Origin of the sequence: Marinibacterium sp. SX1 (genome assembly GCF_050389775.1) — a bacterium.
GTDB lineage: Bacteria > Pseudomonadota > Alphaproteobacteria > Rhodobacterales > Rhodobacteraceae > Marinibacterium.
In genome coordinates this window covers 1-57,671 of record NZ_CP177153.1, presented here as the reverse complement: position 1 = coordinate 57,671, position 57,671 = coordinate 1, and the positions used below count along the sequence as shown (strand labels likewise).

At 68.8% G+C, this 57,671-nt stretch carries 43 protein-coding genes (1 of these 43 running past the window's edge); 25 read left to right on the top strand and 18 right to left on the bottom strand.

Annotation, left to right across the window (positions count from 1 at the left end):
• The 4 genes from ACK3BB_RS27470 to ACK3BB_RS27455 form a co-directional block, all read right to left on the bottom strand.
• Nucleotides 1-2,183: the 5' portion of a YjbH domain-containing protein gene (locus ACK3BB_RS27470; RefSeq protein ID WP_428929904.1), read on the bottom strand. 70 nt of this gene lie to the left of the window's left edge; 2,183 of the gene's 2,253 nt are visible here — the first part of the coding sequence; it begins with the start codon at nucleotides 2,181-2,183; its stop codon lies beyond the left edge, outside the window.
• 301 nt (nucleotides 2,184-2,484) lie between these two features.
• Entirely contained in the window at nucleotides 2,485-4,401 is a 1,917-nt protein-coding gene (locus ACK3BB_RS27465; RefSeq protein WP_428929903.1) for a polysaccharide biosynthesis protein, read from the bottom strand.
• A gap of 439 nt (nucleotides 4,402-4,840) precedes the next feature.
• Nucleotides 4,841-5,557, bottom strand: coding sequence for an ABC transporter ATP-binding protein (locus ACK3BB_RS27460; protein WP_428929902.1), 717 nt, complete (start codon nucleotides 5,555-5,557; stop codon nucleotides 4,841-4,843).
• Between the two features lie 180 nt (nucleotides 5,558-5,737).
• On the bottom strand, nucleotides 5,738-7,141 hold the full coding sequence (locus ACK3BB_RS27455) for a capsule biosynthesis protein (protein WP_428929901.1): 1,404 nt from the start codon (nucleotides 7,139-7,141) through the stop codon (nucleotides 5,738-5,740).
• Between the two features lie 574 nt (nucleotides 7,142-7,715).
• On the opposite strand from ACK3BB_RS27455, the gene ACK3BB_RS27450 reads away from it, so the two are divergent.
• Together ACK3BB_RS27450 and ACK3BB_RS27445 are read left to right on the top strand one after the other, a co-directional pair.
• A complete protein-coding gene (locus ACK3BB_RS27450; protein WP_428929900.1) occupies nucleotides 7,716-8,576 on the top strand; it encodes an ABC transporter permease in 861 nt (286 codons plus the stop codon).
• A gap of 5 nt (nucleotides 8,577-8,581) precedes the next feature.
• Nucleotides 8,582-9,658: a glycosyltransferase gene (locus tag ACK3BB_RS27445; protein ID WP_428929899.1), complete on the top strand. Its 1,077-nt coding sequence runs from the start codon at nucleotides 8,582-8,584 to the stop codon at nucleotides 9,656-9,658.
• Between the two features lie 149 nt (nucleotides 9,659-9,807).
• Here the strand turns inward: ACK3BB_RS27445 and ACK3BB_RS27440 are convergent, their stop codons facing one another.
• Together ACK3BB_RS27440 and ACK3BB_RS27435 are read right to left on the bottom strand one after the other, a co-directional pair.
• Nucleotides 9,808-10,422, bottom strand: coding sequence for a sugar transferase (locus ACK3BB_RS27440; protein WP_428929898.1), 615 nt, complete (start codon nucleotides 10,420-10,422; stop codon nucleotides 9,808-9,810).
• Between the two features lie 194 nt (nucleotides 10,423-10,616).
• Entirely contained in the window at nucleotides 10,617-11,531 is a 915-nt protein-coding gene (locus ACK3BB_RS27435) for an NAD-dependent epimerase/dehydratase family protein (protein WP_428929939.1), read from the bottom strand.
• 112 nt (nucleotides 11,532-11,643) lie between these two features.
• Between ACK3BB_RS27435 and ACK3BB_RS27430 the strand changes: the two genes are divergently transcribed.
• The 8 genes from ACK3BB_RS27430 to ACK3BB_RS27395 all read left to right on the top strand — a co-directional run bounded on the left by ACK3BB_RS27430 (nucleotide 11,644) and on the right by ACK3BB_RS27395 (nucleotide 21,054).
• On the top strand, nucleotides 11,644-12,759 hold the full coding sequence (locus ACK3BB_RS27430; protein WP_428929897.1) for a polysaccharide biosynthesis/export family protein: 1,116 nt from the start codon (nucleotides 11,644-11,646) through the stop codon (nucleotides 12,757-12,759).
• 484 nt (nucleotides 12,760-13,243) lie between these two features.
• Nucleotides 13,244-14,098: a sulfotransferase family protein gene (locus ACK3BB_RS27425; protein WP_428929896.1), complete on the top strand. Its 855-nt coding sequence runs from the start codon at nucleotides 13,244-13,246 to the stop codon at nucleotides 14,096-14,098.
• 275 nt (nucleotides 14,099-14,373) lie between these two features.
• Entirely contained in the window at nucleotides 14,374-14,952 is a 579-nt protein-coding gene (locus ACK3BB_RS27420; RefSeq protein ID WP_428929895.1) for a hypothetical protein, read from the top strand.
• A gap of 73 nt (nucleotides 14,953-15,025) precedes the next feature.
• Complete coding sequence (locus ACK3BB_RS27415) at nucleotides 15,026-15,916, top strand: hypothetical protein (RefSeq protein WP_428929894.1); 891 nt, start codon at nucleotides 15,026-15,028, stop codon at nucleotides 15,914-15,916.
• A gap of 295 nt (nucleotides 15,917-16,211) precedes the next feature.
• A complete protein-coding gene (locus tag ACK3BB_RS27410; protein WP_428929893.1) occupies nucleotides 16,212-16,853 on the top strand; it encodes a hypothetical protein in 642 nt (213 codons plus the stop codon).
• Nucleotides 16,853-17,833, top strand: a complete 981-nt coding sequence (locus tag ACK3BB_RS27405; protein ID WP_428929892.1) for a glycosyltransferase family 2 protein — start codon at nucleotides 16,853-16,855, stop codon at nucleotides 17,831-17,833. The genes ACK3BB_RS27410 and ACK3BB_RS27405 overlap by 1 nt, the downstream gene beginning before the upstream one ends.
• Nucleotides 17,833-20,103, top strand: coding sequence for a glycosyltransferase (locus ACK3BB_RS27400; RefSeq protein ID WP_428929891.1), 2,271 nt, complete (start codon nucleotides 17,833-17,835; stop codon nucleotides 20,101-20,103). The genes ACK3BB_RS27405 and ACK3BB_RS27400 overlap by 1 nt, the downstream gene beginning before the upstream one ends.
• A gap of 93 nt (nucleotides 20,104-20,196) precedes the next feature.
• The gene (locus ACK3BB_RS27395; protein ID WP_428929890.1) at nucleotides 20,197-21,054 is read left to right on the top strand and encodes a sulfotransferase family protein; all 858 of its coding nucleotides are present in this window, start codon (nucleotides 20,197-20,199) and stop codon (nucleotides 21,052-21,054) included.
• Nucleotides 21,055-21,126: 72 nt separating this feature from the next.
• On the opposite strand, the gene ACK3BB_RS27390 is transcribed toward ACK3BB_RS27395, so the two are convergent.
• Nucleotides 21,127-21,300 (bottom strand): hypothetical protein, encoded by a 174-nt coding sequence (locus ACK3BB_RS27390; protein ID WP_428929889.1) that lies wholly within the window; start codon nucleotides 21,298-21,300, stop codon nucleotides 21,127-21,129.
• Nucleotides 21,301-21,588: 288 nt separating this feature from the next.
• Between ACK3BB_RS27390 and ACK3BB_RS27385 the strand changes: the two genes are divergently transcribed.
• Nucleotides 21,589-22,710, top strand: coding sequence for a DUF2793 domain-containing protein (locus tag ACK3BB_RS27385; RefSeq protein ID WP_428929888.1), 1,122 nt, complete (start codon nucleotides 21,589-21,591; stop codon nucleotides 22,708-22,710).
• A 39-nt stretch (nucleotides 22,711-22,749) separates the two neighbouring features.
• Here the strand turns inward: ACK3BB_RS27385 and ACK3BB_RS27380 are convergent, their stop codons facing one another.
• The 4 genes from ACK3BB_RS27380 to ACK3BB_RS27365 form a co-directional block, all read right to left on the bottom strand.
• Nucleotides 22,750-24,489, bottom strand: coding sequence for a hypothetical protein (locus ACK3BB_RS27380; protein ID WP_428929938.1), 1,740 nt, complete (start codon nucleotides 24,487-24,489; stop codon nucleotides 22,750-22,752).
• A gap of 364 nt (nucleotides 24,490-24,853) precedes the next feature.
• The gene (locus ACK3BB_RS27375) at nucleotides 24,854-26,104 is read right to left on the bottom strand and encodes a glycosyltransferase (RefSeq protein WP_428929937.1); all 1,251 of its coding nucleotides are present in this window, start codon (nucleotides 26,102-26,104) and stop codon (nucleotides 24,854-24,856) included.
• A 10-nt stretch (nucleotides 26,105-26,114) separates the two neighbouring features.
• On the bottom strand, nucleotides 26,115-27,599 hold the full coding sequence (locus ACK3BB_RS27370; protein ID WP_428929936.1) for a glycosyltransferase family 2 protein: 1,485 nt from the start codon (nucleotides 27,597-27,599) through the stop codon (nucleotides 26,115-26,117).
• A gap of 33 nt (nucleotides 27,600-27,632) precedes the next feature.
• On the bottom strand, nucleotides 27,633-28,058 hold the full coding sequence (locus ACK3BB_RS27365) for a hypothetical protein (protein WP_428929935.1): 426 nt from the start codon (nucleotides 28,056-28,058) through the stop codon (nucleotides 27,633-27,635).
• 622 nt (nucleotides 28,059-28,680) lie between these two features.
• On the opposite strand from ACK3BB_RS27365, the gene ACK3BB_RS27360 reads away from it, so the two are divergent.
• On the top strand, nucleotides 28,681-29,370 hold the full coding sequence (locus ACK3BB_RS27360) for a sulfotransferase family 2 domain-containing protein (protein ID WP_428929934.1): 690 nt from the start codon (nucleotides 28,681-28,683) through the stop codon (nucleotides 29,368-29,370).
• Here the strand turns inward: ACK3BB_RS27360 and ACK3BB_RS27355 are convergent.
• The 3 genes from ACK3BB_RS27355 to ACK3BB_RS27345 form a co-directional block, all read right to left on the bottom strand.
• Nucleotides 29,340-30,152 carry a hypothetical protein gene (locus ACK3BB_RS27355; protein WP_428929933.1) on the bottom strand — a complete coding sequence of 271 codons (813 nt, stop codon included), beginning with the start codon at nucleotides 30,150-30,152 and terminating at the stop codon, nucleotides 29,340-29,342. The genes ACK3BB_RS27360 and ACK3BB_RS27355 overlap by 31 nt on opposite strands.
• A 13-nt stretch (nucleotides 30,153-30,165) precedes the next feature.
• Nucleotides 30,166-31,191, bottom strand: a complete 1,026-nt coding sequence (locus ACK3BB_RS27350; RefSeq protein WP_428929932.1) for a ParB/RepB/Spo0J family partition protein — start codon at nucleotides 31,189-31,191, stop codon at nucleotides 30,166-30,168.
• A 172-nt stretch (nucleotides 31,192-31,363) separates the two neighbouring features.
• Nucleotides 31,364-32,734, bottom strand: a complete 1,371-nt coding sequence (locus ACK3BB_RS27345) for an AAA family ATPase (RefSeq protein ID WP_428929931.1) — start codon at nucleotides 32,732-32,734, stop codon at nucleotides 31,364-31,366.
• A 475-nt stretch (nucleotides 32,735-33,209) separates the two neighbouring features.
• On the opposite strand from ACK3BB_RS27345, the gene ACK3BB_RS27340 reads away from it, so the two are divergent.
• The 3 genes from ACK3BB_RS27340 (at nucleotide 33,210) to rfbC (ending at nucleotide 36,343) form a co-directional block, all read left to right on the top strand.
• Nucleotides 33,210-34,202 (top strand): replication initiator protein A, encoded by a 993-nt coding sequence (locus ACK3BB_RS27340; protein ID WP_428929930.1) that lies wholly within the window; start codon nucleotides 33,210-33,212, stop codon nucleotides 34,200-34,202.
• 204 nt (nucleotides 34,203-34,406) lie between these two features.
• A complete protein-coding gene (locus ACK3BB_RS27335) occupies nucleotides 34,407-35,603 on the top strand; it encodes a glycosyltransferase 61 family protein (protein WP_428929929.1) in 1,197 nt (398 codons plus the stop codon).
• Nucleotides 35,604-35,782: 179 nt separating this feature from the next.
• Nucleotides 35,783-36,343: a dTDP-4-dehydrorhamnose 3,5-epimerase gene (rfbC, locus tag ACK3BB_RS27330; protein ID WP_428929928.1), complete on the top strand. Its 561-nt coding sequence runs from the start codon at nucleotides 35,783-35,785 to the stop codon at nucleotides 36,341-36,343.
• Between the two features lie 226 nt (nucleotides 36,344-36,569).
• Here the strand turns inward: rfbC and ACK3BB_RS27325 are convergent, their stop codons facing one another.
• Nucleotides 36,570-37,583, bottom strand: coding sequence for an FkbM family methyltransferase (locus tag ACK3BB_RS27325; RefSeq protein ID WP_428929927.1), 1,014 nt, complete (start codon nucleotides 37,581-37,583; stop codon nucleotides 36,570-36,572).
• 669 nt (nucleotides 37,584-38,252) lie between these two features.
• On the opposite strand from ACK3BB_RS27325, the gene rfbB reads away from it, so the two are divergent.
• From rfbB to ACK3BB_RS27280, 9 genes are all read left to right on the top strand, one after another.
• Entirely contained in the window at nucleotides 38,253-39,299 is a 1,047-nt protein-coding gene (gene rfbB / locus ACK3BB_RS27320) for a dTDP-glucose 4,6-dehydratase (protein ID WP_428929926.1), read from the top strand.
• 255 nt (nucleotides 39,300-39,554) lie between these two features.
• The gene (locus ACK3BB_RS27315; RefSeq protein ID WP_428929925.1) at nucleotides 39,555-40,739 is read left to right on the top strand and encodes a glycosyltransferase; all 1,185 of its coding nucleotides are present in this window, start codon (nucleotides 39,555-39,557) and stop codon (nucleotides 40,737-40,739) included.
• A gap of 13 nt (nucleotides 40,740-40,752) precedes the next feature.
• Complete coding sequence (locus tag ACK3BB_RS27310; RefSeq protein WP_428929924.1) at nucleotides 40,753-40,950, top strand: hypothetical protein; 198 nt, start codon at nucleotides 40,753-40,755, stop codon at nucleotides 40,948-40,950.
• Nucleotides 40,947-41,816: a dTDP-4-dehydrorhamnose reductase gene (gene rfbD / locus ACK3BB_RS27305; protein ID WP_428929923.1), complete on the top strand. Its 870-nt coding sequence runs from the start codon at nucleotides 40,947-40,949 to the stop codon at nucleotides 41,814-41,816. Before ACK3BB_RS27310 ends, rfbD begins: the two co-directional genes overlap by 4 nt.
• A 4-nt stretch (nucleotides 41,817-41,820) precedes the next feature.
• Nucleotides 41,821-42,693, top strand: coding sequence for a sulfotransferase family 2 domain-containing protein (locus tag ACK3BB_RS27300; protein WP_428929922.1), 873 nt, complete (start codon nucleotides 41,821-41,823; stop codon nucleotides 42,691-42,693).
• Between the two features lie 2 nt (nucleotides 42,694-42,695).
• Nucleotides 42,696-43,568, top strand: a complete 873-nt coding sequence (gene rfbA / locus ACK3BB_RS27295; RefSeq protein WP_428929921.1) for a glucose-1-phosphate thymidylyltransferase RfbA — start codon at nucleotides 42,696-42,698, stop codon at nucleotides 43,566-43,568.
• 317 nt (nucleotides 43,569-43,885) lie between these two features.
• Nucleotides 43,886-46,525: a glycosyltransferase gene (locus tag ACK3BB_RS27290; RefSeq protein ID WP_428929920.1), complete on the top strand. Its 2,640-nt coding sequence runs from the start codon at nucleotides 43,886-43,888 to the stop codon at nucleotides 46,523-46,525.
• Nucleotides 46,522-47,250: a CatB-related O-acetyltransferase gene (locus ACK3BB_RS27285; RefSeq protein WP_428929919.1), complete on the top strand. Its 729-nt coding sequence runs from the start codon at nucleotides 46,522-46,524 to the stop codon at nucleotides 47,248-47,250. Before ACK3BB_RS27290 ends, ACK3BB_RS27285 begins: the two co-directional genes overlap by 4 nt.
• Before the next feature lie 85 nt (nucleotides 47,251-47,335).
• Complete coding sequence (locus ACK3BB_RS27280) at nucleotides 47,336-48,145, top strand: sulfotransferase family 2 domain-containing protein (protein WP_428929918.1); 810 nt, start codon at nucleotides 47,336-47,338, stop codon at nucleotides 48,143-48,145.
• A gap of 168 nt (nucleotides 48,146-48,313) precedes the next feature.
• Here the strand turns inward: ACK3BB_RS27280 and ACK3BB_RS27275 are convergent, their stop codons facing one another.
• Nucleotides 48,314-50,767 carry a hypothetical protein gene (locus ACK3BB_RS27275; RefSeq protein WP_428929917.1) on the bottom strand — a complete coding sequence of 818 codons (2,454 nt, stop codon included), beginning with the start codon at nucleotides 50,765-50,767 and terminating at the stop codon, nucleotides 48,314-48,316.
• Between the two features lie 355 nt (nucleotides 50,768-51,122).
• Complete coding sequence (locus ACK3BB_RS27270) at nucleotides 51,123-51,944, bottom strand: hypothetical protein (protein WP_428929916.1); 822 nt, start codon at nucleotides 51,942-51,944, stop codon at nucleotides 51,123-51,125.
• Between the two features lie 537 nt (nucleotides 51,945-52,481).
• On the opposite strand from ACK3BB_RS27270, the gene ACK3BB_RS27265 reads away from it, so the two are divergent.
• Nucleotides 52,482-54,683 (top strand): GH39 family glycosyl hydrolase, encoded by a 2,202-nt coding sequence (locus ACK3BB_RS27265; protein ID WP_428929915.1) that lies wholly within the window; start codon nucleotides 52,482-52,484, stop codon nucleotides 54,681-54,683.
• Nucleotides 54,684-54,742: 59 nt separating this feature from the next.
• Here ACK3BB_RS27265 and ACK3BB_RS27260 read toward each other — a convergent pair whose 3' ends face one another.
• On the bottom strand, nucleotides 54,743-57,238 hold the full coding sequence (locus ACK3BB_RS27260) for a hypothetical protein (protein ID WP_428929914.1): 2,496 nt from the start codon (nucleotides 57,236-57,238) through the stop codon (nucleotides 54,743-54,745).
• Nucleotides 57,239-57,671: the final 433 nt, after the last annotated feature.

The window sequence follows — 57,671 nt, the reverse complement described above, 5'->3', positions numbered from 1 at the left end:
CGGCCCGGCACGATCAGCCGCTGGCCGCCGTCGCGGGTGATCGGCGTGATCGTCGTGCCGACGGTCTGGCGGCTGGGCTGGCCCAGGATCCAGTTGACCGGCATCGAGAAGCGGATGCCCTTGTCGAACGACCCTTCGCCGAAATCCTCCGACGACACGTTGGTCAGCGTGAAGAAGGCGCCGACGCTCCAGCCGTTGGCAAAGGTGCGGTCCAGCGACACCGTCGCGCCCCAGTCGCCGGCCAGGTAGCGCCCGGCATCGACCTGGCCGATCAGGCCGGGGCCGAATTCGTAATAGGCCGAGGCATGACCGGTGGCGACGCGATAGTCGTACTGGCCGAAGCCGAACCACTGGTCCTGGTCCCGCTGGGCCACGTAATTGGCCTCGATCCCCAGCCCCAGCGGGCTGTTGACCGGTTTCCACAGCAATTCCGTCGAGACCCCGCCGAACATCTGTTCCAGGTAGCCCAGGGTCGCCCGGGCATAGAGGTTCTGGCCCGGCCGCCATTGCTTGGCCACGTAGAGGTTGCGCATGGTGAAATCATGCTGGGCATATTCGGCCCAGTCCGAACGCACATGCGGCAGCACCGAGTTCGACGGCCGGCCGCCATCGAGATCGCCGAAGAGCTTGTAGCGCAGCGCGCCGCTGGCGATCCAGCCGGGCGCCGGGCGGTAGGTGCCGTTCAGCTCGGCGCCGACATCGATGCGGATCGGCTTGTCGGGGTCGAAGTAGCTCGGCTCGAAATAGGGCTGCAGCGAATAGGAGAACCGCGGGAACAGCGCCTCGTTGCTCACCGCCGTCGGGCTCAGCGGCGGCGGGTCGGAATAGCCGACCAGCCCGGCCATCGCGCTGGTGGCCTCGACATCGTATTCCATCACTTCCAGGTCCGACCGGCGCAGGGTCACGCGGCTGACGGCCATGCCCTCGGACTGGGGCACGATGTGGAAGGTCTCGACCGAGTTGGGCATGACCTGGGCCATGGCCCGGGCGACCCGGCCGACGCCGTTGGCCTGGGGCCAGTAGCGCCGGTTGCGATAGCGCACCTCGGCCGAATGGGCCGAGACGGTGACGGTCTCGACGGTGATGCCCTGCGGATCGAGCACGCCGATCAGGTTGTCGCGCAGCACCGGGGCGACGGTGCTGCTGTCGGCCCAGGCCGTCGACCAGGCGCCGGGATCACTTTGGGGCGAGGGCCGCACCAGGACCGGCTGCGGCGCGGGCACGGCCGGGGGCAGCGGCGGGTTCTTAGGATTGGCCTGGATCTGGATGTTGAACCCGACTTCCGAGCCATAGAGGTAATAGCCGCCGATGCGGATGGCATCGTTGACCTTGTATTCCACGCCGAAGTTGACCGGCGAGCGGCGGTCCAGGATGCCCATGTCCTGGACCTCGGTGACATAGGCATCCGAGGAATATTCGACCTTGAAGCCCAGCTTGTCGTTGGGCCGCCATTCCAGCCCGGCAAAGGGCGCGAAGGGCCCGCGGAACCACTGGTCCCAGGCCAGCTCGCCGCCGGTCGAATTGGGGTTGTAGGACGGCCGGTCGCCATAGCCGCTGATCGACCCGTACGAGCCCAGCCGGCCCCAGCCCAGGCCGCCGGTGACCTTGAGCGTGCCGGTGCTGCCCAGCCGCGAGGGCGGCAGGTCAAAGGTCTTGGTCGCGGCGATGTATTCCCCGGCCGAGATCCCGGTGCCGACGAAATCCTGCAGGCCCAGGGTGACGGCGGGCAGGTAGGTGCTTTCCTTCAGCAGCCGGAAGCGCAGGTCGAAACTGCGGTCGTAATAGGTGTCGAAACCGGCGAAATTGGCATTGGCAAAGGAATTGTAGCGGAAGCTGGCCGAAACCCAGGGCAGGCCCTGGAAGGTCAGCGTGTAGCGCCCGATGCCCCCGAACCAGGACACGCCGGCATTGATCTGGCCATCCGGGGCGGCCTCGCCCGAGGGCATGTCGATCAGGCCGGCGGCGCCGTAGAAGTTCAGCGTCGGCGCGTCGGGATAGCGGGCGATGGTCGGCGCGGCCTCGGGCGTGCCCGGCAGGGCCAGCGGATCCACCGGCCCGGTCACATAGGCCGAATGGTCCTGGGCCCGGGCCCCGGTTGCGATCATGCCGGCCATCACGGCCAGGCCGCCGATGCGCCCGATCCGCGTGAATCTGCCCTGGTCTGGCTGTCGTCTGCTGCTCACCGCTGCGCCCCGCCCTTCTTCTTGGGGGCCTTAGACCACGCCCGCCCCGTTGCGATCAATCGCGGCCCGGGCCGCCGGCCGGCCTGGGCGCGAAAAAGTCCCGTTCTGCGGCCATAGTGCCGCGCTTTCCACCGTGACCGGACCGTCGGGGCCGGATCGCCCTCACCCGCCCGTCACACCCCGATCCTCGGGGCCTGCCTGCCGCCGCCCCCTGTCACGCCCCCCTGGCGCGACGCGACCGCCCCGGCCACCCCCCGGGGGTGTCCGGCCGCGGGCCCGCCCGCATCTCGGGGGGCATCCGTCAGGGAGTGCGTCCGCGTCCGCCGCCGGCCAGGCCGGTCTCGGCCCCCGCGGTGCCGGTGGCCTCGGCCAGCCGGTAGCCTTCGACCCAGCGGGTCACCACCGCCCGGGCCGCATCCTCGTCGCTGGCCGCCAGCGCATGGCGCAGGCCGCGCAGGACCGAGGCAACCTCGATTTCCGACAGCTTTTCCTCGCGGGCACAGAAGATCTTCTGGTGCCGCGTGCCGATCAGGTCGCCGGTGATCGTCAGCTCTTCGGACAGTTTCTCGCCCGGGCGCAGGCCGGTGATCTCGATCTCGATATCGCCCTCGGGATTGTCCTCGTCGCGCACGGTGTAGCCCGCGCTTTCGATGACCTGGCGGGCCAAGCGCATGATCGGCACCGGCTCGCCCATGTCCAGCACGAAGACCTCGCCGCCCCGGGCCTCGGCCCCGGCCTTCAGCACCAGCTGCACGGCCTCGCGGATGGTCATGAAATAGCGTTTCACCCGGCGGTCGGTCACGGTGACCGGCCCGCCTCGGCTGACCTGTTCCTGGAACAGCGGCACGACCGACCCGCTCGAACCCAGCACGTTGCCGAAACGCACCATGGTAAAGATCGTCTCGTCGAACCGCGTGGCCAGGTCCTGGATCACCAGCTCGGCCAGGCGCTTGGACGCGCCCATCACGTTGGTCGGGCGCACGGCCTTGTCCGAGGACACCAGGATGAACCGTTCCACCCCGGTCTCGGCGGCCTCGCGGGCCAGGGTCTGGGTGCCGAAGACATTGTTGGCCAGGCCCGGCAGCGGGTTGGCCTCGACCAGCGGCACGTGCTTGTAGGCCGCGGCATGCAGCACGACCCGGACATCGTGATCCGACAGCACCTTCTTGACCTGGCGCGGATCGGTCACCGAGCCCAGCACCGGCACCAGCTTGATGCGCGTGCCCTCGACCAGCTGCGACAGCTCCTGGTGGACGGTGTAGAGCGCCAGTTCCGACAATTCGTAGAGCACCAGCTTGGCCGGCCGGCACGACAGCACCTGGCGGCACAGTTCCGAACCGATCGAGCCGCCGGCGCCCGAGACCAGCACGACCTTGCCGCGATAGCTGTCGCAGGCATCACCCAGCGACACGTCGCAGGCCGCACGGCCCAGGAAATTCTGCGGGGCCACCGGGGCCAGCTTGTCGATCAGGGCTTCCTCGCCGATCAGCTGGGCAAAGCTGGGCAGGGCCTGGACCTCGAGGCCCATCTTCTGCAGGTGGCGGGCGATCTGGGCCTGTTTCGGCTGGCTCAGCGAGGGCATGGCCAGCAGCACGCGGTCGACCCGGCGTTCCTTGACCAGCTCGGCGATGCGCGCGGGCGGGCAGACCGGCAGGCCGGCCAGCATCATGCCCTGCAGCGAGGTGTTGTCGTCGACAAAGGCCACCGGGTCGATGGTCTGGTGCGGCTTGAGCGCCGTGGCCAGCTGCATGCCCGTCGTGCCGGCGCCGTAGATCAGCACCCGGCAGCGCGGCTTGGCCGAGGTATAGACAGCCATGACCACCTGGTAGAGCACGGCGCGCGAGGCCACGGCGAAGAGGAAGTAGATGATGCCGAACATCACGTGGGTGCCCGGCGGGAAGGGCAGCGCCCAGAGCGCCGAGAGCACCGCCGAGGCGCCGGCGGTCAGCAGGGCGAAGATCGCGGTCAGCCCGATGGCATGGCGTTCATAGGCATTGAGCTGGATCTGGGGGATGCCCAGCCACAGCGACAGCCCGGCCCCCGAAGCCACCAGGTAGGGCAGGATCGGCCCCGTTTCCCACAGGGCCGCAATCGGGCTCATCGGCAGGGATTGGACGACAAAGGTAAACAGCAGGGCGACCGGTATGAGCGCCAGGTCTATGCCGAGAAAGACATAGCCCTTTTGGCGGCGGCTCAGGGCATTGAGAAAACTCAGCATAGTCAGGTCTCTGCCCCCGGAAGAGCGTTGGCTTTGCCCCGGGCGTCCCGTTCGGGGCGAGAGGGCGTCGAGTGGGAATTCACACAGGTCAATGCAGTAAAAACAAGCATGTGTACAAATAGCACGCAGATTCGTCTTACCCCAAGTTAAGACATCCACCAAAGACAATTTATGCGCATGCAGCATGGGGCGCGGTTTGGCCGGTCTTTTGGGCGGAACCTCGCCGGTTTGCAAGCGCAGCCATCAGGGTTGCGCCCGATCCTGTTGCAAAAGAGTGCTTTTTGCCGCGCCCGGGCAGGCCGGCCCGCGCCCCGGCCAACCGTGATCACAACCCGTGATCACACGGCGTGATCACATCCCGGCCAGGGCCTGCCCGGCCATGTGATCACGGTGTCACGGGGGCCCCATGCGCGCCGTCGCAGCCCCCGTGCGGGCCGGCTCAGCTGCGACCCGCGCGGGCGCGGGTGGCGCTGACCATCTTGTCGATCGTCGCCCGGGTGGCGCGGCGCATGTTGTTCTCATGGGCGGCGATGGCCTCGTCGAGATCCTCGTAATAGGTGGCCTGGCCGCCTTCCAGCACGACCCCCACGTCGCACAATTCGCGGATCATCGTCATGGAATGGTTCACCACCACCGCCCCGGAATGTTTCATCCGGGCCAGGAACAGCGCATTGGCCTTTTCGCGAAAGGCCCCGTCGCCGGCGGCCGTGGTCTCGTCGACCAGGTAGGTGTCGAACTGAAAGGCCATCGACAGGCCGAAGGCCAGCCGCCCGCGCATGCCCGAGGAATAGGTGCGCACGGGCATGTGGAAATGCTCGCCCAGGTCGGCGAATTCCTCGACGAAATCGCGGGTCTCGTCGGTATCGGCGCCATAGACCCGGGCCACGAACTTGACGTTCTGCGCCCCGGTCATGTCGCCGCTGAAGGACCCGGCAAAGCCCACCGGCCAGGACATCGACCCGGTGGTGATGACCTCTCCGGAGGTCGGCGGCACCAGGCCCGAGATCATGTTCAGCAGGGTCGACTTGCCGGTGCCGTTGCGGCCCAGCAGGGCCACGGCCTTGTGCGACGGCAGCACCAGGCTGAGATCCTCGCAGATCACCTTTTCATGGCCGCCGGTGTTGTAGATCTTGGTCAGGTTGCGCAGCTCGATCATCGGCCCCTTGCTCCCCTTTCTGCGGGGCGTCCCGCACGCCCCGGGTGTCCCGCCCCGCCTGCCCGGACCGGCCGGCGGGCCGGTGCACAGGCCAGTTCGCGGGCCCGTTCGGAGCCCGGTTCAGGGGCGCGGGCGGGGCCGGTCGGCCCCGTCATGCCCGTCATCGCCGCGCGCCCCGGCTCAGCGCCGGTCTCTGAGCGCATAGGCCGCCAGCATCAGGAAGGCCCAGGCCAGGAAGAGGAAGACCGTGATCACCGCGAAGGTGCTCAGCCGCTGCGGATACTCGGCCCGCTCCGCCAGGGTCGGCGGCACATGGGCGGCCAGGTAGCGGCTTTGCCGGCGGGCCTCGGCCCGGGCGCTGTCAAAGGAGGCCCGGGCGGCGGTATAGGCCTCCTGGGCGAATTGCAGATCGGTGGCCAGGGCCTCGTACTGGCCGACGAGATCGGCCACGGTCGAGCTCTGGTCGGCGCCTTCCAGGCCGATTTCCGACCGTTCGTTGGCGATCTGCTTCTCGATGGCCTCGATGCGCCGCTCGGTCTGGGCGATGCGCGGATCGTTGTCGCGGGCGGTGTCGTTGAGCAGCTGCAGGTCGATCTGGGCCTGGGCCAGCTCGGTTTCCAGCGCGCCGATCAGGCCCGACTGGCTCTGGCTCTGGATCGTCGGGTCGACGATCTGGGTGCGGTTGCGGAAGCTCTGCAGCTCGACCCGCGCGGTGCGCAGCTGTTCCTGGGCCTCTTCCAGCTCGTCGCGGGCATAGCCGATGGCATCCTCGCGGGCGATGGCCGACAGCCGGTTGATCATCGCGCTGCTCTCGTCATAGATCGCCTGGGCGATGGCCTGGGCCTCGACCGGGTCGAAGGCCAGCACCCGCAGGTCGATCAGCCCCGAGTTGCTCTCGTAGTAGATCTTGACCATGCGCGACCATTGCTTGGTCAGGTCCTCGATCGTGCCGCCCCCGGGATAGACGAAGATCGGGTCGTTGTCGGACCCCGGGCTGGACCACAGGCCGCGCAGGTCGAGATCGGCATCGACCTTGGCCACCAGCTGCTGGCTCTGCAGGAACTCGTAGAGGATGTCGGTATCCGACGAGCTGGAGCCCGACAGGTCGGTCATGCCGAAGAGGCTTTCGATCGACGAGCCCTGTTCCTCGGTGCGCACCGAGAAGCCCACGCGCGAGGCGAACTGGTCGGTGGCCCGCTGCCACAGGTACCAGCCGGCCAGGGCCGAGGGCAGCAGGACCATGAAGACGAAGGTCGTGACCATCATGTGATGGCGCCGCTTGATCCTGGCCCGGCGCACCGGCGGGGCGGCATTGTTGATCGCATCGGCCTTGTTGGCCTCGGCCTCGGCCCGGGCCAGCTCGCGTTCGGCCTTGTTGGTCTCGGCCAGGGCGCGGGCTTCCTGGCGGGCCTTCAGCGCGGCTTCGGCCTCGGCCCGGGCGGCGGCGGCGGCAACCCGGCGGGCCTCCAGCCGGTCTTCGCGGCCCTGGCCCTGTTCGCCGTCCCCGTTGTTCTCGCCCATGTTCTGTTCCGTGTTCTGTGGTGTGGTCCCGGTCGCCGCGCCGACCTCCGCGATGGCGGCCATGTTCCGCCGCCCCCTGCGCGCCTGCGCCGGCCCTGCGGGCCGGCCCGTGCCAATGTCCATGCCGGTATCCGCGGCATTGTCCGTGCCGATGTCATCGGCCGGCTGGTCGTGGTCGGTTTCGGCCCCGGGCTGTGCGGCCCGTTGCGGGCCGGCGGGAGAGGATGCGGTCAAAGAGGCGCTCCGGGCTGACAAGTCATTGTATGAATGAACGCCTTGCTACATAAACGCAGCAGATTTTTTCAGCAAGCCGACAGCGGCCGACGGCCGAGCGGGGGGCCGGCCCGGCGGATCGGCGCCCGATCCGGGGGCAGCGGAGCGCTGCGCGGGACACCGCCAGCCACGCGAGACACTGCCAGCCGGCTGGCGAGAACCGGAGACAGGACATGCGCCGCCCCCGCGGCCCGTCATGCGACACACCGCCGAAACCGCCGCCGGCACGTTCAGGAAAACGGGCAGGGAAGCGGGCGGAAAAACGGGCGGAAAACCCGCCTGACCAGATCGGGCCTTGCACCCCGGCCCGATCGGCCGCAGACCGGTACGACAGCAGACCACCAGCACAGCGACAGCCCACCGCATGACGGCCACATCCGATCCTTCCTCGCCCCGCAGCCCGATTCCCGAAGAGCTGATCCCGCCGCCGGTGGCCATGGCCCCGCCGCCCAGCACCAACCGGCGCTTTGCCACCTGGCGGACGATCTCGGCGCTGATCCTGCGCGAGATGTCGGCCACCTACGGCCGGTCGCCGGGGGGCTATGCCTGGATGATCCTGGAACCGGCCCTGGGCATCATCGTGCTGACCGCGATCTTCTCGGCCGGGTTCCGGACCCCGGCCCTGGGCACCAATTTCGCGATGTTCTACGCCACCGGGCTGGTGCCGTTCTTCATGTACGGCGCGATTTCCAACAGCGTGTCGGGCGCCGTGCGCAGCTCGCGCTCGCTGCTGGCCTATCCCGGCGTGACCTTCTTCGACACGCTGATCGCCCGGTTCCTGCTGACCGTGCTGACCCAGGCCCTGGTGTCCTACATCGTCATCAGCTTCATCCGCACGGTCTACGACACCCAGACCGTGGTCGATTTCGGCACCATCATGACCGGCTACGGCATGCTCATCGCCTTTTCGACGGCCGTCGGCCTGATGAACGGCTTCCTGTTCATGAAATACGAACTCTGGGGCCGGGTCTGGTCGATCCTCACCCGGCCGCTGGTCTTCATCTCGGGGGTGATCTTTCTCTACGACAGCATGCCCGACCCGTTCCGCGGCTGGCTGTGGTGGAACCCGCTGGTCCATTGCATCGGCACCATCCGGGCCGGGTTCTACATCCATTACGACGCGCTTTATGCCAGCCCGCTCTATGTCTTCCTGGTCAGCGCCGTGGTCGGGGTGACCGGCATGCTGTTCCTGTCGCGCCATTACCGCGAACTGATGGAGCTCTGAGCCCGATGCCCGGACCGCAGGGCGGCAAGGATCGCGACCCGGAGGCCACCGCCCCGGCGGAGAGGCTACCCGACACGCTCTCGGCCCGGCTGGGTCCCGGGGCCGTCCGGCCCCCGCCCGCCCCGGGCGCGGTGCCCGCCGCGGCGGCCCGGGGTGGCCCGGGACGCGGCATGGGAGGCGGCACGGGGGATGGCCCGGTGCGCATCCTTCTGGCCACCTGGAACGGCGCGCGCTTCCTGCAGGCCCAGCTCGACAGCTATCTCGAACAGGACCACGACAACTGGGCGCTCTGGGTCTCCGACGATCATTCGACCGATGGCACCTGGGAGATCCTGCAGGCCTTTGCCGCCCGCCATCCCGAGCGCGAGATCGTGCTGAAACGCGGACCGGGGCGCGGCTCGGCCGCGAATTTCCTGTCGCTGCTCTGCGATCCCGAGCTGCCGGTCGGGCCGGTGGCCCTGTCGGACCAGGACGATGTCTGGCGGCCCAACCGGCTGACCGTCGGGCTGTCGATGCTCGACCGGGCGCATCCGGCGGTCTCGGCCGCCCATACCGTGGAAACCGATGCCGCGCTGACCCCGACCCGCCGGCGCGCGCGGCGCCTGCCCCCGCCGTCCTTCCACAATGCCCTGGTCCAGAACATCCTGGCCGGCAACACCCTGACCCTGAACGGCCCGGCCCTGGTCGCCCTGCGCCACGGCGGGCCGGCCCATGTGCCCTTCCACGACTGGTGGATCTACCTGCGCCTGACCGCCGTGGGCGCCCAGGTCCGGGTGCACGAGGACCGGGTGCTTTATTACCGCCAGCACGGCAGCCAGACCCTGGGCGCCCATCGCGGGCTGATCGCCGGGGCGCAGCGCATGGGCGCGCTGGCCGGCGGGCGCTACCGCGCCTGGGTGAAACAGAACCTCACCGCCCTGGTCGCCCGGCCCGAGGGCCTGCTGCCCCCCCATCGCATCGCCGCCGAACGGCTGCTGCACGACCCGTCCCGCCTGCGCGCCCTGCGCGAAAGCGGCGCGCGGCGGTCGGACATGGCCGGCCGGCTGATCCTGCCCGCCCTGGCCCTGACCCGGCGGATGTGACCCCGCCGGACGGCGCCACCCCGGCCCTGTCCAGGTCCGATCCTGGCCGCGCCCGGGCCGCATCTCGCCCCCGGCCTGCTGCTTCTTTCTCTTCGAAAATATCCGGCCCCGTCCCCGCCACGGGCCGCGGTTCCCGGCAGGGGCGCGCCTCAGCCGCCGCGCCGGACGAGATTGCCGATGGTCTGGAAGACGATGTCGAAATCGGTCCAGATCGTGCGGTTCTTCTGGTAGATCAGGTCCAGCCGGGCCTTGCGCGGCACGCAGTTGCGCGCATAGACGGCATCCGTCTCCTCGGGCGTGGCGCAGCGCTCCAGCAGGGCGGTTTCGTGCTTGTGATAGACGATGGTCGCCAGCCCGGTGACCCCGGGCCGCGATTTCAGCACCTCACCGTAGATCTCCGGGAAACGGTCGACATATTCGCGCAGGGGCGGCCGCGGGCCGACAAAGCTGAGATCGCCGCGGATGATGTTCCACAGCTGCGGGAATTCATCGAGCCGCTTGGCCCGCAGAAAGGCGCCCTCGGGGGTGACCCGCGTGGCCTTGTCGCCGCCCGACACGCCGGCATCCTCGTCGACCACGGTCATGGTGCGCAGCTTCCACAGCATGAAGGGCGTGTCCGGGGCCTTCATCCGCTCGGCCACGTAGAACAGCGGCCGGCCCTGCTTCACCCAGAGCCAGATCACGAGGCCCAGCATGACCGGGCCGAGAAGCACGACCAGGAGAGCGGCGAAGAAGAGATCGAGCAGGCGCTTGGCAGGTGTCATGCGCGGTTCATGGCGCGGGCGGCGGCGTTGCGCAAGGGGCCCCGGGCCGGTTCGGGCGGCAAGCGCTGCGTCGGGTATTTGGACCAAGAAGAAGACAGGGCCGCGGCGCAAGGCCCCGCCGGAGGCGCGGGCGGGGGTCGGGGCGAAGCGGGGGTCGGGGCGCGGGCGGGCGAAACCGGGCCGGGCGGCGGGGATCAGCCCGGCGCGCCCGTCTCGCCGCCCGTCTTCCGGGTCGTCGGGCCGGTCGTTGCGCCTTCGGTGTCTCCGATCTCCCTGTCGGCCTGCCATTCGGCGACCAGCCCGCCGGGGCTGGCCGGATCCAGCGGCACCAGGCCCTGCAGCCGGTCGGTGGCCAGTTCGACCCGCGCGATGGCCGTGTCGGGGGCCGGGCGCGGGGTCCAGGCCAGGCCCGCGGCATCCAGCAGGGCGCCCATGGCAACCGGGCCGGGCGCCGCGATGTTGAGCACCTGCGGCAGGGTCTGCCGGCCGGCCAGCCCGGCGAGGCCGGCCAGCACCCGGGCCAGCCCGGCCGGGCCGATATAGCTGCGGGCCGGGGTGGTGCCATCGGCGAAGCGGTCCAGCGTGAACCCCGCGCGCCAGCCGCCCAGGATGGCATCGGCCCCGGCGACATTGCCGATGCGCAGGATCGTCACGCCCTGCCCCGTCCGGCCGGCCCGCTCCAGCACCGCGGCTTCCATCGCGGCCTTCGATTCGCCGTAGGGCGCGGCCGGGCTGGGCGCCGCGTCTTCCTGCAACACCCCCCCGGCCCGGCCATAGACCGCCGCCGAGGAACAGACGAAGGCATGGGCCCCGGCGGCCTCGGCCGCGGCCAGGGCGGCCAGGGCCAGCTGGGTATCATCGGCCCAGGCCACGCCCCGGGCCGCCGCCGCCGGGGTGACCCCGGCCAGGCAAAGCACGGCCCGCCGGCCCCGGGCCAGGGCGGCCAGCCCCTCCGGATCGGCCAGCGGATCGCAGGGCTGCAGCCGCGCGCCGGCGATGGCCCCCGGCCCGGCCTGCCGGGCACCCCATGTCACCGCCCCGGCAGGCAACCCGCCCGGCCCGGCCCAGTGGCGTTGCAGCATGCGACCGAGGCGACCTGTTGCCCCCATGACCAATATGGCGGGAATTTGCATGTTTTCTGGCAGAATGGTTTGACCCTCCCCCGGCTCCCGGCCATTAACGTTTCCGCATCTAGCACGGAAATACAGGCTGCACCCTCCCATGATCCACCCGATCCGCTTCTGCCTGATCGCCCTGACCTGTCTTGCTCTTGCCGCCTGCGGCCGCCTGCCCGCCAGCGGCCCGGCCAGCAACGAGATCCTGAGCCAGGTGGCGGAGGACAACAACGAATTCGCCGTCTACCGGGTGACCCGGGCCTTCCTGCCCACGGTCGAGAAATGGCCCGTGACCGGCAAGATCGAGCGGATCGGCTGGATCGGCAAGACCACCGGGGCCAGCAGCCAGATCATCCAGTCCGGCGACGTGCTGAACCTGACCATCTGGGACAGTTCCGACAATTCGCTGCTGACCGGCACCGAACAGCGCGCCGTGCAGCTGGACGAAAGCCGGGTGGCGCCCAACGGCACGGTCTTCGTGCCCTATATCGGCGATGTCAGCGTCGTCGGCCTGACCCCCGACCTGGCCCGCCGCGAGATCCAGGCCCAGCTCGAGGCCATCGTGCCCTCGGCCCAGGTCCAGCTGTCGATGACCGAAGGCCGCAGCAACTCGGTCGAGCTGGTCGGCGGGGTCGGCGCGCCGGGCACCTACCCGATGCCCGACCGCAATTATTCGGTGATGAGCCTGATCGCCGCCGGCGGCGGCGTGCGCACGGGCATCAACAACCCCCAGATCCGCCTGGTCCGCGGCGCGTCGATCTATGGCACCTCGATCGAACGCCTGCTCGACAACCCGGGCTACGACACCCTGCTGCGCGGCGGCGACAAGGTCTTCGTCGAGGACGACCGGCGCTATTTCCTGTCCTTCGGCGCCACCGGCACCGAGGCCCTGCACACCTTCCCCAAGGATGATGTCTCGGCCATGGACGCCATCTCGATCATCGGCGGCGTCAACGAACGCCTGGCCGATCCGCGCGGCCTGCTGATCCTGCGCGAATACCCGTCCTCGGCCGTCAGCCCCGGCGTGCGCGGCCCGCGCAACACGCGGGTGGTCTTTTCGGTCGACCTGACCAATTTCGACGGGCTGTTCTCGGCCCGCAACTTCCCGGTCAATTCGGGTGACGTGGTCATCGCCACGGAATCGCCGATCAACGATGTCCTGACCATCTCGCAGATCTTCGGCCAGTTCTTCGGCGTCTTCAACGCGGCCAACTCGCTCTGACCGGCATCGGCTGACCGGGTCTGATCGGGGCCTGACAGGAACAGATGGGGGCGCCCCGCCTCGCCCCCGCCCCTCCCCGGCATCAGCACGCAAAAGGGGCGGCCCCAAAGACCGCCCCCCTGCTTCTTTCTCTTCAAAAATATCCGGCCCCGTCCCCGCCACGAGCCGCGGCCCCGGGGGTCGGGCACAGGCCTGCCGCACCCGGCCGGTATTCATTGACAAGACCCCCGCCTCATCTACTCTGATCCGGCCAGACGTGCCCGGACCTTTCGATCTGCTGTCGCACACCCCGTGTTTGCGGACCGGCACATGGACCAAGAGAGTTGCAGGCTGCGCAAGACCATTTCCCTTCACTGCCCTCCCCGACGACCACGGCACCGGTCCGCCGCCCCCCGGATATCCGGGTCGCCTTCCGGCGCGGACAAGCTAGATCGGCCATTCGGACCCCCGGGGCCGACATCCAGCCATTGAAAGACCTCGCACGATGAAACCATTCCTGGACGCACCGCCGCGCTCACCCGACTTCCTGTGCATCGGTGCGCAGAAATCCGGCACGACCTGGCTTCATGCCAACCTGACCCACCACCCGCGCATCTGGATGCCGCCGGTCAAGGAACTGCAATACTTCAACCAGGTCCACATCCCCGCCCACCGCAGCTGGACACAGGAGCACCGCGACAGCCATGCCATGCGCTCGCTGTCGAGCTACGTGCGCAACAACGACCCGCTCAACCTGCATTACGTGCGGCTGCTGACACTGATCACCATGCGCGGCGTCGACGACGATTGGTACCGCGAGATCTTTGCCGCCGCCGGCAGCAAGATCGCCGGCGAGATGACCCCGGAATACTCGCTGCTCGACGACACCGGCATTGCCCATATCCTCGGGCTGGCCCCCGACGCCCGGTTCATCTTCATGATGCGCGATCCGATCGAACGCTGCTGGTCACATGTCCGCATGATCCATCACCGGACCCCGCCCTGCGGCATCCCGCTTGAGGAACTCGCGCTGCTCGACGACATCTGCGACCGGGCGGATTATCCGGCAATCCTCGACCGCTGGCGCCGCCACGTGCCCGGGGACCGCCTGCTCACGCTGTTCATGGACGACGTGGCCCGGCGGCCGCTCGACCTGCTGCGCGAGACGATCGGCTTTCTCGGCCTGGACTTTGACCCGGCCCTGTTTCCGCAGGCGCAAAAGAAGGTCCACGAAGGAGAAGCGCTGGATATTCCGGACGGAATATACGAGAGGATGAAAGAACGGTTCCGGCCGGTTTACGATCGGCTGGCAGACGAGTTTCCCGACGTGGCGGTCTCCTGGCGGGCACGTCATTTCTGACATGCCTCCGGGGCCCCCGCCCCGCCGGGGCCCGTCGACAGACGCAGTGGACAGGTCATGAAGGAAACCGGATGAAGGAAGTCTGCATTCTTGCGATGCCGCGCACTGGCACAAATTACATGTGCTCGCTCTGGGGAAAGCTCGAAGGACATGCTTCCTTTGCGGAGATCTTCCATAGACAATCCGCTTATGGCTGCAGGAAGTATGTCGGCGACCTGGCCGCGACCTTCGGGCTTGAGGCCACGGAGCCGGAAGATCCGGCCCTGACCGCGGCAATGCGGGCTGATCCTGTCAGGGCCATCAAGGCCCTGTCGGAGGCCTGCGCCCGGGACGGCCATGACAGCCTGTCCTACAAGATCTTCCCCGCACATCTCAAACGGGACGCGCTGGAACCCTTCATGGCCCGGGAAGGCACGATGTTCGTCGTGGTCAAGCGGCTGCTCATCGATTGCTACATCAGCAGCCGCAAGGCCATGGCCCTGCAGACATGGACCGGGGCCAACACCACCGGCCAGAAGATCACCCTGGATTTCGCGGATTACGACCTGTGGTTCCAGCAGCGCAGGGATTGGTACGACTGGATCGACGGATCACTGTCGAAACTGGACAACCCGCATTGCATCCTGACCTACGAGGCCGACATCAACTGCGAGGCCTCCGAACACCTGGCCGTGGCCCTGGACGCCCTGGCCGGGATGGGCCTGGACAAGACCGTGTCCGGCCAGAAGATGACCTCGAACCACACCAAGCAGGACAAGGCGGCCAATTACCACCAGAAGGTGTCGAACTGGCGCGAATTCTGCGCCGAGGCGCGGACGGCGGGGAAGATTGAAACACTATTCTCGTACGGGTAACCTCCCCCAGTGGTGAGCATGTGTCCCGTCGGGCAGAACCATCCGACATGAAGGCAGAACAAGGATTCCCGGCGTGACGACGTTTGTCCTGGGGCTTGGCGCACAGAAGGCCGGGACAACCTGGCTGCACCGGCAGATCTCCGAAAACCCGAACGTGAACATGGGGTTCGTGAAGGAGTACCACGTCCTCGACGTGCTGACGATTCCGCACATGTTCGGCATGCTGCGCAAGCGGCTGGACAGCCTGCCCGCGTTGCCCGCCAATGCCGATCGCGAGGCCGTGCTCGCACATGCCCGGCGGCGCGAATTCAAATGGCTGGGCTTCTACACGGATCCCGAGGCCTATTACGATTACTTCGCCCGCCTGCTGCGCGAGGACGGCATCGACCTGACCGGCGACATCACCCCGTCCTACAGCGGCCTGAGCGCCGAGACCCTCGCAACCGTGCAGCGCGCCTTCCGCGACCGCGGGATCACGGTGAAATGTGTCTTCCTGATGCGTGATCCGGTCGAACGCCTCTGGAGCGCGGTCCGCATGCAACGGCGCCTCAAGCTCGATCAGAAACCGGACCACGTCTTCCCCCAATCCGAGGAGAAGGCCGTGCTCAGGGCCATGAACACGGCCGATGCCCGCCTGCGCGGAACCTACCAGGACACCATCCGCAACATCGAAGCGGTCTTTCGTCCCGAAGACCGCTTCGTCTGTCTCTACGAAACCCTTCTCGACAGCCCTGCCGAATGGGCCCGGCTGAAAGCCACGGTCGGGGTTGATCTGAAAGACCCCGATTACGCGTTCAAACACAACGTTTCGAAAAAGAGCGCGCCCATTTCCCGGGACACGATGGAACAGGTCGCGCAGACCTATGCCGACACCTATACCTTCATCCGGGCACATTTCCCCGACATGGAGATCGATCGGCACTGGCCAAGCGCCTCCCTGGATCCGGTCCGGCAGGCGGGATAGACACGCCGCGGCAGCACGACCGGGCCCGGCGCTCTGCCGCGCAACACCCAAAAATCCCGGGCCAGCCCCCGAAGGAGCACATGCCCCCTGCCAGCCCCTCCGCGCCACCTCTGACGTCACGCAGGGCCTTGCCCCGTCGCCCTTTGCAGCGCAAGGTCCACACGGCGTCGGAAATTACTTTACAATGAGTAGTATCAGGCTGGTGCAAAGACAGTACGGCGCCTAAGACGTTGCACACCGGACCCTCCACCCCTTTCCCAGGCCAGCCTCAATTCAGAAGACGAGAATTCCCAAGATGAAGTCATTTGAAGATCACAGGACACAACTGGAAGCCGAATTTTCCTCTCTCCATGGCACGGACCTGGTCCGCAAGCTCGTGGATACCCTCGCGCACCAGGCCCGCCGGATCGACGCGCTGGAATCCTCCGTTCAACTGCTCAACGCCTACCAGGAAGGCCGCGACCTGCTCCTGAACATCCAGGAACCGGTCTCGGCCACCGAGATCGAAATGGCCTCGTCCTTCGAACTCAGCGCGATGGAACACCTGCCCCGGTCGAGCGGTTTTCACGGGATCGAATTCGACAATGCGGGCAACCCGTTTCGCTGGGCCGGGGAAAGCGGGCTTCTGACCTTTACCTGTTACATCGACCGCGGGCGCCCGAACACGGTCACGCTCGACCTGATCAACTCCGTGGAACCGGCCAATTACGAACACCTGGCCTTTTTCGACGACGATGCCGAACGCCAGGTCACGCTCGAAAAGACCACCCCGGCCGGGCGCCGGGTGACATCGGTGCTGCCAAGCCGCGACCAGGCAACCGGCCCGACGACGCTCACCTTCCGCTTTCCCCATTTCCGCCGCCTCTCCGAAGATGACCGTCGGACCGCCGCTGTGGCCTTCCACAGCCTGCTGGTCACCGGGGAAGAGGCCGCCTGATGCAGCCCACAGCGAAGGCATCGACCGGGACCGCGGCGGACGGCCCGGCCCCGCGGATCGCGGCCGCCATCTGCACCTACAACCGCCATGACCTGCTGGCGCTGGCCATCGACTCCTGCCTGGCCCAGGACATGGCCCTGTCGGATTACGAGATCATCGTGGTCGACAATTCGCCCGACCACGCCGCCGCCGCGCAGTTCGGCGAGGCCTACAAGGACCGGCCCAACCTGACCTACATGGTCGAAAAGACCCCGGGCCTGTCGAATGCGCGCAACGTCGCCGCCCGGCACACCCGGGCCGATGTCATCGCCTATCTCGACGACGATGCCATCGCAAAACCCAACTGGCTGCGCGAACTGGTCCGGGCCTTCGAATCCTTCGGCCCGTCCGCGATGATTGCCGGCGGCAAGATCAGCCCGATCTGGGACGTCCCGCGGCCCGCCTGGCTGGGCGACAGCAAGCTGGGGCATGTCTCCGTCGTCGACTGGGGCGGGGCCACCCGCGTCATCAAGCGCAATGAATGGATCGCCGGCGCCAACATCTCGTTCCGGCGCGCGCCCCTCCTCCAGATCGGCGGTTTCGATACCGAACTCGGGCGCAAGGGTCCGGAAAGCAGCCTTCTGAGCAACGAGGAAACCGACGTGTTGCGGAAACTGTCGGATCTCGGCGGCCTTGCGCTCTATGTCCCCGAGGCCGAAGTCGACCATCTGGTCGATCGCCGGCGGCTCGACCAGATGTGGTTCCGCCGCCGTTCCGCCTGGCAGGCCGTGTCCGATTCCATCAACGATCCCACGGTCGACGGATGGGCGGCCGACGCGATGGACAACGCCCTGGAATACCTGCTGCGGCAGCCCCCGCGCTACCGCTCGGTCGCCGGGTTCAACCGCCCGCTCGAAGACCCCGAGGACTTCGAGGCACAGCTGGACGCGATCTACAATTACACCATCGCGATGCTGTCCGGGTTCAAGGGCAAGCCCTGATGACACCGGCCCATCCCAAGGCACGAGAGACCTATTGGCGCGGGCGCGTCGTGCTTGTCGTCTCGCCCACGCCGACCCATCCGCAGGATTACGGCAACCGACGGCGGATCTACCGGGTCTGCAAGATGCTCCAGGATGCCGGCGCCGCGATCCATTTCGTCCATTACGCCTCCGAGGCCGAATGGCGCGGCAAGCTGCCCGCCAGGGCGCAGCAGGCGATGATGGAAGAATGGGACGGCTATTACCTCGTGCCCCCGACCCGGGACCTGCACAGCGATCCGGCCGGCACGCATCACGGCATCGATGAATGGTGGGACCCCCAGCTCGAGGCCACGCTGGGCTGGCTCGGCGACAAGATCCTGCCGGACGTGGCCATCGTCAATTACACCTGGCTGTCGCGGGCGCTCGATTTCATGCCCCGCGGCACGCTCAGGATCCTCGACACCCATGACAAGTTCTCCGGGCGCAAGGAATTGCTGGGATCCTACGGCATCGCGCCCGAGTTCTTCTACACGACCGAAGACGACGAGAAGATCGCGCTCGACCGGGCCGATATCGTCTGGGCCATCAAGGACGAGGAACGCCTGCTGTTCCAGGCCATGACCGCCAAGCCGGTCGTGACCGTGCCCCATGCCGATCCCGGCACCTACCTGCCCCGGCGCGCCGGGCCCGCCGACCCGGCCGACCACGAGCTGCGCATCGGGGTCATGGGCGCCCGCAACAGCATCAACCTGCAGAACCTGAACCGCTTCCTGGATGTCGCCGCGCCGCTGTTCCGCACCTACCTGCCGCCGCTCAGGATCGTCATCGGCGGCACCATCTGCGAGATGCTGGACCATTGCGACCTGCCGTTCGTCGAAAAGGTCGGCTGGGTCGAGGATGTCGAGGACTTCTACCGCGACATCGACGTGGCGCTGGTGCCGATGGAATTCTCGACCGGTCTCAAGATCAAGACCTCCGAGGCCATGACATTCGGCCTGCCGGTCATTTCGCATGCCCATGCCTTCGAGGGCTACACCCCCTTCCACCCACACCAGGCCCTGGCGTCGTTCACCGAAATCGCCGAGGCCTGCATCGATCTCGCCCATGGCGGCCCCGATGCGCTCGACCAGCTCCGCCTGGCCACCATGGGCAGCCACCGGGCCGTGTCGACCGCCATGCAGAAGGGGGTCGACGCCACCGGGGCGATGATTGCCGAGACGCAGAGCTATACCCTGATCTGCCCGGGGCTCGGGAGCGTCTCGAAAGGGTCGCTCTTCGAGGCGCTGGCCAGGAGCACCATGACCTACCTTGGTCACCGCAGCCCGATCGCGCTCTATTTCGACGAGATCCCGGATGTCAGCGGCCTGGCCCGGTTCTGCATGAGCGCCCCCGCAAGCCAGATCTACGTGAACAGCGCCGCCCGGGCACAGCTGGCCCCCAAGGACATCGAGTGGCTCGAGAATACCGGCATCCGCTGGAGCGGCTTTGCCGCGCTGCTTTCGCATCTGCGGATCCGCCATCTCTGGCTGGGCCATGTCCCCGGGCTGGCCGGGCTGCATGCAACACCGGCCTTCGACCGGATCTACCTCGACCTGCCCAACCTCCATTGCACCGACATCGACACGATCATCGACACCGTCGGCAAGCTGACGGGGCCGTTCACCTCGGTCAGCGTCCTGGCCAACAGCGATACGCCCGCGGCGTCCCGCCTGCGCAAGGCGCTGCGGGCCGAGATGACCCAGGTGCTGCCCTTCTGGGGCAAGGAATTCCCGCTGATGTGGGACATGTCCCCGATCGATGCGGCCAGCCGCTACGGTATCACGGTGATCCTCGAGACGGCCTCGCCGGCGATCATCCAGGTCGTGTCGGAACTGGCCGCCATGGCCGGCCAGCCGCTTCTCAACGTCATCCATCTCGATGACGAGAGCACCGAGATACGCCGGGTCCACCGGACCGGGCTGGAAATCCGTTATCTCCCGCCGAAATCCCTGACCCGCGCCAACCTGGGCCTGCTGCGCGGCGTCAGCACCACCGTGAACTTCGCGCCATCGAGCCTGTTTGCCCGGATGCTCGTGTCGATCATGCGCTCGGCCGGGCAGGACGTGATCATCCCGGCCCCCGAATACGACCCCGAGCTCGACAGGATGCGCAACCCGACCCTCCTGGGCTTCATGCGCGATCTGCATGACCGCCTGCAGACCCCCAGGGAAACCGGCGATCCCGGCGACCGCTATGCCGCGCTTTTCGATTACGATCCGGGGTGGGCGGCGATCTGGGCCCAGTACTGATCCCTGTCCCGCCCCCCGGGGACACCATCCTGCGCCCGGGCTCCCGGCCCCGGCTCCCTTCCGCTCAGCTCCCACAAGAGGGCAGATACCGTCATGTGCGCAAAGAAACTCGCCCCCAAGGCCCCCGACTTCTATTGCATCGGGGCACAGAAAGCCGGCACGACCTGGCTGCACAGCAACCTGCGCCGGCATCCGGACATCTGGCTGCCGCCGGTCAAAGAAGTGCAGTATTTCAACCAGGTCCACGTGCCCGGTCATGCCCAGTGGACCCAGTGGCACCGCGACGAACATGCCGGGCGCAGCCTGCGCAACTATTTCCGCAACAACGAGGAATACAATTTCTTCTACGTGCGGATGCTGGCCACGATCACCGATCCGGCGGTGGATGACGACTGGTATCGCAATGTCTTTTCCTATGCCGGCCCCGACCGCCTGGCCGGCGATCTGACGCCGGAATACTCGCTGCTGCCCAAGGCCGGGATCGAGCACATGCTGACCCTCTCACCCGACGCGAAATTCCTCTTCATCATGCGCGATCCGATCTCCCGAAGCTGGTCGCATGTGCGGATGCTGATGAAACGCCAGGGCAGCGATCGCGGACACCCCCAGGCCCTGCTCGATCAGCCCGACGTCTTCGCCCGCTCCGACTATCCGGCCATCCTGGACCGCTGGCAGGGCTGCGTGCCCGAAAGCAACCTGATGGTCGGCTTCTTCGACGAGATCAGTGCCAGCCCGCAACCGTTCCTGCGCAAGGTGATCGAATTCATCGGGCTGGAGTTCGAGCCCGACCATTACGGGGATCTCGACAAGGTGGTGCACAAGGGCGAGGCGGCCGAGATTCCGGGCGACATATACGACGGCCTGCGCCGCAGCTACGAGCCGATCTATCGCGAGCTCGAAAAGCGGTTCCCCGGCATTGCCGGCAACTGGATGGCCACCCACTACGGCTGAGCCGTGTCCCCCGGCAGCCAATGAGCGCCGGGGGAATTTGCGGCCCGGCACGAGACCCGGGCCCGGTCGCGGTCAGCCGTCGGCGTCTTCGACCTTGCGCTTGGTATCGGCCACCAGCCGCATCGACCGGCGCAGAAGCGTGGTGAATTCGCCAATATCGGTATCATTCCAGCTCCCATCGGCGTTCCGCTTTCCCTCCAGGGTCGCGAGCTCGGTAAATACACCCAGAACCAGATTGTCAGACATGCCTTCGGATCCTTATGAGGATTGTTACTCAACTTTTTAACTAAATCATTTTCCTCTGCATTTTCAAAGGATTTCCGGGGGATTTCCCCCGGACTGCGCCCCCCTTTGCGAGACCGCCCGTTTCATTCCCGGTGCGGCTTTCCACCCGGTCCCCGCACCTGTCTTCCGCCCCTGTTCCCCGTCCCCACACCCGCCGCGCAACACCCTGCGCGCGCCCTGCTCACCGGCTGTTCAGCCCCGCGCGCTAGCCCTCTTGGCCGACATCCGCCAGCGCGAAGGTGCCTTTCCATGTCCGACAGCTCCCAGAGCTCTCCCGTCCTGTCCCTGCCCTATATCCAGCCCTCGCAGGCCCAGAAACACGTGACCCACAACACCGCCCTGGCCCGGCTCGACCTGCTGGTCCAGGCCGTGGCCGCGGACCGCGACCGGGTCGAGCCGCCCGAAACCGTGGCTGCCGGAGCCGTGCACCTGGTCGCCGCAGGGGGCCAGGGGGACTGGGCCGGGCAGGACCTGGCCATTGCCGCCCATGACGGCACCGGCTGGGTCTTTGTCGCGCCGAAACCGGGCTGGCGGGTCCATGTCCTGGCCGAGGCCGCCGACGTGATCTTCGACGGCAGCGCCTGGGCCCTCGCCCAGGCCGGGCTCGACGGCCTCGACGAGCTGGGCATCGGCACCGCCGCCGATGCGGCCAACCCGCTGGCCGTGGCCGGGCCGGGCACGCTGCTGACCCATGGCGGGGCCGGCCACCAGCTGCGGATCAACAAGGCCGGGCCGGCCGACACCGCCAGCCTGCTGTTCCAGACCGGCTGGTCCGGCCGGGCCGAGATGGGCACCACCGGATCGGACGATTTCGCCATCAAGGTCAGCCCCGACGGCAGCGCCTGGACCACCGCCCTGAGCCTGGACGCCAGCGCCGGCACGATCGGCGGCGCGGCCGTCCAGCAGGGCCCGACCGACACCACCCCCGGCCGGCTGGCCCGGGCCGATCATGCCTATGGGCCGGGCAACCTGCTGGGCCCGGTGTCCGACAGCGGGGGCATCCCCACCGGGGCGGTGATCGAACGGGGCAGCGCCGGGGGCGGGCGGTATGTCCGCTGGGCCGACGGCACCCAGATCTGCACCGCCCAGCTGACCCTGTCGCAGGCCACCGGCGGCCGGCTGGAAGCCAGCTGGACCTATCCCCTGCCCTTCATCGGCTCGGGCGACCTGTGCTTTTCGCTGGCCCTCGATGCCGCCGATTTCAGCGCCAATGTCAGCGGCCCCGGCCTCGACGAGGCCCTGGCCCCCTGCGTGCTGGGCATCTCGGCCACGGATGTGGTCATCCGGCTCTACCGGGTGGCCGGGGGCACCGATTTCGCGGCCACCGACACCGCCGCCTGCCGGGTCCTGGTCTTCGGCCGCTGGAGCTGATCCCCGCCCGGAGGGCGGCGCCGGGGAAACGGGCGTCCGTCAGGACGGTTCGGGCAGGATCGGCGTATTGGCCAGACCATCGGGCGATGCAGCGGTCGATGTGGCGGGCGCATCGGACACGGACAACAGCCCGCCGCCCTCGCCGGCCAGGGCAAAGCCCGGGGCCTGGGCCGGCTCGCCCACCAGGTGGCGCCAGAAGCCGCCGCCGGGGGCCATGTCGCGGGCCGGGCCGGCGACGATATCCTCCAGGCAGCCCAGGTAGAACCCGTGGAAGGCCGCGTCAAAGGCCGCCCGGTCTCCCCCGGCCTCGGCCACCGGGCCGGGGCGCACGTAGATCTCCAGCCGGCCATCCGCGCGCCAGCGCGTGCCGAAGAAGAACACCGCCGCCCGGCCCTGCCAGGCCATGGTCGCCGCGCCCTGCCCCAGCGGGATCTCGCGCCCGCGCAGCCGGTGCAGGCTGGTGGCCCCGCCGAACCCGCCATCGGGCAGCAGCTGGACCAGGTGCGGATCGCGGCGCAGGATCTTCACGGCCTTCAGGAAATCGGCCTGGAAATTGCCATGGGTGCCCAGGGTCTTTTCGGTCGGATGGGTCAGGTTGGTCGGCGACTTGGCCGAAATGCCGATCAGCGGCAGGCCGGTGTCGGTCATGATCCAGGGCGCCACCACCGGCAGCCCGGCATGGGCCGAGACCAGCACGATCGACCGGCCGGCCCGGGCGGCCTCGACCATCGGGTTGGGATCGGGCTTGACCACCAGGTCGCGCAACTGGCCGGCCAGGGCCCGCACGGCCGCATCATCGGGCCCGCCCTGCCCCGGCTGCGGCCCGCCCGAGGCCGGCCAGGCGTAATATTTCAGGAAGGTCAGCAGGTCGACCGCCGCCCGGCCCCAGTTCAGCTCGGCGGCAAATGCCTCGGCCGCCGCCCCGCTCAGCCCGCGCTGGCCGGCCAGCACCCCGGCCATGTGGCGCGGCACCCAGTCGATCCCCGGGGCGGGCAACGCGGCCAGCGCATCGGCCAGCGCGGCCGGCACCGGCCCGGGCAGAAAGACCTGCATGTCGGCGGCCATCAGCCCGCTCTGGTTGTGCATGCGCAGGTCCAGCAGGTTGCGCCGGTTCTTCGCCGGCAGCGTCGGATCGGCCTCGAGCCGGGCGATCAGGGCCACCAGGGCCTCGGTCGCGCGCAGCTCTTCCAGCGCCCGGACCCACAGGATGATCACCCGCGAATGGGTCAGCTCGGAGGCCGCGGCGAGATGGGCGCATTCGACCTTCAGCCCCGAATCATACAGCGCGATCACCGTTTCCAGCAGCACCCGGCGGCGCGGGCCGCGCTGGCGGCGCAACATCCGGGGCGGCTTGTCGAGATCGCCGGCCACCTTGCGCAGGCTGGCCCGCAGGGCCTCGGCCAGGGCCGCCCGGCCGGGATCGGTCAGGGCCAGGACCGGATCGGGGAACCGGTCGGCCGGCAGGTCCAGCGCCAGACCCTCGAACAGCGCGGCATCGGCCTCGGGGCCGCGGCGGGCGGGCTTGGTGCGCCGGCGCGCCCCGGCAGGGCCCGCGCGCCCCGGCCGGCCGGGCGTGCCGGCCTCCGGTTGCGCCTGGCGGTCCGCTTTCGGATCAGGGCCAGGGACGGGATCGGGGGCAAGTTCAGGGGCGGGATTCTCCCGGCCGGCCTCTGCCGCCCCGCCCGCTGCCGCGGACGATGCCTGGGTCTCGGGGGTCTCATGCGTTTCGGGGCCCGCATTCGGCCCCTCTTCCGGCCCGGTCTTACGGCCTGTCGACATCATTTCCGTCCAGTGGCGCCCGTCCGGGCGCCGATCCCCCCTGCCCCATCCGCGGATGATGCAGGTCCACTCGTCATGTCCGGCCCATGGCCGAACCCCATCATGATCGCCCGCCCGGGCCACCTGTCAAGCCGGCGCGCCCCGGGGCGCGCCGGTGAAACGGTCAATTTCCGGTAGAATCGCGGTCAGGCCCGTCGCCGGCCATGCGGAACACCGTTCCATCCCGGCCGGCCGGGGCCCGCGCCGTCAAGGCCCGGCCGCGCCCCTCGCAACCTGTCAGACCCGGCCCGATCCCCGACGGTAACCGAACGGGCCAGCCCCCCCGGATCAGACCCCGGATCAGACCACCCGATCGGGTCCCGGATCAGATCCCCGCGATCACCGCCTTGTGGGCCTCCCAGGCCTGGCCCACGGTGATCTCGTCGGGCATCTCGTGGGCCATGCGCTGCCATTCATCGGCATTGCCCAGGCAGAATTCCATCAGCTGCGCCAGCCCGGTGTCCGAGCCCGGCAGGAAGGAATAGCCGTTCACCCCGTCGATGATCCGCCCGTCCAGCCCGCCGGCCCGGCTGGCCAGCACCGGCCGCCGCGCATCCCAGGCCTCGGACACCACCAGGCCGAAGGTCTCGGGCCAGATCGACGGCGTCACCACCCAGTCGACCGTCGACATCAGCTCGAAGACATTGTCGCGCGAATAGGACCCCACCTCGGTCACGGTCAGCTCTTCGGGCGCATCGTCCAGCACCGCCTCGATCTTGGCCAGGTAATCCTTGGTGGCATATTCCTTGTTGCCCCCGAAGACCTTGATCTCGATCTCGCGGCCCGTCGTCTCGGCCACCCGGCGCGCGGCGCGCAGGGCCACGTCGATCCCCTTGGCATCGACGAACTGGCCGAAGAAACCGAAGACATTCAGCTCGGGGCTGTGCCGGGGCTCCCAGGTCTCGGGCCGGCGGCGGTGATGGCCGTTGGCGATGACCGTGATCCGGTCGGCCTCCAGCCCCCATTCGACGAAGCGGTCCTTGAGATATTGCGACGGCGAGATGAACTGGTCGACCTTGGCAAAGGCCTGGCGAAAGCCGCGCCGGCGCAGGATGAATTCGTCGGTGTTGCGCTCGGGGAAGCAGCCGACGCATTGGTCGGGCCGGGTGTCCTGGCAGATGCCGCCCTCGTGGTAGCGATAGAGCTGGCCCTGCTTGTGGCAGATCGCCAGGTATTCATGCAGCGTGTAGATGATCTTGACGTCGGGCAGGGTCGCCCGGATCAGGTCGATCGCCTCCAGCCCGACCCACAGCGAATGGTGCACGTGGATCACGTCGGGCCGGTGGGTCTCCAGGAAGCGCTTCAGCGCCTTGTTGCGCCGCGGGTCGTAGATGCGGTGGAAGAAATCGTCGAACCGCCGGCCCGGCATCAGGAATTCGTTGTCGGTGTCGGGCAGGGCGGTGATCGAGGCGCCGACCTTGGAATATTGCGGGAACATGCGGCTGTCGATGCCCGCCAGCATGATCGCCTCGACCTCGGGATCGGCCGCGGCGGCGTCATGCAGGTCCTTGGCCACGTATTGCGCGCCGCCCTTCATGACTCGCGGATGGTAGAGCGAGAGGGTGAGGAATTTCATCGGTCTGGCCTTAAAGCTGGAAGAGGTCGGTCGCGGCGGGGGCAAGGAAGGGGCTGTCGGCGAAGCGGCGCGAATAGAGCGCCCGGTTCAGCCACATCACCGTGCGCAGCATCGGCGGCTTGGGCTTGCCCACGCCTTCCATGTGGATCCAGCGCGACCGGTCCAGCCGCACCGGCCGGCCGGCCTCCAGCATCTTGAGGCAGAAATCGGCGTCCTCGTAATAGGCGATGATGTAATCGGTGGGCAGGCCGCCGATCTCGTCGAAGACCGCCTTGCGGATGCGCCAGAGCGCGGCGGTGACCAGCAGCCCCTCGGCCGGCACCTCGGCCAGGGTCGCGGCCAGGTCGTCCTCGCTGTCGTCGACATGGGCGGTCAGGCCCTTGCCGTAATGCTCGACCCGCAGCACCGGCCCGGCAAAGGCCTGGCGCGGATCGACCGCCCGGTCGGCGGTGGTGTACATGCCCGAATGCATCAGCGAGCCGTCGCCGTAATAGAGCAGCGCCCCGTCCAGCCCCTCGCCCGGGTCGCCGTGGAAGAAGGCAAAGGCCTGGTCCTCCTGGCCCTCGGGCGGAAAGATGTCGGGGTTCATGAAGATCAGCGTCTCGCCCCGGGCGATCTGCGCGCCGTAATTGTTGCCCGCCGAAAAGCCCGAGTTGCCCGAACACAGATGCACCGACAGGATCACGTCGTGCAGCTGCGAAAAGGCCGCCATCTGCTCGGACAGCAGGGCCGTCTCGCCGGCATAATCATTGGCCACGACGATCACCTCGATCGGCTGGCCGTCCAGGCCCGGGGCCAGGGTTTCCAGCTGCGAGATCAGCATGTCGCTCTCGCGGTAGAGCGTGATGATGATCGACCGCTCGACCGGCCGGTCGGTGCCGGTCTCGTAGAGGCAGGAAAAGCTCTGGCGGGCGAGGTAGGATTGCCAGACCTGGGAAAAGCCCGGTTCCAGCCGTTCGGTCAGCGGCAGGGTGGCCCCGACCGGCCGGTCGGCCAGAACGGCGCAGGTCGACAGCGCATCGACCATGAAGCTCTGCACCGACATCCAGCGCATGGTCTCGCTTTCATAGTATTTCTTGCCGTTGACCAGGACCATGACCTCGGAATGCATCCGGAACTCGGGGATCTGGGCCAGGAACAGGAAACCCGAGGGCCGTTCGTGATCGCCGATCACGTCGGCCACGTCCTGGCGGTGGTACCAGCAGAACCGGTCGCGCAGCTCGCCGAACTCGTACATCTGGTAGCCCACGACCAGGGTGACGGCGATGCTGTCGGCCATGCGCCGGTCGGCCCAGCCCGCGATGCAGACATGGCCCTCCTCGGACAGCAGCACCTTTTCGACGCGCAGGTAATCCTCGAGATCGACCCCCCGGCGTTCGGCGGCGCCGTATTTCTCGTAATGTTCGCGCAGGGCGACCTCGTCCTCGTTGCCGTAAAGCTCGGCCAGGTCGGGGTTGGCTTCCGCGTAATTCCTGAAAAGAAACGTCGTCTTCATCAATTCCTCACCGTCTCGGGTGTCGTTGCCGGTCTATGGCTCTGTCGCTTCCGGGGATGCAAGCGTGAATGCACGACCCTCGCCAAAGCCCACCTGCACAAAATGGTCCAGTGCACTGCGAAAGGCACCTTCGCGGATCGACGCCAGGACATCGGGATGGCTGTCGAGATACTCGGCATTGTCCAGCGCCACCCGGTAGGGCATGCGGCCCTCGTAGATCCCGGCCTGGACGTAATGTTCGGCGCCCGATCCCAGCACCCCGCGCGCCACCGCATCGGCCACGTCGGGATAGCGCTCCAGGTACCAGTCCTCGTCGACCGCCTGGCCGAAGACGGTCATGAAGAGGTCGCCGAGCAGGTCGCGGGGCAGCTGGACCTGGGCGCCCTCGATGCGGCCTTCCATGCGGATCCGGCGCAGCCGCTCGAGCAGCCGGGTCTCGTCCTCAAGGTTCTGGTCCATGGTGCCCCCCGGGTGCCTGTCTCGTGGTTCATACCAAGGATGCCCCCTGAGACAAACCGTGCAAGGCGGGAAAGCGCCCGGGCCGGGCCGGGGCGCCGCAAACCCGCCGATTGCGGCAGGATTGCCGCAGGCGTTGACCGCCAGGCGCCCCGGATCGCCTCCTGATTGCGCAACCCCGACGCTGACGGCAGGATCGGCCGGATCGCGCCACGGGCCCCGCCGCCCGGCCCCGACGGGCGCGGGGCCGGGCAGATGACCGGCATGCGGGCGGGCCATGCGGGTAGCCGAATGGTCGGGCAAGAGGTCGGGCAAATGGTTGGCGGATGATGTCCCGATGGCGTGACAAAAGGTGGCCCCGATGGCCGGATGACTAGCGGGACGACTGGCGGGATGACTGGCGGGGCCCAGGGCACACCGCCCGGCATGGCCCGGCGCGCATCACCGGGGCCCCGGCACCGACCAGGCACCGACCGGGCACCACCCGTCCCCCGATCAGCCCCCCACCATGCCCCGACCGGACCCTGCCAACCGCCACGGGTTGTTGCCCAAATCCCGCCCGCAGGCTATGGCTGATCCGCCCGGCCCTGCCGGGCTTGCGGGGGAACAACCGGGTCGGACCATTATGAAATTCATCCATCTCCACATTCCGAAGACGGCCGGCACCTCGCTGCGCGAGAGCCTCGTCTCGGCGCATCCCGAGCTGCAGGTCAAGGGGATCGTCGACCCCGTGCCGCAAAGTGTCGGGCCGGAGGTCGATGTCGTTTCGGGGCATTTCTCGCACGAGGATGCCATGCGCTTCGGCGACCAGGTCGTCACCGTGCTGCGCCATCCCGTCGACCGGTTCGTGTCGATCTACTACTTCTGGCGCGAGCTGTGGGAAAAGGACATCGAGCGCACGCGCAAGACCACCGTGGCCCAGCAGCTGTCGCTGCTGGAATTCGCCCAGGCCATGGACGAGCCGGAACTGTGTTCGGAGCTCTACAACCGGATGACCTGGCAGCTGCATTCCAGCTACCGGCTGATGCGCCGCTTCGAGATCCGCCGCGACCGGGCGCTGACCCGCGAGATGCTCTTCGACGAGACCATGGCCAACCTGCGCCGCTTTGCGGTGGTCGGCTTCCAGGACCGCTACGGCGATTTCGTCTCGGCCCTGAACGACCGGTTCTCGCTGGATATCGAGAACCGCAAGATCAACGTCACCCAGCGGCGCAGCTCGGTCGAGGACCTGTCCCATGCCGAGCTGTCGGCGATCCTGCCCTGGGTCGAGATCGACATGCAGGTCTATTCCACCGCCCTGCGCGAATTCGGCTGACGCGCCGCGCCGGGGTCATCCTCCGTACGCGGGGCGAACCGGTTGCGGATGTCCAGGTCCGACAGGGCCTGCTGCCAATGCGGGGTGGAGCCGGGATAGGGAAGATACGGCACCGTCCTGTAGGAGACCCGCGCGCTGTCGGCCGGCCTGGGCGTCGGGCTGCCACCGGGATGGATGGCTTCCACCTGCCTGAGATGGAAGTTCGTGGTCTTGCGGGCCAGAACCCGGACCAGCTTGTCGACATGCTCCCCCGGCTGCGAGCCGTGCAGCACAAAGAGCTTGGGGGCGTCCGATGACAGGGCCCGGCGGGTCTTTGCGATCAGGTAGTCGATCTTCGCCTTGTAGGCCGCGAACTGCTCGGAGATATCCTCGGTAGACAGGTGATCCTTGCCCCGTTTTCCGAATGCGTGCGGATGCTGGGTGCGATAGTTCTTTTCCAGCACCATCTGCCCCGAGGGCCGGTTTTTCAGAACGATGTTCTCCTGCCGGCAAAACCCGTCGAAATCGGACCTGAGCAAGCGCAGAAGTGCCTGTTCAGGGGTGATCAGCCAATCGAACAGAAAGCTCTCGCTCTGCGTGGCCCTGACCATCTCTTCGGGGGCATCCGGCGGCAGGGTCGCCGCCAGCTTGTAATCCAGTTGCCGCCGCGCAGCACAATTCTTGCCAAAGGACATGGCGAAGTCGAACGTCATCATGGGCCGCATAATTGGCTGGCAGGGCCGGATGCCGTCAAGCCCGCGCGAAACGTTTCGCGCGCGAAACATGCGCGGGACGGGGAGCATGCCCCCCTCCTGCCTAGCGCCGTTCCAGCCAGTCCTTCAGATCGGCCAGCAGCCGGTCGTCGACCTGGTCGCCCGACAGCTCGATCCGCCCGCCCCCGGCCCCCGGCCAATGGCGCAGCACCAGCCCGCCGGTGATGTCGTACCGGGTCATCTCTCCGACCCGCCCCGCCGCGGCCGGCTTTGCCGGTCCGGCGCCTGCTTCGGGCGCCGGCGCCGCGGGCTTCGGCTCCAACAGCCCCTGCAGCACGGCCAGCTCGGCCCCGGCATCACCCGCCCCGGCCTCGCGCAGCGCCCGGCGCAGCGCCTCGCCGCCATCGGCCTCGACCAGCCGGACCAGCGCCAGGCCCAGCTTCTCGGAAATCGCCCAGGGAAAGCGCAGGTCGTCGTCCAGCGCCTCGACCAGGGCCATGAAGGACCCGATCTTGGACCGCTTCGACCGGCTGACCGATCCGTAAAGCCCCTGCAGCGCCGCCCGCGGGCTGTCGAACACCCCCTCGGCCACCGCCCTGTGGGCAATGCGCGCACGCTCGTAATGGCTGAGATTGGCCCGGATCTCGTTTTCCTCGACCATCGCCACATAGGCCGCCTCGGCGCTGTCCGGCGCGGTGACCAGCGCCTTGACCGTCGCGAACCGCGCCTCGCCCGTCTCCTCGCGCAACCGCCCCAGCGCGGTCAGCCGCCGCCAGCCCGAGATCAGCCCGTAACGCCCGTCGGCCAGCCGCACGACCTCGATCGGGGTCTGCTGGCCGCGCGCCTTCAGCGAGGCCATGAGCGCGGCCATCTCCTCGTCGTCGAACCGGATCCGGTCGCGCACCAGGTGGCCCGAGGCGATGCTGTCGAGCGGCAGCGCCTCGATCAGCCGACCCTCGTCGCGGGCCGCCTGCATCGCGCCCGACAGCTCGGCCAGCGCCGCGGCCGACGCCGCCTCGCCGGCAACCGCGGCAATCGGCGCGGGGCCCAGACCGGCCGCCAGGGCCGGGGCAGGGGAGGCGGCGAGGTAATCGCCCTGGGCGGGGGTCAGTCTTTTGCGTTTGGCCATGACGGGCCTCCTCTCCGGTCCCGGTTGAGATTCCCTGAAGACAGCGGCCGCGCCCCTGCCGGCCGGCCCGCCCGGGGGCGCGGTTGCACCGGGATATTTGGAAAGAGAAAGAAGCAGCAGCACGCACCCGGGTCAGCGTCCCGTCCCCTGTCTTCTTCTTGGCAGAAATACCTCACACCGTCCCCTCCGCCAGGTCCCTCCGCCAGGTCCCGATGAGCAGCCGCTTGAAGGCCGCGTAGGTCGCGTCGAAGGTCTCGCGCCCGCGGGCATAGGTCTCGCGGTTGAAATCGCGGTAATCGGCCTCGTAGATCCCCGAGACCTGTTCGCCGGCCTGGCCGATCAGGGCGGTGAAATCCTGGCGGTGGGGCGACAGCGTGCGGCCGAGATAGGCCTGGATCAGCGCCGCCATCTCGCCCTGCTGGGCCCCGTCGTAGCGGGTGATCACCGCGCGCACGGCATCCCATTCGAACCGCAGCTCCTCGCGGCCCAGGGCGCGGGCGGCCATGTTCTCGCCCTCCTCGATCGACGAGAAGGTCGAATGCAGCATGTCGAAGAACCGACCCGTGGAATCGAATTCCAGGAAGGACGCCCCGAGCGGCACCAGCAGGATGTCCGCCGCCGCCAGCCCGTTGATCGTCAGGTAGCCAAGCGCCGGGGGCGTGTCGATGAAGACCACGTCGTAATCGTCCAGCACCCCGTCGGCCTCCAGCCGGTCGGTCAGCGCATCCCACAGCTTCCAGCCGCGGGCCGCCATCCGCCAGACCGGGATCTGGAACTCGGCCCAGTAGAGGTTCAGCTGGGCCCCGATCAGGTCGATGTTGGGCCAGTGGGTCGGCTGGATCAGCTCTGCCGCGCTCATGTCGATGGCCGTGTCCAGCATCTCGTCCAGCGGCTGCGGCGCCTCGCCGCGCGCCACCCGCGCCCGGTTCTCCTCGCGCAGGTGTTCGCCGTAATGGCGGGCGATCAGCGGGAAGGCCGTCTGCCATTCGTCCTCGACCTTGCCCCCGAAGATCGAGGTCATCGAGCCCTGGCTGTCGAGGTCGATCACCAGCACCCGGTAGCCATCCAGCGCCGCCGACATCGCCAGGTGCGCCGCCGTCGAGGTCTTGCCCACCCCGCCCTTGAAATTGGCCACCGCCACCAGCTTGGCCGGCAGGCCCTCGGGGCGGAAGGGTTTGTATTCCTTCGCGCGCGATCCTTCGGCCGCGAAATGGGCGCGCAGGCGCAGCACCTCGTCCAGGGTGAACCACTTGGCCCCGCCTTCGGTTTCCGACCGGCCCTGGGGCAGGTCCGGGTTGGCCTTGAGCACGCGGCGGAAATGGGCCTGGGCCACGGGGATCAGGTAGCGGGTGATCTCCCAGGTCGAGAACAGCCGCAGCGCCTTGCGCCCCTCGGCATCCATCCCGCGCGAGGCCAGGTCGGTGCGCCCGCGGGCGCAGGCCTCGGCGATGCGGGCAAAGCCCTGGGTCGTACTGGGCGCGTCGAGATCGGCCAGCGCGGCCTCGGCGTCGATGTTGAAATAGGGAGGGAGATCCTTGGCCATGTCTCGTGTTCCGCTCGATATGCGCTGTTTTCCAGATTCTACCCCAAAAGGCAGCACATGGGAAGGATCGTGGTAGGTTGAGCGGCTTTTCCCTGCAAAAATCCGGTGTTCTCCAGCCTTCGGGTGGCCCGGATCGAGGGCGGACGAAATTTTTTCGAAGTTATATTCTGGTTATATTACAGTTAAGGCATCCCGGGGTCCTGGGCAAGTTGTTGGTATGGCTGGGAAAAATCACGCCCCTGGAGGATGGGGTGATTCCGATCCCACGATAGGACGACTCTGATCCCCCGATAAGGTGACTCTGATCCCACGTTTGTGGCGCTGGACGGGCCGATGTGGATAAGTCTAGGGTGGCCGTCAATGAAACCACGAAAGCCCCGGGGCCTTGCCCGGGGGCGCAAGCCGGCCGCAGAGCGGGCAGGGGGCAGGCAGAATGAGCGGCGCTGTGACAGGCATGGCCGGACCCGGAGGGCTGATGCCCGACCGCACCCGCCAGGGCGATTTCTTCGTCTGCGACATCTTCGATGCGCTGCCCAAGGATGACCTGGCCTCGATGGAACATCCGCTGTTCTCGCTGTCGACCCGGCCCGACCGGCGCATCCTGAGCTACGAGCACAACGGGGTCGAGATCACGGTGACGCCGTCGGTCAAGGGGCTGGCCACGATCCACGACAAGGACATCCTGATCTTCTGCATCAGCCAGCTGATGGCGGCGATCAATGCCGGCCGGCGGGTCAGCCGGACGCTGCAGCTCAAGGCCCATGACCTGCTGGTGGCGACCAACCGCGAGACCAGCGGCGATGCCTACCGCCGCCTGCGCGAGGCCTTCGAGCGGCTGGCCGGCACGCGGATCACGACCAACATCGTCACCGGCGAGCGCGAGACGACCACGGGCTTCGGGCTGATCGAAAGCTGGGAGATCGAGCGGCGCACCCGGGGCGGGCGGATGGTGTCGGTGTCGGTCACGCTGTCGGACTGGCTCTACCGGGCGGTGCTGTCGAAATCGGTGCTGACGCTGAACCGCGATTACTTCCGGCTGCGCAAGCCGCTGGAGCGGCGGATCTACGAGCTGGCGCGCAAGCATTGCGGCCGGCAGGACAGCTGGCGGGTGTCGGTCGACACGCTGCTGAAGAAATCCGGCTCGGCCTCGCCCCGGCGGGTGTTCCGGGCGATGCTGCGCGAGATGATCGCCAGGGGCCACCTGCCCGATTACGAGATGACCGAAGAGCCCGGCGACCTGGTGCGCTTCTCGCTGCGCGCCGGGGTGGTCGAGCCGGTCGATCCGCCGAGCGTCGGGCCCGAGGCGCTGGAGCGCGCGCGCGACATGATGCCCGGGGCGGATGTCTATGCGCTGGAGGCCGATTGGCGGGGCTACTGGGTGTCGACCGGCCGGCCCAGGCTGCGCAGCCCCGACCGGGCCTTCCTGGGCTATGTCGCCGCCCGGGCCGCCCGCGACGGCCGGGGCTGACGTTTCGCGCGCGAAACATTCGGGCGGGGCGCGGGGGCCCCGGGGCGTATCCCGTAGGATGGGTGCGCGCACCCATCCTACCTGGCCGTGTCGTTCCCCGTGTCGTTCCTCCCTGTCGCTCCGTTTTGCCCACCGTATCGTCGTCCTGCCATCGCCGCTCGCCGCGCGGGTGACAGGGCGTTCGGGGATTGTTAAGGACACCGGATGGCGGCCCCGCCAGGGCCGGGCGGCGATTTTTTCAGAGACACCCGGATGATGCATTTCCCCGACACCCATGTTGCCCCGTTCTCGGAACTTCTTGCGGGGGGGCAGGAGGGCAGCGTTCACACCGGCGGTCCGATTTGGGCGGATTGGGACAACCAGGTCGTGGCGCGGCATTGCCGCAGGCGGATTCCGAGGGATCTGCGCCCCGCCTGGGATCCCGTGCGGGACGGAGCCCGGGCACGACAGATCCCCGAAGCCATCTGGTGTGGTCCGATCACCCGGCATTTCGGGCATATGATCGCGGATTTCGGGATGCGGATCGTGCCGTCGATCCGCTCGGACCGGCCGGGGCCCTACCTGTTCTCCGGGCTGCCCGACCTGTTCGGGGACGCGGCCACGCCGGCGGATGCCGTTCCGGGCTTCCTGTGGGCGATCCTCGATTACCTGGGCGTCGCCCGCCAGGACGTTCTGGTCGATCCCGGCCCGCTGCATGTGCGCGATCTCTTTGTCGCGCCCCAGGCCGAACAGCTGGGCGGGGTGGGCCCCGATGCGGATCATCTCGATGTCCTGGATGCCCATGCCGAGCGGATGCTGGGCCGGCTGCCGGAAACCGGCCCGGTCTTCGTGTCCCGGGCGGGGGTCGATGCCCGGTTCGCCGGCGAAGCCTATCTCGAAGAGCTGCTGGCCGCCGCCGGTGTGCGGGTCTACCGCCCCGAGACACAGTCCTTCCTGGACCAGATGCGCGTCTATGCCTCGGCTTCGCTGCTGATCTTCTCGGAAGGCTCGGCCCTGCATGCAACCCAGTACCTGGGGCGGAACCTGAACCGGGTCCTGGTGCTCAACCGTCGCGAAAAGCGCCGCCTGAACGCCCGCAGCCTGGAGCCGCGGGCCAAGTCGGTGACCTATGCCGAGGTCATGCGCGACCAGATCTTCATGTCGCGCCCCGACGGGCAGCCGATCCGGGCCAAGGGGCTGACCCTGTTTGCCCCGGGCAAGCTGATCCGGGCGCTGGAGGGGGCCGGTGTGAAGGTGGATCATCTCTTCGATAGAGCCCGGCTGCGCGAGGCCGAGATCCGCGATGCCCGGCTCTGGCTGGAGTATGCCCGGCAGACCCCGTTCTGGGACTCGCCGGTGTCGAAAGCCGGCGTGCAGGGCATGCTGCAGCAGCATTTCGGCCGCCGGTTCGAGATCGCCTGAAACCGGCCGGGCAGGGCGGCGCCGTGCGGGCCGGGATCCTGCCCGCGATCCTGCCCGTGATCTGGGCCGTGACTGCCGCGCGTTTCCTGCCGGGCGATCGGGGCAGGGCCGTGCCAAGCCGTGACAGCGTGACGGGAGATTGTTAAGGGGGACGGCAGTTCCATGGCAGAGAGGCCCCCATGCAGATCGAAGAGACCCCGCTTTCCGGCGTGCTCATCCTCACCCCGAAACGCTTTGGCGACGACCGGGGCTTCTTCTCCGAAAGCTGGAACAAGAAGCTGCTGGCCGAGCACGGCATCGACATGGATTTCGTCCAGGACAACCATTCGGTCAGTGAAACCGTGAACACCGTGCGCGGCCTGCATTTCCAGGCCCCGCCCGATGCCCAGGACAAGCTGGTGCGCTGCGGCCAGGGCGCGCTGTTCGACGTGGCCGTCGACATCCGCAAGGGCAGCCCGACCTACGGCCAGTGGTTCGGCATCGAGCTGACCGCCGAGAACGGCAAGCAGCTGCTGGTGCCCAAGGGCTTCCTGCACGGGTTCTCGACCCGCGCGCCGCATACCGAGATCATCTACAAGTGCACCGATTACTATTCGCCCACGGCCGATGGTGCGGTGCGCTTCGACGATCCCGACATCGGCATCGCCTGGGACCTGACCGGCGAGGCCGTGCTCAGCGGCAAGGATGCCGCCGCCCCGCTGCTGAAGGATTTCGACAGCCCCTTCACCTGGGAAGGCTGATCCTCGCACGTGTGCGGTGCGGATGGTCCTCGCACGCGATCCGTGCGGATGGACCTCGCACGTGGCCCGTGCGGTTGATACCCACACGCGATCGGTGCGGCTGATGCCCACAGGCGCGCCCCGCACGCGGGCCGCGCGGACGATTCCCGCCATGTGATCCGTGCGGATGGCCCCCGCGCGGGGCAGGGCACGGGATTGGGCACGGGATTGGGGCGCCCCCCCTGCCTCACAGCTCTTCGGGCTGGCCCGGCGGGTCGAGGAAATCGGCCAGGCCCTGGCCCTGGCTCAGCCGGCCCAGCCGGGCGATCAGCTCGGGCCGGCTCATCCCCGCCCATTCGGCCTTGCCCCAGCGCGGCGTGTCAAAGAGCGCCCGGCGCAGGTCCTGCGGGCCCGACAGCGGCCGGGTGATGATCTCTTCGCCCGCGACACGGCCGGTCAGGCGGGCCAGCAGGTCCGGCGGCGCGGCCAGCAGCCCGGCCTCGTAGGCCAGCGGATAGATCAGGTCGGTGGCGCGGTTGAAATTGGCCCGGCGAAAGGCCGGGAAGGCCAGGTAGACCGGCGCATAGCCCAGCCCGGCCAGGGCCTTCAGCAGCGCCAGGCTGGCCCGGTCCTCGTTGCATTCGGCCCAGATCACCGGCCGGCGCGCGGCGATATAGGCCCGGTCGCCCTGCAGCACCTCGGTTTCCAGCCCTTCGAGATCCAGCTTGAGCATGTCGTAATCGCCATGTTCGGCGCGCAGCTCGGGCAGGGTCCGGCAGGGCACGGCCCCGGCCGGGCCGGCGGGGCCGGTCACCAGGTCGTAATCCTGCGCCCCGTGGTTGGTCTCGGCATCGGGCCGGGCGCGGGGCACCAGCCAGCCGGCCCGGCCGCCGACCCCGGCATGCAGGGCCCGTGCCGGGCAGGCCAGCAGCCGGTCGAGATTGCGTGCCAGGCAGGGCAGCACCCGGGGATTGGCCTCGACGGCCAGCACCCGGGCCAGGGGGTGATGGCGGGCCAGGCCCAGGCTGAAACTGCCCAGGAAGGCGCCCAGGTCCCAGACCACCGGGGCGTCGGGCAGGACCGGGGCCAGCAATTCGGTTTCCGCCGCGCCCCATTCGCCATGCGCCTGCAGGGCCCGCACGATCAGGTCCTCGGGCCAGGGCGGCACGGCCAGCGGGCCGTAGAGGCTGGGGATCGTGTGCAGGGGGTCGGCGGTCAGGGGGTTGGCGGGCTGGGCGGGATCGGCGGGGCTGTCGGGCATGGGCGGGCAGGGTCCGGGGCGGGGGCGCATGTCAGGGATGGGCGCGTGTTGGGCGGGGGCATGTCGGGTGTTGGGCGGCCCGCGTGTCGCGTGTTGGGCGGGGCGTGTTTTGGACGGGGCGGGCGTTGGTGCCAGGTGGCGGAGTGGTCTCGGGTGGCGTGTTGCAAACGGGACGGATGATGTGGGCCGGTATCGGAGGCGCGGCGGACAGGGCAGGGGTGTCGGTATCGGGTTGGTCGCCGGGGCAGGCGGTGTCGGGGCGGTGTCGGGCGGGTCGCCTTGGCGGCGGGTGGCAGCAGGGCAGGGCATCGGGGCGGGGTGTCACGGACGGCCCCGATGCCCTGCCCCGATTTAAATCGCCCGCCCGCCGCCCGGGCAACCCCTGATGGACAACCCCCGCGCGATGCGGGCGCGGGCGATGCACGCACATCTTGCGGGCGGCCCGCCGGGCGGGGGAACATGTCGGAGGATCTCCGGCAGGGGCATCCGGGGATCACGTCGGCGGGCGGCCACGGGACGCGGGGCCGGATCGCAACCGGCATTGCCCATCGATGCCGCATTGCGGCATCGATGGGCAGAACGGCGCCGCCCGGCCGCGCTCTGGCGCGTTTACGTTTGTCCGGCGGTTCAGTATGAGAAGGCAAACGCCGTATTTTGAGGATGTCTTTCATGAAGCTATTGGTAACGGGCGGAGCCGGGTTCATCGGATCGGCCGTGGTGCGCCAGGCCATCGGCCAGGGCCACCAGGTGGTCAATGTCGACGCGCTGACCTATGCGGCCTGCCTCGACAACGTGGCCTCGGTGGCCGACAGCGACGGCTATGCCTTTGAACAGGCCGACATCTGCGACCGCGCGGCGATGGACCGGATCCTGGCCGCGCACAAGCCGGATGCCATCATGCACCTGGCCGCCGAATCCCATGTCGACCGCTCGATCGACGGGCCGGGCGATTTCATCCATACCAACGTGACCGGCACCTACACCCTGCTGGAAGCCGCGCGGAAATACTGGACGGAAATGGGCAAGCCCGAGAGCTTCCGTTTCCACCACATCTCGACCGACGAGGTCTTTGGCAGCCTGCCCAACGATCCCGAGGTCATGTTCACCGAAGACACGCCCTACGATCCGCGCTCGCCCTATTCCTCGTCCAAGGCGGCGTCGGACCACCTGGTCAGCGCCTGGTTCCATACCTATGGCCTGCCCGTGGTGATGACGAATTGCTCGAACAATTACGGGCCGTTCCACTTCCCCGAAAAGCTGATCCCGGTGATCATCCTCAAGGCCCTGGCCGGCGAGCCGCTGCCGATCTACGGCGATGGCAGCAACATCCGCGACTGGCTCTATGTCGAGGACCATGCCGATGCGCTGCTGACCGTGGTGCAGAAGGGCGAGCTGGGCCGGTCCTACAACATCGGCGGCGAGAACGAGCGCACCAATCTCGAACTGGTGCAGACGCTCTGTGCGATCCTCGACCGGCTCAAGCCCGGGGCGGCGCCCTATGCCGAGCAGATCACCTTCGTGACCGACCGGCCGGGCCATGATGCCCGTTATGCCATCGACCCGACCCGGATTCGCGCGGAACTGGGCTGGAGACCGAGCGTGACGGTTGAAGAAGGCCTGGAGAAGACCGTGAGGTGGTACCTGGACAACGAAAGCTGGTGGCGGGCCCTGCAGGACCGCGACGGCGTGGGCCAGCGGCTGGGCAAGACCGGCTGAACGGGCCCGGGGCCCCGGCAGGGGCCCGGTGAACAGGTGGACAGGCGACGGCGGGCAACCTACCTGCAGGCCAGGGATGGGCCAGGGTGGACCGGCGGCAAGGAACGGGGGCGCGGGGCTCAGGGCATGGTGACAGGGACAGCGACGGGGTCGGGCGCAGAGGGGATGGGCGCCGGACCGCAAGCCACGGCAGAGGCGGCCCCCCCGGGGCGCGCACATGATCCGGTCATTCCGGGCCCGGCCATCCCGGACCCGGTGCGGCCCGACACCGCCCCGGCCACGCCGGCCCCGGCGCCGTCGGCCCGGGCCCTGCGCTGGCTGATCTGCACCCATCACCTGCATGAGTGGGCCGGCTCCGAGGTGGTCACGATCGAGATGCTGCAGGCCCTGACCGGGCGCGGCCACGAGGTCACGCTCTATTGCCGCTTTGCCGATCCGGCCATGCTGGACGCGGCGGGCATGCCCGACCTGCCGGTGATCCGCGATCCGGCCGGGGTGAACCTGGGCGATTACGACGTGGTCTATTCGCACCACCAGGCGCCGACGGCCTTCCTGGCCCGCCAGGCCCCCGATGTGCTGCTGGGTGAAAAGCGGCCGGTCTTCGTCTACAACCACCTGTCGCCCTTCGAGCCCTTCGAATTCCCCGCGCCCTTCAGCCAGGCCGTGCTGGCCGACATCATCCTGGCCAATTCGCCGGAAACCCGGACCAAGCTGGCCGGGTTCGGACCGGAATTCGCCGAGGCGACCTTGTTTCCCAACCCCGCCCCGCGCAGCTTTGCCGCGCCCCAGCCCGAGCTTGACCCGACCTGGATGACCCGGCTGCTGTCGGTGTCCAACCACCTGCCCGACGAGCTGGCCCATGCCTTCCGCATCCTCGAGGCCCAGGGCGTGCAGGTCACCCGGATCGGCCAGGCCGGCCAGCAGCGGCGGCTGACGCCGACCGACGTGCAGACCCATGACGCCGTGGTGACCATCGGCAAGACCGTGCAATATGCCCTGCGCTCGCACCGGCCGGTGTTCTGCTACGACCATTTCGGCGGGCCCGGCTGGCTGTTGCCCGACCGGGTGCCGGCGGCGGCGGCGACCAATTTCTCGGGCCGGTGCACCCCCGGCCCGCGCCCGGCCGACGCGCTGGCCCGCGAACTGGCCCGGGGCTTTCCCGAGGCCGCCCGCCAGCTGCCCGATCCGATGCCCTACCGGCTGGAAGAGCATCTCGACCGGCTGGAAGCGCGCATCGGCAAGCTGCGCGCCGGCCGGCCGCAGCCGCGGGTCGACCGCGAGACCTTCCTGGGCCAGTGCCGCCGCGAACAGGAGCTCTACGGGCTGATCGACCGGCAATATGCCCATGCCCGCGGGCTGGACGAGAAATGCCGCATCCAGGGCCGGCGCCTGCGCGGCTACGAGGAAACCCTGGGCATCCGCCCGGCGGGCGGCAGCTGAGAAGGCCCATCCCATGCCCCTTGCCCGGATTGCCGACACGCTGGCCCGCTGCGCCCGTTGCGCCCATGCGCCGTGCTGGCCGGATGCAGCGGCCGCGCGGGCGGGCGGCGGCGGGGTGATGGCACCGGGCCGCCCGGCGCGGTATGCAGAGCATTACGAGCGGTTCGGCCAGGCGCCGGGCCGGACCACGACCGGAGAGCATTCCCCATGAACATTCTCGTCTTCGGCCACAGCGGCCAGGTGGCCACCGAACTGGCCGCCGCCGCCGACCTGGGTTTCGACCTGGTCGATGAGCTGACCTGCCTGAACCGCGACCTGGCGAACCTGGAGGACCCCGAGGCCTGTGCCCGGGCGATCCGCGACCGCCAGCCCGACGCGGTGATCAATGCCGCGGCCTATACCGCCGTCGACCGCGCCGAAGAGGACGAGGCCCGCGCGGCGGTGATCAACGGCGCGGCGCCGGGGGCCATGGCCCGGGCCTGTGCCGAGCTGGGCATTCCCTTCGTGCATATTTCCACTGATTACGTCTTTGCCGGCGATGGCACCGAGCCCTGGACGCCCGACCATCCCACCGCGCCGCTCGGCGCCTATGGCCGCACCAAGCTGGCCGGCGAAGAGGCCGTTGTCGCGGCCGGCGGGAGCCATGCCATCCTGCGGACGTCCTGGGTGTTCTCGGCCCATGGCAACAATTTCCTCAAGACCATGCTGCGGCTCGGCGAAAGCCGCGACAAGCTGACCATCGTGGCCGACCAGATCGGCGGGCCGACCCCGGCGCGCGACATCGCCCTGGCCTGCCTGGCCATGGCCACCGGCCTTGTCGGCCATCCGCAGAAATCGGGCATCTACCATTTCTCGGGCGCCCCGGATGCCAGCTGGGCCGATTTCGCCCGCGAGATCTTTGCCGTGGCCGGCATCGACTGCGCCGTCGAGGACATCCCCAGCTCGGCCTATCCGACACCCGCCGCCCGGCCGCTGAACTCGCGGATGGATTGCACCTCGCTGGAAACGGCCTTTGGCGTGACCCGCCCCGACTGGCGCGCGGCCACCGCCGGCATCGTCCGGGCGCTGAAGGGCTGAGGCCATGACCCACCCCCGCCTGCTGCGCTACGCCGGCACCAGCCGCCAGGCCCTGGCGGCCAATGCCGATCACGGCTTTGCCGCCGGCTATGCGCTGTGCCATTACGGGGCGGGGGCGGTCTACAGTTTCATTCCCAAGAACGCCTGTTCGACCCTGCGCGTCAGCCTGGCCCTGGCCAACGGGGCGATCGGCGGGCTGGAGCAATGGAGCTGGATCCACCACAACAACCCGACCTTCCGGGCCGGGCTGCGCGACCTGGCCACGGCGCGGTTCACCTTTGTCATCCTGCGCTGCCCCCATGCCCGGCTGGCCTCGGTCTTTCTCGACAAGATCGTCGGGCGGCAGCCGGAATACTGGCAGCTCAACCGGGCGACGGGCGACCGGCTGGACCCGGCGCGGTTCTGCTTCCGCGATTTCGTGGGCCTGGTCACCGGGCCGGAGCTGGCCGCCGACGGGATGGAACCGCGGGCCGGGCTGGTGCTGAACGAACATTGGCGGCCGCAGGTCGATTTCCTGGTCTATGCCGAATACGACGCCTGGTATGCCGTCGAGCGCATGGCCGCGGCCCGCACCGACCTGGCGGAGCGGATCGGGCTGGAGCTGGTCGATGCCCGGCCGCTGACCCGCCATGGCACCGACCGGTTCGAGCTGCTCGACAGCGCGCCGGGCGGGGGCAGCTTTGCCGACATGCCGCTGGCCGCCCTGGCCGAGCTGCAGGCCGGCGGCCGGGCCCCGGCCCATGCCGCCCTTTACGATGCCGCGCTGGCCGATACGGTGGCGCGCAGCTATGCCGACGACCTGGCGCTTTATGCCGGCAGGATCGGTTCCGAGACCCTGACATTTCCGAACATCAAGATTGACTCCAAGGAGATATGAACATGACCCAGCGCAAGGGCATCATCCTGGCCGGCGGCTCCGGCACGCGGCTTTACCCGATCACCGTGGGCGTGTCGAAACAGCTGCTGCCGATCTATGACAAGCCGATGATCTACTACCCGATCTCGGTGCTGATGCTGGCCGGCATCCGCGAGATCTGCATGATCACCACGCCCCAGGACCAGGACCAGTTCCAGCGCACCCTGGGCGATGGCAGCCAATGGGGCATCGAGCTGACCTATGTCGTCCAGCCTTCGCCCGACGGGCTGGCCCAGGCCTATATCCTGGCCGAGGATTTCCTCGATGGCGCGCCGTCGGCCATGGTGCTGGGCGACAACATCTTCTTCGGCCACGGCCTGCCCGAGATCATGGCCGCGGCCGATGCCAAGGAGACCGGGGGCACGGTCTTCGGCTATCACGTGGCCGACCCGGAACGTTATGGCGTGGTGGCCTTCGGCGAAGACGGCGAGGTCACCCAGATCATCGAGAAACCCGAGGTGCCGCCGTCGAACTACGCGGTGACCGGGCTCTATTTCCTCGATGGCACGGCGCCGGCGCGGGCCCGCGAGGTCAAGCCGTCGGACCGGGGCGAAGTCGAGATCACGACGCTGCTGGAAATGTACCTGGCCGATGGCACGCTGGACGTGCAGCGGATGGGCCGGGGCTATGCCTGGCTCGACACCGGCACCCATGCCTCGCTGCTGGATGCGGGCAATTTCGTGCGCACGCTGGAGACCCGCCAGGGCCTGCAGACCGGCTGCCTGGAAGAGATCGCCTTCAAGAACGGCTGGATCGATGCCGATGCCCTGCGTGTCCAGGCCGAGAAGTACCGCAAGAACCGCTACGGGGCCTACCTCTCCGGCCTGCTGGCCTGAGGCGCGCCCCTGCCGGGGACCACGGCCCGTGGCGGGGACGGATACTTGGAAAGAGAAAGAAGCAGCACGTCGGCCCCCGGCGGTGCGGGCGGGGCCTGTCACCGGCCTTCTGCTTCTTTCTCTTCATAAATATCCGGCCGGACGCCGACGCCCGGTGCACCGCCGCAGAAAGGGGCGTGGCGGCAGGGTGCCAGGCGGCGGGCGGAAGGGCGTTGCGGGCGGGGCGGTGATGGACACCGGCGGCACTTCCCGGTACGTCCGACGGGACCCGCGCCACACCGGCGCGGCGCGGCAAGACAACGGGAGCATCCAGGGGCGTGTTCAGAAGATTGCTTGGCCTGTTCCGGCGGTATGCCCGGCAGCACCGGCACCTGGTCGTGACGGGCTTTTCCTTCGGGGCCTTCAGCGATCCGAAAACCAGGAAACTCGATACCGGTCGCCTGACCGGCCATGTCGACCGGGTCGTCATGCAGGGCGACAAGGTGACGTTCTACGGCTGGACCACCGCCGAGCGCATCACCCTGGTCTCGGCCCTGGGCAATGCCGTCACCCGGCCGGACATCCTGCGCACCGACGTGGCCGAGGTGCACAAGATCAGCCCCCGGGTGGGCTTTGAGCTGACCCAGCCCTACGGCAACAGCCGTTTCACCCTGGTCGCCGAGGTCGGCCCCCAGAAGATCGAGCACCATTGCGCCCCGATCAGCCGGCTGCGCCTGAAACGCAACAGCCTGTTCCTGTTCCTGCGCTTTCTCGGCGCCGTGACACGCGCCGCGCCCCATGCCATCCGCGCCCTGCGCCACGGCGACCCGGCCTCGCGGGCCGAGGTCAAGCGCATCCTCGGCCTGGAAACCCGGCCCGAGGCCGCGCCGATGGAATCGCTGATCTTCGAGGATCCGCGCTGGCCCGCCGAATGGCCCGACCCGGCCCCGGTGACCATCGTCCTGCCGGTCTACAATGCCTTCTCGCTGCTGCCCGAAGTGCTGGACCGGGTGTTGCGCAACACCGATCTGCCCTGGCACCTGGTGGTGATCGAGGATTGCTCGTCGGATGCCCAGGTCCGGCCCTGGCTGACCGATTGGGTCGCCCGCCAGGAGGCCGAGACCCCCGGCCGCATCACCTTGCTGCTCAACGAGGAAAACCGCGGGTTCATCGCCTCGGTCAACCGCGGCTTCGCCGAGGCCCTGACCCGGGGCAACCACGTGCTGCTGCTGAACTCGGATGCCTTCGTGCCCGAACGCTGGGCCAGCCGCATGCTGCGCCCGATGCTGATGCATGACGACGTGGCCACGGTCACGCCGATGTCGAACGATGCCGAGATCTTCTCGGTCCCGGTGATCTGCGAGCGCACGGTGATCGAACCGGGCCAGGGCGATGCGATGGATGCGCTGGCCCAGCGTTTCAACCCCGAGGCCACGCTGTCGCTGGTGCCCACGGGCGTGGGGTTCTGCATGGCCATGAACATCGACTTCCTGGCCCGCGAGCCGGAATTCGATACCTCCTTCGGCCGGGGCTATGGCGAAGAGGTCGACTGGTGCCAGAAGATCCGCCGCCTGGGCGGCCGGCACCTGGGCCTGCCCGGGCTTTTCGTCGAACACCGCGGTGGCGAAAGCTTCGGGTCCGAGGAAAAGCTGCGCCTGGTCAAGAAGAACAACGAGACGATCGCCCGGCGCTATCCGCCCTACGACATGGAGGTCCAGACCTTCATCGCCGCCGATCCGCTGGTCACCGCCCGGGTCGGGCTGGCCATTGCCTGGGCCATGAGCCGGCCGGGCGAGGCCGATGAAGAGACCGGCTTTCCGATCTACATCGCCCATTCGCTGGGCGGCGGGGCCGAGAAATACCTCGAACGCCGGATCGAGGCCGATCTCGACCGCGGCCGGCCGTCGGTCGTGATCCGCGTCGGCGGGCCGTCGCGCTGGCAGCTCGAGGTCGTCTCGGCGTCCGGCCGGGTGGCCGGCATGACCGACGACTGGGCCTTTGTCCTGCGCCTGCTCGAACCGATCACCCGGCGCCACGTGGTCTATTCCTGTGCCGTGGGCGACCCGGATCCGGCCGTGCTGCCGGAATTCCTGCTCGACCTGCCGGGCGCGGATGACACGTTCGAAGTGCTGTTCCACGATTTCTTCCCGCTGACCCCGTCCTATACCCTGCTGGACGAGGACGGGCGCTATCGCGGGCCGGTGGTCGAGCTGCGCGACGACCCGGCCCACAGCGTGATGCGGCCCAATGGCGACCTGATCGGCCTGGCCGGCTGGCGCGCGGCCTGGGGCCGGATGATGGCCGCCGCGACCGAGATCGTGGTGTTTTCCGACGACAGCTATGCCCAGGTGGCCCAGGTCTACCCGGCCCATGCCGACAAGCTGGTCAAGCGGCCCCATGCCATGCTGGTCGACGTGCCGGTCATCCCCCGGCCCGACACGGCGGTGCGCACCATCGGCGTGCTGGGCAACATCGGTTTCCAGAAAGGCGCGGCCGTGGTGGCCGAGCTGGGCCGGCTGGTCGAGCCGGACAAGACCATGGAGCTGGTCGTCGTGGGCAATGTCGATCCGGCCTATACCCCGCCGTCCAATGTCACCGTGCACGGCGATTACGGCATCGAGGAACTGCCCGAGCTGGTCGCGCGCTACGACATCACCGAATGGCTGATCCCCTCGATCTGGCCCGAGACCTTTTCCTTCACCACCCACGAGGCCCTGGCCACGGGCCTGCCGGTCTATGCCTTCTACATCGGCGCCCAGGGCGCGGCGGTGGCCCGGGCCGACAACGGCCGGCCGATCCATTTCGACGCCGACAGCCCGCTGGCCAGCCACGTGCTGAACACCCTGCGCGGCGAGACCGGGCTGGCCGGGCAGGGCGGTGGCACCCCGGACGGCACCACAGGAGGAACCGAGCCGCAGACCGAACCGCTGACCGTTCCGGCCGGCGGCGCGGGCCTGCGCAAGGCCGACGCATCATGAGCAAGATCAGCATTCCGATAAAGCGGCTGGAACAGGCCGGGATCGAGGTTCTGCCCCGCGGGCCGCAGCCCCAGGTGGCGCTGCCCCGCCACACGGTGCTGGAAGCGCCGGGCAGCCTGAAATGGACCAATTACGAGCATTCGATCGAGCTGGGAGCGTTTTCCTACCAGGTCTCGGGCTATTGCTTTGCCGCGCGGATCGGGCGCTATTGCTCGTTCGGCGAGGATGTCCAGATCGGCCGCCAGAACCACCCGATGACCTGGGTGTCGACCTCGCCGGCCTTCTACCTGGGCGACCAGCTGTTCGGGCTGGGCAACGGGTTCAAGGGCGCGCGGGAATACCACGATTACAAGTTCAGCTTCGACGGCCCGCCGACCAAGGTGAAGATCACGACCATCGGCAATGATGTCTGGATCGGCCATGGCGCCTATATCGCCGCCGGGGTGACCATCCACCACGGCGCGGTGGTCGCGGCCAATGCCGTGGTGACCAAGGACGTGCCGGCCTATGCGGTGGTCGCGGGCAACCCGGCGACGATCAAGCGCTGGCGGATCGATCCCAGCATCATCTCGGGCATGCTGCGCTCGCGCTGGTGGCGCTTTGCGCCCTGGCAGCTGACCCACCTGGACCCGTCCAAGCCGCACCAGTTCATCCCGGCCGTGCTGGGCATGAACGACGTGCCGGAATTCGAACCCGATGTCTTCGACCTGCGCGGGGGCGGCTGACCCCGCCCGCCCGATGCGTCGTTCCCTTCACCCCCGTTCCCTGTCCCGGCGCCTGTCCGCCGCGCGCGCAACCTTCGGAGAGACCATGTCCAGGACCCCTTCCCAGAGCCCGGCGGTTGATGGCGCCGCGCTGGCCGCCCGTTCGCCGATCGTCTTCCTGCACATTCCCAAGACCGCGGGCCAGACCATCCACCATGCCCTGGCCACGATGGTGGGCAAGTCCCATGTCAGCCCGATCCGCACCCATACCCAGGCCCAGGGCGGCGCCCGCCAGATGCCCGCGGGCCATGCGCTCTATTCCGGCCATATCGACTGGACCGAGATCGACGCCCTGCCCGGGGACCGGTTCACCTTCACCGTGCTGCGCGACCCGCGCGAACGGATCGCGTCGTTCTATTTCTTCCTGCTCAAGGAAGCCGAGGCCCTGGATGCGGCGGCGCTGAACCTGCCCCAGAACTATGGCAAGAAGCTGATCCTGCAGCGCTCGGCCGAGGATTACTTCTTTGGCGGGCCGGAGAATTTCAACATCTTCATCCTCGACCATTACGACAATTTCTACACGTCCTACCTGGCCACGCGGAAGATGCGCGGCCGGCCCGAGCTGAAGACCCTGGACCGCCAGGCCCGGCTCGACCGGGCGCTGGCCAATGCCGGCCAGATCGACCGGATCTACCCGATCTCGGACCTGGCCGGGCTCGAGCGCGACATCGCCGAGCGCTTCGGGGCCAAGATCTCGGTCGCCGGGACCTATGCCAATGCCGGGCCCATGGCCCGCGAGCAGAGCCGCTGGCCCAAGCTGCTCAACCGCATGGCTACCGACAAGGGCCGCGCGGCGCTGGAAGCCTTTGCCGAGGCCGACCTGGAGCTGATGAACCGGCTGGGCGTGGCGATGTGATCGCCTGATCCCCGGGACCACGGCCCGTGGCGGGGACAGGGCCGGATACTTGGAAAGAGAAAGAAGCAGCACGTCGGGCCCCGGCGGCGCGGGTGGTGCCTGTCACCGGCCTTTTGCTTCTTTCTCTTCATAAATATCCGGCCGGACGCCGGCCCGGGGGCGCGGATCTCACAGAAGAAAGAGATCCCCGGACAACCCGCCGGTTGTCGTCAGCCCTTCGATCAGCAGCGAGGCGCCGGTGTCGAAATCGAGCCGCACGCCGGTGTCGGTGACCTCGGCAAAGCGGCTGACGATTTTGGCCGTGCTCAGCGTGCCCGACCAGAGCGCCGCCGCATCCAGGTGGATTTCCTCGATGCCCGGGCGGAAATCGGTGATCACGTCATGGCCGCCGTCGAAGACGAAACTGTCGTGGTTGCCCCCGCCGGTCAGGATGTCGTTGCCCGCCCCGCCGTGCAGCACGTCGTCGCCATGGCCGCCGTAGATCTCGTCATCGCCGGCCCGGCCGTGGATCTCGTCATTGCCCTCGCGGCCCCAGAGCCGGTTGGCCGCCCCGTCGCCCCAGACGAAATCATCCGCCCGGCCGCCGACCATTTCCTCGATGTCGACATAGCTGTCGCCCGCCGCCTCGCCGGTGTTGCGCCCGGCATTGGCCAGGTCGATGGTCAGCGGGTCGGTCGCCCGCTTGTACATCGCCCGGTCCGACCCGGTGCCCCCGATCAGCGTGTCGGCCCCCGGCCCGCCTTCCAGCAGGTCGTTGTCGGCCCCGCCGTCCAGCCGGTCGTCGCCCTTGCGCCCGACCAGTGAATCCTTGTTGTTGCCCCCCGAGATGAAATTGTCCTCGGTGGTGCCCTTGAAGATGTCGCGCCCGTCGCTGCCCACCAGGTTCTCGATCCCGTCATAGGTATCGCCCGCGGCCACGCCCTTGTTCTGCGAGGGGTCCTTCATGTCGACGACCAGCTGGCCGGTGCTCTCGGAATAGACCGCCGTGTCGATCCCCGCCCCGCCGATCAGCGTGTCGCCCCCGTCCAGCCCCTGCAGGATGTCGTCGCCCTTGCCGCCCTGCAGCACGTCGGCCCCGTCGGTGCCCACCAGGGTCTTGCCCTCGACGATGTTGCCCACCGGGGCATGGGTCAGGCTGCCGGCAACCATCGCCGCGCGGATGTCGTCCTCGGACAGGGCCTTGCCGTTGGCCGACAGGATCTTCAGCGTCTCCTCGGCAAAGCCCAGCTGGATGCCGTTGGACAGCTGGGTAAAGCTGACCTGGTCCGGCCCGCGCAGCATGGCCCAGCCCGACAGGTCCAGCCGGTCGGTCCCGGCCTCGAAATCCAGGATCTTGTCCAGCACGCCGTCGCCGGCATCGAGCACGAAGAGATCCGCCCCCGCGCCGCCGCGGAACTGGTCGGCCCCGGCGCCCCCGGCCAGGATGTCATCGCCATCGCCGCCCTGCAGGGTGTCGTCGCCCCGGCCCCCGACCAGCATGTCGGCCCCGGTCCCGCCGCTCAGCGTGCCCCCCGACGCCCCGGCCTGCAGGGTCTCGCCGGCCGGGCCCAGGTCCCAGGCCAGCCGGGTCACCCCGCCTTCGCTGGCCGAGCCCACGAAGATGTCGAGCACCCCGCCATTGGCCGTCATGGCCAGGCTTTCGACATTGTCGAGCCCCATCTCCAGGCTGTCGGCGATCGTGTCCAGCACGACCAGCCGGCCGGTGGGCAGCAGGGTCATCAGCGTCACCCCGTCATCGCCGCCGGCGGCCAGCACATAGGCCCGGTCGCCGGCCATGGCCGTGGCCAGGCTGCCCAGGCCCTGGAACCGCGTGTCCAGGCTGTCGACCAGGTGATCGGTGGCCGTCATCACCCCGTCGTCCAGGGCAATGACGCTGAGCGAGGACGACCCGGCCGCCCCGGCCAGGACAAAGGCCCGGCCGTCCAGGGTGACGCTGGCCAGCACCGAGGGCAGGTTGACGCCCAGCCCGTCGGCCGCGCCGAGGCTGTCGACCTGTTTCAGGCTGCCGTCGCCGTTCATCCGGTAGCATTGCAACGTGTCGTCGAGGGCCGAGGCCAGCACCAGCCAGCCCTTGCCGCCGTCGGTCACGGCAACCATGGCCGCGATGTCCCCGGGCTTGCCCGTCGGGGCGCTCGGCCCGCGCACCAGGGCCAGGCTGCCGTCGGTCTCGATGCGATAGGTGCCCAGCTGGCCCGGCGTTTCGGTCGCCGCAAAGAGATAGGCCGTGTCGCCCAGGGTCAGGGTCGCGCTGGCATGGATCGGGCCGCCCAGCCCGCTGGCCTCGAGATCGCTGCGCCCGCCGATGCTGCCGCTGTCGGTCAGGGCATAGGCCGGCAGGCCGGCCGGGCCGCCCGACAGGACAACCGCCTGGGTCGTGTCGCCGAACTGGATCAGCTCGACCTCCAGCGTGCCGAGGTCGTCGATCTGGCCGGGCAGGGCCTGGCTGTCCATCGCCGCCGGGGCATCCCCGCCCGACAGGTCATAGGCCGTGATCGTGCCGGTGACCTCGCAGGTCGCGTAGAGCACCGGACCGGCCTCGGTCCACAGGATATCAAGATCACTCACGGCTCCGGTCGCCGCCAGGTCGGTCCCCAGCGTCGCCACATAGCGCATCTCGGCCATGTCACTCACCCTCTGTATCGGTCTGCGGGCGGCCCCCACCGGGCCGGTGCGCAGAAGATCAGGCAGGGGGGCGGAGAAAACCGGCGCACCAATGTGGCAGCGCCGCGGCGCTTCGGTCGGTTTTGCGACGAATTGGCGAGACGGGCCTGCCAGGGCGCGGTGAGCGGGCGGGCCGGACGACAGGGCAGGACTGGCGGGTCAGGGCCGCCGGCGGGGCCTGTCAGGGATCAGGGGCGGGGGCCGGATGGGGCGGGGGTCGGATGCCGGCGAGTCGGATGCCGGCGGGCCGGATCGCGGGAGAGGGCCGGGTCAGGGCGGCGCGGGGCCGGGATGGCCCGCGCCGCGCCGCCGGTGATCAGCCCGCGGCGGCCTTCTTCTGCGACTTGCGCATGTCCCAGCGGGTCCGGCGCAGGATGCCGGCATGCATCAGCGCGGGATCGCCGGCAGCCTGGGTCAGCAGCTCGCGGCCCGGGCGCAGCGTGTAGCCGAAGAAATCCAGCAGGTCTTCATGCTGGGCCAGCACGCCGTTGACCCGGTCCCATTCCGCGAAGGTCAGGAAGGCGAATTGCCGGGCCGACAGCTCGACGATCTCGGTGATCGCCTCGTTGGCCTTGCCCCGCAGGTCGGTGGCCGTGACGGTGTCCAGGTCCAGCGCCTGGTTGACGATGGTGGGATCGGCGCAGAAATCCTCGTAGCGGATGCGCGGGATGTCGGGGAATTGCTCGATGAACCGGCGCTGGGTCTCGGCCTTGAACACCCATTCCCGCGCGCGCTTGCCCATCTTGTGGGCGGCCATCGGCGGGAAGGAATAATTGTAGAGGCAGGACGAGATATAGGCATAGGGGCTGGTGATCGAGAACAGGCAGCGGGCCCGGTCGCCGAAGGCCTCGCGGATGGCATCGACATGCAGCAGGTTGGGCGGCGAGCATTCGATGAACAGCGACTGGCCGGCCTCTTCGGCCAGCTTGGTCCATTCGTCCCGGATCCAGGCCCAGTCGAGCTTGTGGTCGGGATCCCAGGGCTTGCTGCGCATGGCGTCGCGCACGGCGGGGGCCATCTGGCCTTCGTGGTTTCCGAAGGGCGGCAGGTAGCCACCGGTCTGGCCCTGAAGATACTGACCGATGATCGTGGTGCCGGAATTGTTCGGCGACAGGAGGAAGATGAAATCGACGGCCACGGAGCCCGCTCCCTGAGAAATATGTAAAACGCACCTTGTCTTAGCCCGTCGTGGGGGGCGCGCCAACCGGGTTGTGCCCCGGGCGGGGGGCCGGCCTCTTTCCGCCGGTGAAGAATGCGGCACCGGTGCGCCGGATGCGGGCCGGCACGGAATAAATGCAACATAAGATGGATTACCCGAAACATGCGCCAGGCCGGCGCGGGCGGGGACAGCGCCGGGTTTAGGCGGGTTCGGGCGGGTTCGGATGGGGCCGAAGGCAAGGGATTGCCGAGCGGCCGCCCGCGCCCCGGGACGCGCCATTGCAGCCCCGCGGAGCGCGGGGCAAGATCGGCCCCGCGCCCGGGGGCAGAACACCTGGCCAGGCCCGCACCGGCGGGACCGGCGGGACAGGCCCGGCGCAGGGACAGGACCGGGATGGCCGGGACAGGACAAGACGGAGCCGGCAGCCGGACCATGACAGACAGACCCGCCCCCCCCGACCGCCGGGCCCGTCCGATCCGCCCGCTTTTCCGGTCCCCGATCCGTTTCCCGGGCCAATTGCCGATCCAAATCCCGGGCGGCCTGGCCTGTTCCGGTGTCGCGCCCCTGCTGGCGCGCCTGGGCGTCGCGCCCCTGCTGGCGCGCCTGGGCATCATGGCCCTGCTGGCCGGTCTCTGCCTGCCCGTGGCCGGGCTGCGGGCCCAGGAGGCAGGCCCGGAACCGGGCCGGGAAACGGTCATGGGCGTGGCGGGGGGCAACGGGGCCAACACGGCCGGGCGGCTGGTGCCGATCTGGCGCCACCAGCCGGTCATCGGCATCTGGCTGAGCGGAGGCCAGGGCCTGATCGATGTGCCGGATTACCTGGACGGGACCGATTTCCCCTATGCCCGCCGGCCCTACCCGCGCGAAGTGCCCTTTGCCGACGGGCTGACCGTCGTGCGCCTGCTGGGCGGCTGGGACCCCCGTGACCTGGGCAAGGGCGAAAGCCGGACCTATGACGACATCGCCCAGGGCGACCTGGTCACCCGGCCCTTCGGCGCGCCGACCCGGCGCAGCACCGGGCTGGCCGATCTCGGCCCGCTGACCTGCGACCGCCAGGCCGGGCGGTGCAGCGGCGTGCTGGAATGGCGGGATCCGGCAGGGGGCGATCCCGGCGACGCCCCCGGAGACGATCCCGGAGACGATCCCGGGGGCACGCATCTGCTGATCACCGTGCCGGGCCGGTTGCAGCTGTGCACCGATGCGCCGGGGCAGCAGCGGATCGACTGGTTCGAGATCGGCACGCGCTACACCTTCAGCCTGCGCCGGGTCGCCGGCTGCCCCGCCGGCGACGGGCCCGCCGGGACGCCCCCCCGCGAGACGGCCGAGGCCGGCGGGTTCCGCCCGGACGGCGATGGCACCCTGGTCGTCGAGCCCTCGCAGCTCGACTATCATTTCGACCTGCTCCGCCGGCGGCTCGATCCCTACCTGGCCCAGGGCTACACCGACCTGACGCTGGTGCTCGACAATATCCCCTGGGCCCTGCCCGCCGCCCCGACCACCGGCACCTACGGCCAGACCGCCCCGCCGTCGAGCCTGGCCGAATGGTCGGCGTTCACCGGCCGGCTGGTCGATGCGCTGATCGCCTTCTACGGGGTCGACACGGTGTCCGGTTTCCGGTTCCGCCTGGGCACCGAACAGCAATCCCCGCGGCGGTTCTCGGGCACTCCCGGGCAATACCTGGCGCTTTACGAGGCCACGGTCGCGGCGATCCGTGCCCGCCTGCCCGACGCCCGGATCGGCCCGTTCAACCAGGCCGGGGCCGAGGCCGATGCCACGGGCCTGACCCATGCCTTCCTCTATGCCAACATCGCCGATCCGGGCGACATCGATTTCGTCGCCCATTCGCTCTATTACATTCCCAAGCCGCGCGGGAACATCCTGGCCAATGTCCATACCGCGCAGCGCCTGCCCGATTACGAGGCGCTCTGGCGCCAGCTGCCCATGGCCCCGGGCACGACGGTCGAGTTCCAGGAATTCGGCGTGCTGCGCAACCAGGCCGGGCTGGCCACCGGAGAGCCCGGCGCGCGCGGCGCGGCGCTGCACGTGGCCGACATCTTCGGCCTGCTGGCGGCCGGGGTCGACGGGCTGTGGCACTGGCAGCCCTTCGAGCGGCTGCGGTTGCAGGGCGCGGGCGTCGACACCCAGGTGCTGACCGGGCGGGGCTGGCTCTATCTCGTGCTCGAACGGTTTGCCGGCGGGCAGATCTATCCGCTGGCGGTCACCGCCGCCGATGCGCCGGACACGCGGTTCACGGCCCATTACATCGAGACCGGCGGGGACGACGACGCCCGGGGCCTGATCCTGGTCAGCGCGTTCAATCCCGACCAGGCCCGGGATTCGGCCGATCCGCTGCGCGTCACGGTCGAACTGCCCGCCGGGCTGATCCCCGATCCGGGCAACCGGCGCTTTGCCGAGGTGTCGCTGTCGCAGGAGACCGCGGTCTTCGACCTGATCCGCGCCGACCTGGCCCGCGAGGGGCTGCTGAAGGCCGAGTTCGCGGCCCTGCCGGGCCAGCCGGTCTCGGGGATGCGCACGATGACCGACGGCGCCGGCCGGCGCTACGTGGCGCAACACTGGCCCGCCTACCGTGCCGCGATCGTCGACACGCTGACCGCCCGGCCGGTCACCCCGGCGATCACGGCGGGCGGCGATGGCCACCGGCTGACGCTCGACCTGCCGGCGCCCTCGGTGCGGGCCATCCTTGTCGATCCGCGCTGACCCGGCCCGGCCCCGCGGCCCGGACGGGGCCCGGAGACCCGGCAGGGATCACGCGCAGACTAGGGGCAGCAGACCAGCTTCAGCGTGCAGTTCTCGGTCAGCAGGACGGTGTTCAGGGCAAAGCCGTCTTCCTTCCAGTTGCTGAACTCGACCCGGCAGACCTGGTTGGCGAACTGGTCGGTGATGCGCACCACGTCGCTCGAGAAGAACCGGGTCTCGAAATTGCCGCTGGCATCGGCGGCGAGGGACCAGGAGAAATCGTTGCGGCTGCCGTCCCGCGTCCAGGTGAATTCGCCGATCGCCGCGCGCAGGTCGTTGACGTCCGAGGTATGGGCATAGACCCGCACGTGGCTGGGCCGGAAGCCGGGCGTGACCGCGAACACCCCGGTGCCGGTCAGGCTGACCGTCTCGATCACCGGCGCATCCGAGACATGGCCCCGGTTACCCGCGATCCGCAGGGGCATGGCCGGCTGGAAGACATTGTCATTGGCGGTCTTCCACAGGGCCATGCCCGCGGGCAGGGCCGAGAAATCGTTGTCGATCACGGTCAGGTCGCCGGCCAGGTTGTCGCCGCCGCTCTTGACCTGGGCAAAGACATGGCCGGGATGCACGGCCCGGCTGTCCTCGAACCGGTTGCCCCGGAAGATCACGTTGTCGCAGCCCGAGCCGCCCAGGGTGCCGACCCAGAACAGCGACCCCTCGCTGATGCTGAGCTCTTCGGCGCATTCCGGGCGCTCGCCGACATTGAACCCGAACCGTTCGGTGAAGGGGCCGAAGGGCTTGCGCCCGTCGCCGGTCTTGGTGGCGTTGGTGATGTTGTCGATGAAGGTGTTGTCGATGATCCGCAGGTTGCGGCAGCCCGGGCAGTTGATCGCCGTCTCGACCCCGCCGCGGATGCGGTTGCCCCGGATGGTGATGTCGCGCGCGCCGTTGATCTCGATCATGTGGCTGACCAGGTCGGTCATGTAGCCGTCCAGCAGGTCGCAATCCTCGATCAGGATCTTGCCGCCGTTGTAATTGGCCTTGGCATTGATGAAGATCGTCGCCTCGCCGCAGCCCTTGGCCTGCAACCGCCGGATCGTGCCGCCCCGGGTCGGCATGAAGGCCACGGCCGAGCGTTCGGCCCCGTCGATATGGACATCCTCGATCAGGATGTTCTGGGTGTCGCAGAACGTGGCGGTCGGGGCCTTGGGATTGCCGACCGACTGGGTCCAGATGCAATGCATCGCATCGTCGTCCTTGCCGCAATCGATGAATTCCAGGTTGCGGAAGACCGTGTTCAGCCCGCCGCCCTCGCCCAGGGTCATCCGGCGGAAGCCGATGAAGCGCACGTTCTCGATCCGCGCGCCGATGGTCTGTTTCAGGAACACCCCCGCCCCGGCCTCGGCATAATCGGGGTTGCGCCGGTCGACGGCGGGATCGGTCAGCAGGGCGATGTCGGCAAAGCCGCCCATCGTCGTGACCGTCGGTGCCGAAACATAGCCCGACCCGCCGCGCGACAGGGTGACCGCGCTCAGCGTCCCGCCCGAGATCGTGGCATGGCCCTTGGCCCCGGTGCCGCCGCCGCCGTCGAAGCGCAGCATCACCGTCGAGGGCTGGTAGGGATGGGTCGGGTGGCCGTTCCAGCCGGTGCCGCCGGCGTCGATCGTGACCCCGGTCACCTCGCCGCCCGACACCACGGCGCTCAGCGCCACCCCCGAGATCCCCGCGGCCAGCGCCCCCGAGCCCATGACGTAATCGGCCGCCGGATCGGTGACGGGGGTGCCGTCGGCCCGGCTCAGCCAGCGCGCGAAGGGCAGGTCGGTGCCATCGAGATCGCAATCCAGGATCTGCGGCCGCAGGCAGGTCCGGCTGCCGTTCGCCCCGACGTCGCGGTTGGTCAGCCAGCCGGTGGTGCCATCCGAGCTGGCCAGCGCCTTCAGCCCGCCCCGCCCCTGGCCATGACCGCGAAAGGTCACCTGGCTGGCGATCGTCGTGTTGGTCAGCCCGTAGGTCTTCTGCAGCCCGCCCTGGATGACCCCGCCGCCGAGGCTTTCGAGGTAATCGTTGGCCGCGTTCCAGGCCGGGGTATCGTCGGTCAGCCCGTCGCCCACCGCGCCGAAATGTTCCAGCGCCACGGTGTTGCCCGGCCGCAGGCCCGGCAGGTCGGGGATCAGCCCGGCCCCGGCCGACCAGACATAGCTCAGCCCGTCGGCCCGGATCTCCTCGCCGTCGGGCCGCTGGCTGGCCGCGGCCAGCGAGACCAGCGCCGCCCGGCTGGCCAGCGCCCGGTCCCTGTCACCGGCATTGTCGAAGATGTCGATGACCGCCCGGGCCATCGGATCGCCGGCGATCCACAGGGCCTGGTCCTGGGCCAGGGGCACGGCCAGGCTGTTGCCCGGGCGCAGCAGATGCGCCTGCGCCGGGGCGATGGCCGGGGCCAGCCCGCCCTGGGCCAGGGCCCAGCGGATGTCGCTTGCCGAGGTATTGCTGAGCAGCATTTCGCAGGCTTCCGCCGCTGCATAACGGTTCTCTTCGGTCCAGGCGGCGGTCAGGGAGAACGGCATTGAAACCATCGGGCGGATCCTGTTTTCCAAGCAAGGGCAGTGACCGGCGGGCAATCGGCCGGACCGCGAAACCCTCGCTGCAGAAAGCTATTTCATGGTTAACACTGCGTACGGCCCCCTATCCCGGGCCCATCCGGCTCCTGTCCGGCCCGCCCGGGCCGGCCCCCGTCAGCCCCCGTCAGACCGCCGAAGGACCCCCGAAAGACCTCCGTCAGGCACGACTCCCGCCACCGGCCCGGCGACATGTATCGCGGGCCTCCCTTGTGAAGGGCCTTGAAACAGACTAGAAAAAGACGGCTCGTTTCCGGCGCAGACCGGGACCGGGCATGGGGTGGGCGGGAACCGGCAGGGCCCCCGTCCGGATGACAGACAACACTGGGCCACGGCCCGGAGCGCACCCGGTAGGGCGGGCGGGTTTCGGACTGGACAGAATAAACCTTAA

Coding starts and splice junctions, on each gene's coding strand:
- ACK3BB_RS27465 (WP_428929903.1), bottom strand. CDS start 4,401: ATGCTGAGTTTTCTCAATGCCCTGAGCCGCCGCCAAAAGGGCTATGTC.
- ACK3BB_RS27460 (WP_428929902.1), bottom strand. CDS start 5,557: ATGATCGAGCTGCGCAACCTGACCAAGATCTACAACACCGGCGGCCAT.
- ACK3BB_RS27455 (WP_428929901.1), bottom strand. CDS start 7,141: ATGGCCGCCATCGCGGAGGTCGGCGCGGCGACCGGGACCACACCACAG.
- ACK3BB_RS27450 (WP_428929900.1), top strand. CDS start 7,716: ATGACGGCCACATCCGATCCTTCCTCGCCCCGCAGCCCGATTCCCGAA.
- ACK3BB_RS27445 (WP_428929899.1), top strand. CDS start 8,582: ATGCCCGGACCGCAGGGCGGCAAGGATCGCGACCCGGAGGCCACCGCC.
- ACK3BB_RS27440 (WP_428929898.1), bottom strand. CDS start 10,422: ATGACACCTGCCAAGCGCCTGCTCGATCTCTTCTTCGCCGCTCTCCTG.
- ACK3BB_RS27435 (WP_428929939.1), bottom strand. CDS start 11,531: ATGGGGGCAACAGGTCGCCTCGGTCGCATGCTGCAACGCCACTGGGCC.
- ACK3BB_RS27430 (WP_428929897.1), top strand. CDS start 11,644: ATGATCCACCCGATCCGCTTCTGCCTGATCGCCCTGACCTGTCTTGCT.
- ACK3BB_RS27425 (WP_428929896.1), top strand. CDS start 13,244: ATGAAACCATTCCTGGACGCACCGCCGCGCTCACCCGACTTCCTGTGC.
- ACK3BB_RS27420 (WP_428929895.1), top strand. CDS start 14,374: ATGCGGGCTGATCCTGTCAGGGCCATCAAGGCCCTGTCGGAGGCCTGC.
- ACK3BB_RS27410 (WP_428929893.1), top strand. CDS start 16,212: ATGAAGTCATTTGAAGATCACAGGACACAACTGGAAGCCGAATTTTCC.
- ACK3BB_RS27405 (WP_428929892.1), top strand. CDS start 16,853: ATGCAGCCCACAGCGAAGGCATCGACCGGGACCGCGGCGGACGGCCCG.
- ACK3BB_RS27400 (WP_428929891.1), top strand. CDS start 17,833: ATGACACCGGCCCATCCCAAGGCACGAGAGACCTATTGGCGCGGGCGC.
- ACK3BB_RS27395 (WP_428929890.1), top strand. CDS start 20,197: ATGTGCGCAAAGAAACTCGCCCCCAAGGCCCCCGACTTCTATTGCATC.
- ACK3BB_RS27390 (WP_428929889.1), bottom strand. CDS start 21,300: ATGTCTGACAATCTGGTTCTGGGTGTATTTACCGAGCTCGCGACCCTG.
- ACK3BB_RS27385 (WP_428929888.1), top strand. CDS start 21,589: ATGTCCGACAGCTCCCAGAGCTCTCCCGTCCTGTCCCTGCCCTATATC.
- ACK3BB_RS27380 (WP_428929938.1), bottom strand. CDS start 24,489: ATGTCGACAGGCCGTAAGACCGGGCCGGAAGAGGGGCCGAATGCGGGC.
- ACK3BB_RS27375 (WP_428929937.1), bottom strand. CDS start 26,104: ATGAAATTCCTCACCCTCTCGCTCTACCATCCGCGAGTCATGAAGGGC.
- ACK3BB_RS27370 (WP_428929936.1), bottom strand. CDS start 27,599: ATGAAGACGACGTTTCTTTTCAGGAATTACGCGGAAGCCAACCCCGAC.
- ACK3BB_RS27365 (WP_428929935.1), bottom strand. CDS start 28,058: ATGGACCAGAACCTTGAGGACGAGACCCGGCTGCTCGAGCGGCTGCGC.
- ACK3BB_RS27360 (WP_428929934.1), top strand. CDS start 28,681: ATGAAATTCATCCATCTCCACATTCCGAAGACGGCCGGCACCTCGCTG.
- ACK3BB_RS27355 (WP_428929933.1), bottom strand. CDS start 30,152: ATGCTCCCCGTCCCGCGCATGTTTCGCGCGCGAAACGTTTCGCGCGGG.
- ACK3BB_RS27350 (WP_428929932.1), bottom strand. CDS start 31,191: ATGGCCAAACGCAAAAGACTGACCCCCGCCCAGGGCGATTACCTCGCC.
- ACK3BB_RS27345 (WP_428929931.1), bottom strand. CDS start 32,734: ATGGCCAAGGATCTCCCTCCCTATTTCAACATCGACGCCGAGGCCGCG.
- ACK3BB_RS27340 (WP_428929930.1), top strand. CDS start 33,210: ATGCCCGACCGCACCCGCCAGGGCGATTTCTTCGTCTGCGACATCTTC.
- ACK3BB_RS27335 (WP_428929929.1), top strand. CDS start 34,407: ATGGCGGCCCCGCCAGGGCCGGGCGGCGATTTTTTCAGAGACACCCGG.
- rfbC (WP_428929928.1), top strand. CDS start 35,783: ATGCAGATCGAAGAGACCCCGCTTTCCGGCGTGCTCATCCTCACCCCG.
- ACK3BB_RS27325 (WP_428929927.1), bottom strand. CDS start 37,583: ATGCCCGACAGCCCCGCCGATCCCGCCCAGCCCGCCAACCCCCTGACC.
- rfbB (WP_428929926.1), top strand. CDS start 38,253: ATGAAGCTATTGGTAACGGGCGGAGCCGGGTTCATCGGATCGGCCGTG.
- ACK3BB_RS27310 (WP_428929924.1), top strand. CDS start 40,753: ATGCCCCTTGCCCGGATTGCCGACACGCTGGCCCGCTGCGCCCGTTGC.
- rfbD (WP_428929923.1), top strand. CDS start 40,947: ATGAACATTCTCGTCTTCGGCCACAGCGGCCAGGTGGCCACCGAACTG.
- ACK3BB_RS27300 (WP_428929922.1), top strand. CDS start 41,821: ATGACCCACCCCCGCCTGCTGCGCTACGCCGGCACCAGCCGCCAGGCC.
- rfbA (WP_428929921.1), top strand. CDS start 42,696: ATGACCCAGCGCAAGGGCATCATCCTGGCCGGCGGCTCCGGCACGCGG.
- ACK3BB_RS27285 (WP_428929919.1), top strand. CDS start 46,522: ATGAGCAAGATCAGCATTCCGATAAAGCGGCTGGAACAGGCCGGGATC.
- ACK3BB_RS27280 (WP_428929918.1), top strand. CDS start 47,336: ATGTCCAGGACCCCTTCCCAGAGCCCGGCGGTTGATGGCGCCGCGCTG.
- ACK3BB_RS27275 (WP_428929917.1), bottom strand. CDS start 50,767: ATGGCCGAGATGCGCTATGTGGCGACGCTGGGGACCGACCTGGCGGCG.
- ACK3BB_RS27260 (WP_428929914.1), bottom strand. CDS start 57,238: ATGGTTTCAATGCCGTTCTCCCTGACCGCCGCCTGGACCGAAGAGAAC.